Raw genomic sequence first — 48436 nt, 5'->3', positions numbered from 1 at the left:
GGAAGATGTTTCTGGCGGGCGAACCCGCAACGGCTTTGGCATGGGAGTCTCCGAACAAAGCCGCCCTAGAATGAGAGATAACGTGCTGCGTCACTGTCTCGTGGAGTGTAGGCGCGTAGGGCTGCGCCTGGCAGCCTCACGCACGATGGCGCGGCCAGACTATTCGGCATTGGCAGGCCCGATCAACCTGAGCCCGCCGCCGGATCTCAATGCGCCGAATGCAGTCGGCTCGGGCAGCGGCAGCAATCCGTTTCTGGATCCGGTTCGTTCCAACAACATCGATCTCTCCTACGAGTGGTACTTCGCTCCGCGCGCCCTGCTGAGCGCGGGGATCTACTACATGGATCTGACCAGCTACATCACGGTCGGCCGCGAACGCCAGCGATATCTGAGCTTCAATCAGCAGAACCCCAGCGGCATTCTGGTGCCTTATGACCTGACCGTACCGATCAACAGCAGCGGCACGGTCAAGGGCCTTGAACTGGCATGGCAGCAGCCGCTGGGCGAGCAGTTCGGCTTCTTCGCCAACTACACCTACGCCGACGGCGAGGAGGACGGTGGTGGAGAGCTGGTGGGCACCTCGAAGAACACCGCCAATCTCGGCGGCTACTTCGAGAACGAGCGCTTCAACGTCCGGCTGAACTACAACTACCGCTCGGAGTTCTACAGCGGTCTGGATCGCGCCAGCGCCTTCAGCCAAGACGCCGTGGGCAATGTCTCGGCCTCCTTCGGGTACAAGGTCAACGACATGCTGAGCCTGAGCCTCGACGGCCTGAACCTCAACGATCCGACCCTGAAGTACTACGCCGGCTCACCCGATCAGCCGCGCGCCTTTCTGAAGAACGGTCGCCAGTACTACCTGAACCTGCGCCTGAGTTTCTGATCGGCTCAGGCCTGCCTGCAGCGGTGCGCTCCATGGCCGCTGCAGGCAGGACGTTTCGCGGCGGTTCTCCCCTCGTTCCGACCGCCGCGGAATGCTCGCTTGGCCCGGGTTCGCCCGGGCCGTTTTTTCGAATCTGATGCAGCATGCGGACGGCGCGCACCGCGCCCGTCGAGACTGGAACCATGCCTTCAATCCCTATCCGAATTCTGCTGAGCCTCGCCGCTGCGTTGATCGCTGTCGCCAGCGGCTGCAGCCGCGCGCCGGCGCCTGAAGCAGCCGTCGCGGTGGCTCAGCCACGTTTGATTCCAGCCCCCGCGCAGATGCGCGTGCAGGGCGGTGCGCTGCAGCTGCCTGCGGCCGCCGAAGTTGCAGCGACCGGCGGCGCAGGCGCCGAACAGGCCGCGGCACGCCTGAGCGAGCTGAGCCAGCGCCTGCATGCACACGGCCTGCAGCGCGCTGACAGTGCAAGCGCGAGCGTGCATTTCGAACTAGACGCCGCCGCCGGGCTTGCGCGCGAGGCCTACCGAATCGAAGTCACCGACACCCAGGCGCGCGCGATCGCCAGCGACGCCGCCGGCCTGTTCCACGCCGCGACCAGTCTTGCACTGCTGATGCAGGTGGGCGAGGGCGGCGCGAGCATTCCGAAGGTCTCGATCGAAGATGTGCCGCGCTTCGGCTGGCGCGGCCTGATGCTGGATTCCGCACGGCATGCGCAATCGGTCGACGAGATCAAGCACCTGCTCGACAGCATGGCCCTGCACAAGCTCAACGTGCTGCACTGGCATCTCACTGACGACCAGGGCTGGCGCATCGAGATCAAGCAGTTCCCGCGCCTGACCGAGGTCGGTGGCTGTCGCATTCCCGCCGGTGCCGCCGGGCGCGATCCGCTCAGCGGCGAGCCGAGCCCCTATTGCGCCTGGTACTCGCAGGCGCAGATCCGCGAACTGGTGGCCTATGCCAGCGCGCGCCACATCGAGATCGTCCCGGAGATCGACCTGCCGGGCCACGCCCAGGCGGCGATCGCGGCCTATCCACAGCTGGGCTTGCTCGATCCCGCGCTGCCGGTGTCGCCCGACTGGGGCGTGCACAGCATTCTGTTCAGTGTCGAAGAAGACACCGTTCGCACGCTGGAGCAGGTGCTTGATGAAGTGGTGGCCTTGTTCCCGGGCCGCTTTATCCATATCGGCGGCGATGAAGCGGTCAAGGACCAGTGGCGCGCCTCGGCCCGCGTGCAGGCGCGCATGCGCGAGCTCGGTGTCGACAGCGAGGAGGCGCTGCAGTCGTGGCTGATCCAGCGCATGGAGCGCTACCTCGCGGCCAAAGGAAGGCGTCTGATCGGCTGGGATGAGATTCTCGAAGGCGGCCTGCCCGCCGGGGCTGCGGTGATGTCCTGGCGTGGCATCGAGGGCGGCGTGGTGGCGGCCGGGCAGGGCCATGATGTGGTGATGAGCCCGAGCAGCGAGCTCTACTTCGACTATCTGCAGTCGGGCTCAGAGCGTGAAGTGCCCGGGCGGCCGGCGATGATTCCGATCTCGCGGGTGTATGCCTTCGAGCCCGTGCCGCCCGCGTTGGCCGCTGACAAGCATGGCCATGTGCTGGGCCTGCAGGCCAATGTCTGGACCGAGCACCTGCGCAGCTATGCGCGCGTTCAGCACGCGGTATTCCCGCGCATCGCCGCACTGGCCGAGCGCGGCTGGAGCAGCCGTGAGCAGCGCGACTTCAATGACTTCGTGCTGCGGCTCGCGGCCCTGCTGCCGGCCTACCGTGCGCTGGATATCGCCTATGCCGACACCGGCTTCGAGGTGCAGCTGCGGGCCGATCTGAAGCCCGGGCTTGCGCAGGCCACGGTGCGACTGTCGGTGGACGCGGGCGATGTGCCGATCCACTACAGTCTCGACGGCACGCCACCGGGCCCCGAAAGCCCGCGCTACAGCACGGCGCTGGATCTGCCGCTGCCTGCCGAGGTGCTGGCCGCGGTGGTGATCAACGGTGAAGCCCAGCTGCCGCTCACAAAGATGACGCTGACCGCCGACTCCCTGCGCCTGCGCCGCAGCCCGGCGCTGATGCCGGCGACGCCGAAGCTGGTGCTGCGACTGGAAGATGACCAGCCGCTGGATTCGGCGAGTGGCGATGCCCGCGCGATCTTCAACGTCGACATCTTCGAACCGCGCTGGGAGTGGCCTGCCAGCCCGGTGGGTGCCGGTGATCGCCTGCGGGTGAGGGCAGGGCGTATCCCGTACAATTTCCAGCTGCACGGCGACGAGGCGAATCGGCGTTTTGTTCCCGCCGTATCGCCGCATGGCGAACTGCGCTTGCAGCGCGGTTGCGATGGCCCCGTGCTCGCCGAGCAGGTGCTGCCGGCCGACACTCCGGCGGCGGGATTTGCCGAGTTCGAGCTGCAGCTGCAGTCCGGAACCGCGCCCACCGATCTCTGCCTGCAGTTCAGCGGCGACAGCCGTCCGCAGCTGTGGGTCATCGACCATATCGAGCTGCTGCCCGCGACGGGCCGGCCCTAAGGAGCTTCAGGCAATGCTGGATCACGCCCTGGCGCGTGCCGACCAAGATGTGCATGCGCAGGCCGAGTGCTTTATTGCGGCCGATGTGGGCGGCACCCATGCCCGCCTCGCACTGATCGATGCGGGCAACCGCGAGGCGCCGCATCTGCGCTACTTCCGCAGCTACGCCTGCCGGGAGCACCGCGACCTCGGCGCACTGATGCGCCATTACCTCACCGAGCTCAACCAGCTCGCGCCCAGCCTGCAGCATCCGCATTCAGCGGTGATCGCCTGCGCCGGCTATGTGCTGGACGACAAACTGGTGCACGCCAATCTGCCGTGGGCGGTCGATCTTGCCGTGCTGCGCCGTTCGGTGGGGCTGGACCAGCTGGCCTTCGTCAACGACTTCGAGGCCGTTGCGATTGCGGTGGCGCGACTGCCGTTCGAGGCCATGGACGGTCTGCTCAGCCCCGCGGCCCCGCCACGCCGCGCGCCGATCCTGGTGCTCGGCGCTGGCACCGGTTTTGGTGCTGCGCTGTGCGTGCCGATAGGCGATGGTCTGCATGTGCTGGCCACCGAAGCCGGCCAGGCCGGGTTCGCGCCGGCCACCGCGGATGGCTTGGCCCTGCTCACCCTGTGGCGACAGCGCCAGCCCCAGGTGCGGATCGAAGACCTGCTGTCAGGTCCGGGGCTGCTGCGCATCTACCGCGGGCTGTGCGAACTCGGGCAACAGGCGGCCACCTTTGAGACACCGGCGGCGGTCAGCCGGGCCGCGTCGAGCGATGCGCTGGCCGCACGCGCAGTCGAGGTGTTCTGCGCCGAGCTGGGCAGCGTCTGCGCCGACCTGCTGCTGGCCACCGGTGCGCAGGGTGGCGTGCGTCTGGCCGGCGGCGTGCTGCCTCATCTTCGCGCCAACCTGCTGCGCGGCGAGTTCCAACAGCGCTTCCACGACAAGGGCGCCATGCGCGCCCAGCTCGAGCGCGTGCCGGTGCATCTGGTCGAACACGGTGACCTCGGCGTGCTGGGCGCGGCGCGCTGGCATCTGGCCGGCGGCGTTTGAGCGCGCCGTTCGGCCGACACCGCGTCGATCAACCCGGATGCGCGGCCCGCTGCAGGCGGTCGTGCACCGCCGCCCAGTCGGGTGCGGCCGGCGGCAGCTCAACCGCGATCCACTGCAGGCCTTCGGCGTCCAGACGGTGCAGCTCGGCATACAGGCGTCGCGCATACGCGCTCGCCTCGGCGGGCATCGTCAGCTGCAGCGGCCCGTTGATCGGGTTCGACTCACCGAGCGCCAGCAGCACGCCGCGGCCCGGCGGCAAGGCCTGACCGTTCTGCCACAGCATCAGCGGCGTGCGCGGCGCGTAGTGGCGCGCGTGCTGGCCGGGTGATTCGTGTGCGACCGCGCTGGCCGCGGGCGTTGTCGATGCCGCCACGCGGGTGCCGAGCACCTGTTCAAGCATCGCGACCGGGATGGCTCCGAGGCGCAACACGCGTGCGCCGTCCGCATCGATGCGCAGCACGGTCGATTCGATCCCGTGCACACAGTCGCCTCCATCGAGAATCATCCCGATGCGCTCGCCGAGGCCGGCTTCGACATGCGCGGCTGAAGTCGGCGACAGCTGCATGAACAGGTTGGCGCTGGGCGCAGCCAGCGGCTGGCCGACGGCCTCGATCAGGGCCAAGGCGACCGGATGCGCCGGCATGCGTACGCCGATCCGATCAAGCCCGCCGGTAAGTGCGTCCGGCACCAACTCAGCGCGCGGCAGCACGAGGGTCAGCGGGCCGGGCCAGAACGCCGCGGCCAGACGCGCCGCTGTCTCCGGCCACTCGTGCACCAGCGATCGCGCTTGCTCAATCGAGGCTACATGCGCGATCAAGGGACTGCTGCGTGGGCGCTGCTTGGCGGCGTAGATCTTCGCCACTGCGGCCGGGTCCAGCGCCAGCGCACCGAGCCCGTAGACGGTCTCGGTCGGGAACGCCACCAGCTCGCCCGCGCGCAGCAGGGCGGCGGCGCGATCAATGAACTCGGGTGTGGCGGGGAATACGGGCATCAGGTGCGGGTTGAGGACGGCAAGGCGCGCAAGTTTACCTCGCACCTTGTGCTGCCCCGCCGGAAAGGGGTGTCGGAGTAGCCGAGCACCTGCAGCGCAGCGAGGACGTGGCAGTGCTGCGCGGAGCAGGTGACCTGCGCATGGGTGCTGATACCGGCTGGTCCGAGGGATGCAGCCGTCACGATCGCTACCGCAGCGTCGCTGGCCGAGGCAATCTCCCCGACGTGCAGCGAGCCGGCGACCAGCAGTCGGTGAAATCTCGAATGCTCTGTCCCGGCTCGCCGCGCCGATCTCAGCGGATCTTCTTCAACATGATGTCCGCCGTCTCCAGCGCACCCTCGACCCAGCCCTGGGCGTCCGAGTACGCCTCACCGCAGATGAACAGCGGCGTGTCGCTCAGCGGCTGGACGATCTGCTGTTTGACCTCCCAGCTCTTGACGCCGATGTTCCAGCTGTTCCAGCCGCCGCCAAACGGGTCGTCGCCCCAGTCACGGAAGGCTGCAGCCTGCACCTGGGGTGAAAAGCTCTGGCCGTGGATGGTGCCCAACTGACGCGCGACCTCGTCGACCATTTCATCGTCCGCCCTGTAGCGGTCCCACGTGTTGTCGCTGGAGGTGTGCGTCACCAGCGGCTGAAACGGGTTGCGCGGCACCGGCACTTCCAGGCCTTCGCGCCAGGCTTGACGCCGTCGCGGGCGCAGGCCATCCCAGAACCCGATATTGGAGCCGTCGTCATAGCTCGCCATCAGCATGGCGGGGCCGGCCTTGGCGGGCTCTCCTTCTGAGGTAGGCCAGTAGTAGGTCTGACGCACCGGCAGGCTGGTCACCGTGCGCCCGCTTTCCACCGGCACAAACTCGCCCTGCTGGCCCCTGCTGTAGTCGTAGAAGCCGGCGGCTCGCCACCACGGATTGGCGTAGGTCGTGAACAGCTTGAACAGCGGCTGCGGAGTGACGCTGCCGATGAGTTTGACGACGCTCGGTGCCTGCAACAGGGGCGCCTTGTCGGCCACCAGCTCCAGCGAGCGGCGCGGCATGGCCAGTATCAGTGTGCTGGCCTGCAGACGCTTTCCCCCGGACAGGTTCAACAGAAACTTGCCGTTGCTCCACTCGAAACGCTCCAAACGGGTTTCGAGCATCACTTCACCCCGCAGTCTCCTGAACAGGGTTTCCATCGCCAGCGGCACCTGCTGAAATCCCTGCTTGAAGCCCTCGTACTCGGGTGCAATGCCGAAGTCCGACAAGAACCACGGGATGGCATCTGCCGCATTCCAGTTGGACACCACGCTCTCGTAGCCGCCAGCGTCCAGGCCCAGTTGATAAGCCTCACCCGTGATGACGCGCAACAGCAGATTCCAGAAGCCCTGCTCATACAGCGGTTGACCATCGAAGCTCGCCTTGCTCGCCATCTCATGGCGCTCGGCGTTGGTCAGGCCCGCCGCGGTGATGCCCGGCACGATCTGCTCAATGGCATTGACCATGACCACACCCGGCGTGTTGCCCTGCTCCAGGAACGATAGTTGATAGGGCACCTTGCTCGGGTTCCGGGTGAAGTCCGACAGCCGCAGATGCACGCCCCGCAGGTAGGCGATGTTCTGCGGCTGGTCCACCGGGAACGGGTAGGTTTCGATGCGTTCGTTCTTGGGCAATGCCTTGTTCAGTTCCTTCAGCAAGGCAACGATCAGCGGCTGGGTCTTGGGCAGGATGCGCATACCGCCCAGCTCGGCGACCATGTTCGGTATGCCCGGCGGCCGTACCGACAGCAGCCGCCCGCCGATATGGTCGGCCGCTTCGATCAGCACGATCCGGCGGTTCGGGTTGCGCTGCTTGAGTCGCCAGGCGCTGTACACGCCCGAGACGCCGCCGCCGACAATGGCGATATCCACATTGGCGTGGGTGTCGGCGGCTTCCGCCGCCTTCGCCGCCTTCGTCGACTTCCTTCTGCTTTCAGCCATAAAGCCCCCTTCGGCAGTGTGTGACTGCCACGTTATGGTTAGGAGAAGCTACCTCGCACTACAGTTCGCGGTGAAGCGCATGGAGCCTACACGCCTGAAGCAGCCAAGTGCATGCTGCGCCCCGCGAGCACGGGTTGATTCGGGAACATTCGAGTCAGCCGGTGGCCCGGCACGGCGGCGTGCCGCCCGCTGGCAGCTGCAAATCGCCGGCATTTGGCGATCACACCAGCGTATCGAAGGCGCTCTTGATGATGCCCTTGGCATCCAGTTCCGGCTTCTTGACGCTGATGTTGTCCAGGCTGAGGTCGAGGCCATCCTTCTCCGACCAGTTGACCGGAAAGCTCACGCCCAGCTCCATGTCGGGGCCAAACTCGCCGAGCTTCTTGGTCCACGGTCCCCACTGCTTTTCGAGCTCGGTGATGCCGAGGTCGACGCCGGCGAAGACCGAGGCGTTCACTCCGACCTCGAACTTCGGTCGGGCAGTGATCTCGGCCTTGGCGCCGACCGCGATGCCGTCGTTGCGATTCCAGCTGACATCCACGCCGAATGAGCCATCCAGGCCCAGACCGAGCGTACCGCTCAGCCCGACGCGGCCCTTGACGTAGGCCACGGCGACCTGGGCCTTCAGCCCGCCGCCGACATCCAGCGTCAACCCGGCGTAGGAGGGCACGAAGAAGTTGGCCTTGCCGGTGACGGTCGCGTCTTCTGGCTTGTCGAGGTCCATCACCGCCTTCAGGCTGGCGTCGCGCAGCTGGCCGGGGCCGACGTAGGCGTTGAAGCTCACGTTGGCGTCGGCGTAGGCAAAGATGCCGACGCCGACCGGGCCGACCTTGACACCCCAGATCGGAAAGTCGGGCGTGCTCACCGACAGCAGCGACTTGGTGTACTCCTTCTTCTCGAACAGATCGACGGTGGGTGGCAGCGCGATTTCGCCGGCCAGAATCACTGCGCCGGCGGGCGTGTATTCGATACCGACCTTGCCGGTCAGCACCTTGCCGAAGGCCACGCTGGCCTCGCCCTTGCCCCAGATGCGCAGTTCACCAACCGGCCCACCCTCGACCGGATTGCCCTCGGCGTCGGTGGCGGCATTGGTTGCGGTGATCTGCAGCCAGCCGGTGGCCGGGCCTTTGGCGACATCGGCGCGACCTTTGAAGGTGACCGACTCACCGTCGTAGAGAATATCCAGCGTCGCGGTCGCACCTGCCGCGTTGAGCTTGGCCGAGCCGCCGCCGCTGAGCTTCCATTCGCCGCTGTCCGGACTGCGCACCGCGCGCACGGTGACAGTGGCGCCAGACACTCCCGGCAGCTTGTCGACCGGCAGCGGCAGATCCTTGCCTTCGATGCTGAGCCCGGTCTCCGGCATGTAGCCGATCGTCACCGTGCTGCCCTTGAGCACACCGCCGAGGTTGAGACTGCCGCTCAGGCCGAAGCTCTCGCGGGTGACTTCAACCGTGACCGAACCCGACTCCACCCCGGGCAGACTGCCGGCCTTGACCTGCAGCTCGGCCTTGGCGGTGAAGCTGTCGTCTTTCAGCGCATAGGTGGCCGATACCTCGGCTTTCTCAAGGAAGTCCAGATCGAGGTTGAACACGCCGCCCAGGGTGACGCCATCGTTTTCGCCGCGCGCGGTGAGCGTGCCAGTGCCGACCTGGTCGACCGCGATGCCCGCCACGCCCTGGATGAAGAATCCGTTCGCGCCGACGCCGAGCTCCACGGCCGCCTCGGTCACTTTGACCGGGCCGAAGTTCAGGCTCTCGGTCGGCACCGGGAACTGGATCAGCACGTCGTCGCCGCGCAGCAGGATCGGCACGTTCAAGTTGGGCAGCAGCTGCTTGGACGACAGCACTGAGCCTTCTGCCACCACTTCGCCGTCCGGCGTGATCTGCACGTTGGAGAACGATACCGGGCTCAGTGGCTCGAAGTGGGCGCCGCTGAAGGCCGCGGTAAGGCTGTCGCGGGTGATGTAGCCGCCGAAGCCGAGATTCTCGTCGTGCTGCACGGTCAGCGCTGCATCGGCGAACACCAGCACCTTCGATTTCGTGTCCTCCTTCTTGGTTCGGCGCACCTGCAGGGTGCTCAGCACGCCGCCCTTGTTGCCTGCAGTCGGCGCGTTGAAGGGCGCATCGCCGATCAACTCGAAGCCGCGGTAGAAGAAGCTCGGCTTCTGCAGGCTGCTGCCGTCCTTGGACACCTCGAAGCGCACCGCGCGGCCGCCGGAAGGGCCAGGAAAAACATTGATGTGGGTCGGGACTTCCCCCTCCTTGAACACGAAGCCCTGCTTCACAAGCTCCATCTCGGTCATCGCATGGAAGTGCTTGAGGTGCTCGCCATCGCGGATCTGTTTGCGTGTCCATGAGGTGTCGGTGCTGCCGCCTTTGCCGCCGGACACGGTGTTGAACACCATCACCCAGTTGCGACGTACTTCGGTGGCGCTGGTAGGCAAGGGGCTGACGGGCGTGGCCTTGCTCTTGGTCAGCTCAGCCTGGGCGGCCTTCAAGGTCTCATCGATCGACTTGACCACGCCGCTCTTGACCGTCGCCCCGGAGGAGCGATTGACCCCACTCTCCAGCAGCCACATGTTTTCGGCAGAGTCCTGCCCGCCGACCTGCAGCTCGAGCGCATGGTCGGCATCGAGACTGGCGCGCGCGCCCTTCGGGCTCAGCATCGGCCGCAGCAGACTGTCGTGTTCGGACAACTGCTGGGTGGTGCCGATGATCATGGTGTCGGTGCCGGCAGCACCCTTGCCGCCGCTGTAGAGCACATAGACCGGTGCGCCGCTCTTCGCCACCGAGGCCGCATTGCCCTGGGCCTGGATCTGGGCTTCCAGCTTGGTCTTCAGGCCCGCCGCGAAGTTGGATTTGGCGTAGGCCACCCAGGTCTCAAACGCTTTGCCTTCGCCGCGCTCGGGCACTGGATCGAGCTTGAACGAGGCCCCCGCGGAGGGCAGGGCACGGCCACCGTCAGCAGCGGGCTCGGGCTTGCTGCCGGCCGAGCCCTTGAGCTCCCCGGCAATCGTCGGCAGCTCAAGTTTCGGGACGGTGAACGTGCCCTTGGCGGCGCCGACCGCCTCCAGCTTGATGCTCCAGCCGTCACCGCTGATCTCGTTGACCTTATCGGTCGCTGCCGCGTCCGTGGCCGCGGCACCCTGGGTGGCGGGCGTTCGCTGGATCCGCTGCGCGGCGGCCGAGCCGCCGCCCTGCTGAACGGTATGGGCGACCTCATGTGCGATCAGATGACGGCCACCGCTGGAATCCGGATCGTACTGGCCGGGGCCGAAAAAGATGTCCTGGCCGACGGTGAAGGCGCGCGCGTTCAGCGCCTCGGCGGCCTCGCCCGCGGCGCGGTTGTCATGCAGGCGAACATCGCCGAGATCGCTGCCGATGTGGCCTTCCAGGTCGTCGCGCACCGGAGCATCCAGGCCCTTGGCGGGCCCTTTGCGCATCTGCTGGATCGAGTGCTCAACCGCTGCTGGCGCCGCGCCACCCTCGGCGCCGGGGCTGGCGGGAGCCGCGCTGGGCTTGCCAGCTTGCGGTTCTTTCGCAGCGTCGCCGGTGGGCTCAGGCGCTGCCGGGCTGCCGGTCGCCGGCGTAGTGCCGGTCTCGCCAGGCGGTGCATCGGGCTGGCTCGCGCGCTGCACGGGGGCCGGCGATGCCGGCTTGCTGGGCTCCGGTTCGGGTTCGGATTCGGGCTCCGGCGGCTCGGTCTTGATCGTCGGCGGTGGTGCGGCCTTGGCGGCCTCGGGTCCGCCACCGCGCGGGCTCAGCTGCGCACGCGCTTCAGGCGGCGCGGGCTGCTCGTCGTCGGTCTGTTCCGGTGCTGATGCAACCGGCAGTGCGCTGCGCTGCGCACCCACCGCCGAGATCGATGCCGGCGCGGCTGAGGGCGGCGCGGCGCCCTGGCTGAAGCCAGTGGCGATCCGTTCCGCCTCGTACTCGTGCCGATCGTGGGTGGCGCCGACCGCGAGCTTGGTCTGCAGACCAAAGGGGCGCGCTTTCGACGCGGGCTGAGCGGAGCGGGTAGGCGGTGCGCGCACGCGGCTCAGCCGTCGCGCCGGCCGCGCGGCCGTTCGTCTGTGTCGGTGTGAGTGTCGGTGTCGGCGTCGGCCGAGTCCTTCGGCTTGGCTTGACGCACCGCCGCGCCGGCCGCATCCGCACTGCCTCGGGGCTCGCTCGTCGCGGCGCGATGCTCGGCCAAGACGCGCTCGGCTTCAGCACGGGTCGGGCCGACATCGAAGCCCAGGATCTCGACCAGATGATCGGCATCGGCGCGCAGCAGGCTTTCGAGATCACCAATGCCGGCGGCGCGCAGACGCTCGGCGCGCTTGGGGCCGATGCCGCGCACATGTTCGAGCGGCGTCGACGTGCCGGCCGGTGCGGGTGCGGGCTGAGGCTCGGGCTTGCCTGGCTGATAAACGCTGTCATCGTCGGGTCGCGAAATGCGGTAGTCGCGATAGGCGCTGTTGCCGTCGAGCAGGAGCGGCAGAGGATCCTCATACAGCAGACGACCGCTGCGATCTCGCAGCAGCACCTGGGTCTGCATGCCGGATGGGTTCTTTGCCGCCGCGGTCGGGCTGGCGCCGGGCTGAGCGGATGTCTCATCGACAGGCTTGACCCGCTCCGCAGCGGGAAGCGGCGCTCTGAAATAGCCGTCATCGGCGGTGCTGGCCACGGCGATGAGCCGCTCACGCAGGGCGCGCGCTTCGATGCGTATGCCGGGCAAGGGCTGGCCCGAGGAATCGGTGACGAAACCATGGAAGGCCGGGCCTTTGGAGCCGACCTGCTCGATCAGCCGCCGCGCGCGGGCGCGGCCAGCGCTGGCCCGCTGCTCCAGTGCACTGAGTTCTTCCAGCGCAAGCGCGGCCTCCAGTACGCGCGGGTGCTTGTCGCCGTGGCGCTTCAGCAGTCGCCGGTGTTCGACCTGCTGCGATGACTGCAGCGCCTGCGGCAGCATCTCGAACACGGCCAGCAGGTCGAAACCGAGTGCGGGGCCGCGCTCCTGCAGTTCGCCCAGATGGCGGTCGAGGCGCGCGCGCCGCTCGGGTTGGACGCGCTCGGCGCCGCTGGGGTCGCGATAGCGCTTGCTGAAGTCATCGCTGTTGAACATGGGGTTCTCCTTCGGGCTCAGCCACGGATGTCATCGCGCCGACCGCATTCGTTCGGGCAGAACGCTTCGACCAGGCTCAGGTTGTTGTTGAACACACGCATGCCCGGCAGCAGGCTGGCGGCGGTCAGGCAATGGGTGGCCTGGTTGTCGGTGGTGGTATTCATCAGCCCGGCGCTGAGGCCGGAGAAGAAGGCGCGCATCCAGGTTTCGGACAGGCGGTTGTCGGCCACCCGCACGCTGCCGCCGATGACAGCGAGGTCGGTCAGAAAGAAGCGGTTCGTGCTTTCGATCTCGACCTGGTTGTTGGTAAAGCCGACGTCATCCAGGCTCGCTACCAGCACCGAACTCGCCGCAAACCCGAGCTCCCGCTCCTGCAAACACTGAGTGCTGATCTGGTTGCCGCTGAGCAGGGTCTTGCCGGTGACCCAGCGCGTGCTGAGTGATGGCTGCTGCTCGTTCTCGCTCTGCAGCAGGCCCAGCCATCTGGCGACTTCGCAGGGCGTGAACTGATCATTCAACTGTGGCGGTTTGCCCAGCAGGGTCAGCACCAGCACCCATAGCAACCCCAGCGTCCATTCGTTGCTGATGCCGAAGTTGGCAATCAGGGTGTTGGTGGCGATCAGGTCCAGCCCCTGGCCGGTGGTGGACTGGCTGAGCAGGCGGTTCTGCCCGACCGTGACCGGGCCGAGCGCAAACAGGGTGATGCAGCGCCCGAGCGGCACCACCACGCTGTTGTCGTTGAGGGTGACGCTGGCCAGGCCGGCGAAGGCACGCGCCTCGCGCCGCTTCATGTTGTTCCTACGCACCGGCAGCGCCAGCCAGATCCAGATGCCGCCGCGGTTGCCGACACTGGCCGCGCTATCGAGCTCATCGTTCAGGCGTGGACCGTTATCGAGAATGCGGTTGTCGCAGATCTGCAGGCCCTGCACGGCCACGGCGAAGATGCCGCAGATGGGGTCGAGATGGCCGCTGCCATTGCGCAGGATGTCATTGCCCAGCACCCGCAGATCACGCGCCACGGCGAGTGCGATGCCGCCGTAGCCGATCAAGCCCTGCATCGCCTGCGACGGACTGGCGATGGGCCGGCGCAGGCAGCGCTCGATGCGGTTGTGCAGGATATGCAGGCCGTGCACGGTGATCAGGATGGGTTGCTGCTGCAGCGCAAAGAAACGGACCACGCTGATGCCGTTGCCACCCATGTCCTCGATACGGTTGCCGCGGATCTCGATGTCGTAAAGATCGCCGGCCGAACGGATGCGTGTGCCTCCGTCGTCGTCTTCATCGTCGCTGCTTGAATCCAGCGGCCGACACGGGTCGCAGGGGTCGTCTGTGCCGGGCTGGTCGGGCTGCTCCTGTTCGCCGCCGTCTTCGCTGATGACCAACAGGCTGCCCAGGGTGATGCCGTTGCCGACGCCGCCACGGATCGCGTTGTCCACCAGCTCGACCCGCTCGCAGCCGCCGCCGAGCTGGATACCGCCTCGACTGGCGTGGGCCAGCACCGGCCTTGGCGCCGGTGACGCGCCATCGCAGGGACCATTCAATTCGGCATCGCCGAGGCTCACGCCATCGCTGCGCGGCAGCGTGTCGATCAGGTTGCGCGCGATCAGCAGATCCTCGCCGCGGGCGAAGATCGCCGCGTACTGGCTGGGCTCGTCGCGCATCTGGATCACGCAGTCGCGCAGCGCGATCCGGGACGATTCGACGATCTCCACCGCGCTGCGCGGGCCGGCCTCGATGCCCATGTGCTCGATCGCGATGTCCTGACAACCTTCGATCAGAAAGCCCGGCCGTGCGCCTGCATCATCGGCCCCGGCACGCAGGCGCGAACGGGCATCGCAGCCATGGACGCGGATGTCGCGACGGTCGCGGATGTGCACGCTTTCGTCGTAGTGGCCGGGCAGCACGCAGACCGTGCCGCCCTCGGCGGGCAGTGAGTCGATCGCATCCTGGATGCTGCTGACATCGCCATGGCTTTGGCGTTCGTCGCCGACCACCACCACGCAGCAGCCGGTGTTGCGACACAGCGAGCGGAAGCGATGCCGACAGTCGATCGGCGTGCCCGGCACCGGCCCGGTCCACGGCAGCAATGCCAGCGGTGCCAACAAGCGCCACGGGCCCACCGGCGGCATGCCGTCGAGCAGGGCCCATGGGGTGACTTCGGTCGGCGTATTCGGCCGCGCCGAGATGATCCAGTAGTCGCCCGGCAGCCCGGCGCCGCTGAAGTCGGCGGTCAGACCGGTGTCGCCCAGCGGCACTGGATTGAGCAGGTCGACCGGATGGTCGAATGCGCTGCCGGCGCCACCGCCGGTCCACACCCGCAGGAAGAAGTAGCGTTCGCTGCCTGCCGGGTCGCGCGGGTTCAGCGCAGTGGCCGCGCTCAGCCAGGTTTCCCAGTCCGCCGGCACCTCGGCATTCGGGCCGGGCGGCAGCTCGGCGGTGACCTCGATCGACTCGGTGGCTGGATCAAACCCCGACAGCACGCGCAGCAGCAGGCCGCTGGGTTCGGCCGCCTTCTCGGTGTTGTCGAGCGCGGCGCCCCAGGGCAGCAGCTCGACGGTCATTCCGGCCAAGGGCCAGCCGAATTCGTCGCGCGGTGGGGTCAGAAACTGCAGGCGTCGACGTTCACCGCCAGCGTTGTCCGTCACCTGCACCCGGTACAGCGGCGCTGCATTGTCGCGGCCCCAGACAAAGCGGCCGGGGCGAGTGATCTGGACGCGGAAGGTCTCGTTGCGTGCGCCCAGGAAACCGGCCTGCGCTGATGGCCTGCACAGATCCTGCAGCGGCTCCAACTGGGTGAAGCCGATCCGCAGCCGCGCTCCCGACACCAGCTCGCAGCGCTCCGCGTCGAGGCTGGCGCCGGGGAACTCACGGGCGATCAGATCAGCGAAGGCTTCGTCACAGCTGGCCGGCACATCCTCCAGCACCCGCACCCGCGGCAGCAGTCGGCGGCGCGCCCCACTGTCCGCGCCGCCCAGCGCACGCTCGAACAACTCGGCGTCTTCAGTCGCGGTGACGGTGATTTCTTCCGCCTGCAGCCAGACCAGATCCGTCCGCGATGCACCCGCGGCCGGCAGATTCGGGCCGGGGTTGGCGAGATCGAAGCTCAGCCAGTCGGGCTGGCTTCGGTACTGGATCTCGTCGGTCCCGCAGCGGGCACCGCCGAGGTAGAAGCTGCCGGCCTCGATGGTGAAATCCAGCGCGGGTGCGGTCGGCGGGCCGACCAGCGGATCGCGGATGCGGAAGCCGCGGTTGGGGCTGCCGCGTGCGCAGATGGTTTCGGCGATCGCCTGGCGCAGCATCAGGCTGGCCAAGTCGCCAGCCTCGGTTTCCTCGGCATCGATCGGCAGCCGGCCCTGCTGGCGCACCACGCCGGTGAACTTCTGCGCGGGGCGCAGTGAATGGCGGGAGATGTCGGCGGTCATTACAGACTCCTACGGGGCTCAGGTCTCGATCACGAGCTGGGCGATGGCATTGATGGGCATGAACTCGTCGAGCTTGTTGCGCAGGTCGGCGCGCTTGATCGGATCCAGGGCGCGGTTGAACACGCCGATCTCGCTGCCGCCGTCGCCGCCAGTGCGCAGTGATCCGGCCGCCTGCTCGCTGAGCTGGGCATAGCCCGGATCGCCGAAGCGTCGCGAGACGAAGGTTCCGGCAGGCAAGCTCGGGCTGAAGAAGTGGCTGCGGTACGGATGCGGCACCCGGCCGCCGCCGGCCGCGGCTGAAAAGCGGAAGCAGCCGGCCTGCCGGTCTTCCACCCGCACCCGGCCGTCGACCAGCAGCTGGCTGGCGTCGATGCGGCCGACCGTGATGTCGCCGAACACTGTGCTGTCATCGATCTGCAGACGCGCATTGCGCAGCAGGATGGCGGGCTGCGGCCCATTGCCTCGCACGATCACCTCACGCATGCGCACACAGTCGGTGGCGCAGGCATCCACCGCGTCGGGCGCTTCGACGATGCGCCCGGTCATCGCACTGCTGATTTCGATTTCGGCGATCGGATCACCGAACTCCAGAGTGACCGCCGGAATGACCTCGGCCGGCTGGCCCGGTGCTGCCGCGCGCTCGCCGCCGGGGTCGATGTTGAGGTCGCGCAGCACCACCCGGCGCCAGCTGCCCTCGATGCGCAGCACGCAATCGCCGGCCGCCGCGCCGAGCACGCCCAGCCACAGCCCATCGATGACCAGTTCCAGATCGGGCGCGATCGCGCGCAGGCGGATGGTCTGGCCTGCGGCGGCCGCCAGCACCACGTAGGGGCGCTGACGCTCGGCGGCGCGCAGCAGCAGATCACCGTCGACGCGCAGGATGCCGTTGGCCGGCAGCAATGGCCGCACGGTGCGGCTGTCCATGAAGCGCAGTTCGCCCGACAGCGGCTGGGTGAAGTCGGGCTGGTCGACGCTGAGCGCGGTGAAGCCAGCGCCGGGATAGCTGCCGCCGCGGGCGTGCCCACCGGCGCCGACCGGCATGAAGCAGCCGTAGTAGATGCCCTGCACTTGCAGATCGAGATCTGCTGGCGGTGGCGCCATCAGCCGCACTCGCCCGCGCCGCGGATCAACCACGCCCCGCACCCAGCCCGGCACCGCGTGGTCAAGGCCCCATTCGGCAAGGTTCGCGCCATACAGCTCGGTCGGCCCGAGTGGCGTTGCGTCGAGATCCGCGCCGACCGCCAGCGACACCGACATCGCGCTGGCGTCACCACCGGGCAGCAGATTGAAACGTGGCGTAGCGGTCTCCATCGCCGCGCCGATCAGGGCCGCGGCCTGGGCGTCGCTCAGCACGGCGGGCGCCAGCGCTGCATTGGCGGCCTCCAGCAGGCCGGACTCATGCGCAAAGCGGCGGCCGTAGATCGGCGCCAGCGCGGTCGCCAAACCTGCGGGCGCATGCGCGCGCAGGGGCCGAAAGCCTGCGGCATTCAGCCGATGGCAGCTCAGCGGGGCGCGCATCTGCCATTCGCAGGCCGGGTGGCAGTCGGCGTTGACACGGCCGCCGATCTGGAACATCGGCACGTCGCGGCCCGAAGGATCGAGCGTGTAGAGCTGCGGCGCGATCTGTACTGGCGTGACCCCGCGCAGCGCGAAGGCGTACTGGCGGAACAGATGCAGGTTGAGCCGCGCCACACCGTAGCGGCCCAGCTGGCCGCGGTGCTGGCGCATGTCCGGGAAGTGCGAGAACTCGTCGTGTGGTCCATCCAGAAGTTCGGCCACGCGGACGCTGCGCAGGTCGACATAGCCCCACTGCGGCGACGCCGTGATCGGCCCGGGCAGTGGACCTGCATCAAGCAGATGCCAGTAGCGTGGCAGACGCTTGAAGGCCTCGGCGGCGACTGCATCGAAATCGGCGATGTCATCGGCCAGCAGCTCGGCCAGCCGCAGCGTGCCCTGACGCCGCCGATACAGCAGCGTACGACCGAGGTTCGCGCGTTGACCCGCGCGGTTGCGGGCGTGCACCGGGCGCGCGCCGAGCAGGGCGCCGAGGTAAGGGATCGCCCAATCGTCGGCTTCGTCGGCGCGGGTGTCGGCCGACAGGCGATCAATCGATCGCCGCGCCACCGCCGCTTGCCGCGCCAGCACTTCGACCAGCGCGCGCAGTTGGTCGGGGCGTGCGGCAAGGCCGTCCTCATTGCGATGCAGTTCGGGGATCAGCGCCCACAGCTTCTCGGTGTAGTGGCGCTCGAAGCCGTCATCGGCGGGGGTGGGCGGGGGCAGGCTGCTGTGCATGTCAGTTCACCGAGGTGCCGGCGGCGAGGTCGAACCAGCGGCCCTGGCCGGGCGCGAGCGCCTGCGGCATCGGCAGGCCGTCGAACAGGATCGCGTTGACGCCAGCGACTCCAGCGACCTGATGCAGGGCATGGCTGAGCGCGCTGCGGAACAGGGCGGCGCCGATGCGCTGGTGCCTGGGCGACAGCAGCGCCTGTGGCGCATCGAACAAGGCGGTGCGGGCGCGCAGGCGAACGTCGGTGGGCTCGAAACGGGCGTCGATCTGCAGCGCGATCGACAGGCTGCTGACCGCGGCGGGCTGGGCGCGCTCGACCGCGATCTGCAGGTCCGGCACCGCGCGTGCCGACAGCCAGCCGCGCAAGCCTGCGCTGGGATCTCCGCCATCCGTAATCACCCATAACTTTACGCAGGCGCGTTGGCGGCGTTCGTCCCAGGCCCAGGCCGCACTGGCGTTGAGCACGCCGGCATAGCCGCGGGCGAGGGCCTCAAAATCGGCCAGCGACACTGCGCGGCCCAAGGTGAGCGCAGACGCGGTTGCACTGCTGCGCAGCTCGTCGGCGTGTTCGGCATCGGCGCCGCCGGAGGCCGCCAGCGGTGCGCGTACCGAGCCCAGGCCGCGTACCGGCACCGCGATCTGGTTGATCGAGCCCGGCGGCGGTTTGGCTGCACCCGCGCCGAAGCGATAGTCCGCACGCACGTTGTCGACCCCGGTGCCGGGCAGGGCGCCGCGACCGAAACCGAACTCGACCCAGCTGTTGCCATCAGCGTCCTGGCGCAGGGTGAACACGCGCTCCTGCGGCGTGTGCCCATACAGGCTTTCGACGTAGCTCCAGGCCTGGCCATCCACGCGAACGGTGAGCTCAGGGCGGCGGCCATTCGCTCGGCTGGCGTCCTCGACCCAGGTCAGCGGCTTCTTCTTCAGCTTGAAGCTGAGCTGGCTGCGGCTGGCATCGCCTGCGCCGAGGATCTCATCGCGTACGCTCTCGCCGCGCACGGCTTCGACCACATTGCCGAACACCTGCACCGGAGTGCTCAGGGCCTGCGCAAATGCGAGGCTCGATGCATCGGGATGCAGCTCGGCGGCGCCCGTGCCCAGCGGCAGTGTCTGCGCATGCAGCAGCGCACCCTGCTGCTGCGCGCCGACCACAATCGCCATACCGCTGGCAGGCGCTGCGCCCAGCGCTGTGATCGGCGCCTTCAGCGCGGCACGCGGCTGCAGATCGTTCAACAGCAGTGTTGTCTTGGCCGGGCGCGTCGGTGCGCCCATCTCAAGCGGGGCGACATGGACCAGGCTGTGGCTGCCGAGGCTGAGCGGTGGATCGAAGCTGAGCACGGTGGCCGGCACCTGCGCGGTCGCGCTCTCGCCGCCGGCGGTGCCGGTGGTGAGTGTGATGCTGCCGTGGCTGACCGCCTGCAGTTGCACCGCGTGCAGGCCGGAGCTGAGTTCCAGCGCGGCCCAGGTGCCTGCGCGCAGCTGCGGGTACAGGCCATCCAGGGTCATGCTGCCCGCGGCGGCACCGCTGGCGGTGCCCAGCGCACTGCTCGCCAGCGGCAGCCGCAGGATTGCGACTTGCAGGATGCTCAAGGGCTGGCCGATCAGGGCGGTGAGCGACTGGCTGCTGGCGTCGAGCACGGCGCGCTGATAGGTCTCGCCGTCGTCGGCAGTTTCGGCCTCCATCGCCAGCACCCTCACCGCCGCGGCCTGGCTTGCAGTGCGGAGCAGCAGCACCGCGCCGGCATTGGGCGCGCGCCGCGGCAGGAAGCGCAGTACGCCGTCGAAGCGATCCTCGCGCACCGGCGCGAGCCGCCAGCGGTTGCGCTGCGGCCAGAGGGTGTGCGCCTGCACCAGTTCGAACACCTGCGGCGGCTCGCCCGCGAAAGGGCCTGAGCGGAACGCGGTGCCGGCCGGCAGGGTGACCGGGTCGTGGCCATCCGCTTCGACTGCCAGCTGCACCCGCGCGGCCATGGCTGGACGTGGCCGGTGGCCGATCAGGCCGATCAGGCGCTGTGCGCTCAGGGCATCCGGCGCCGTCGACAGATAGCTGCGCTCGGCGCTGCGCGCGTCGTAGAACCCTGTCACATCCAGCACGTAGGACCAGGCCTCGACCAGCATCAGGCCCAGATCGGCGGCGCTGCGTGCTCGCCAGTCCTGCAGCGGCGGCAGCAGCGGAAGCGTTGCCAGCATCGCCGCGCGGTACTCCGGAAAGCCCGCCGCCTGGCGCAGGCGCAGCTCGCCCAAGTCGGCTGGAATCAAGGGCGGCGGCGGGTCTCCGGGCTGCGGACAGCCGCAGCTGAAGTCATGTGCGCAGCTCATGCGGCACCTCCGTGCGCATTGACGCGCAGCGAACCGCGCCCGGGCTGACGTGGGTCGTTCTGCAGGCGGACGATCTGCCAGGGCTCGACCTGCAGCTCGGGCAGATCAAACGTGTGCCAGTCACGGCGCCTGCGTACACGCAGGCGGATCGCCTCGACGCCCTTCACCCCGGGTACGGCCTGCACCGCGGCCTCGATCGCCGAACGCCTCAGCGTCTGGCCAAAGGTGAAATTGTCGGGATGGAACAAACCCGGCGGCGCCAGTGCGCGCAGCACGCGTGGGCTGACTTCGCCGGGGTAGGCATCGCCACGCACGCATACATCGACTTCGAGATCGATATCGAGGTAGTCCGGTTGCAGCACGCGGGCGTCACGGGTGACTTGGCGAATGCAGTCCAGGCTGTTCTGCAGCTCGGCGATCTGCGCATCGCTCAGCGCTATGCCGGCCAGCGGGTCTGCGGCGACGAAGTCGGTTGCCCAGCTGCCGGTCCAGCGGGTACTGGCGTGTGCGCGCTGAACCCAGGGCAGGCGTTGGATGATCTGGCTGTAGTCTTCCGGCCGAACCGCGCGCAGCGGCAGGGCGCGGAAGGCCTCCGGTGCATCGATGCGCACGCTGTCGGCAGATTCCTCATTGCGGCCGCTGTCGATCGGCAGCGGATTGCTCACTGCAATGACATTCGCGAGCGTCGTCGCGCTGCCGGCCGCAGTGAGATGGACCACGCTGTCGGGCGGCAGGTTGGCGCGGCTGCCGGGTGCGGTGGTGAAGCGCGCCTGCAGAATCTGGGCGTCATCCGGACCGCGTCCGAATCCGGCGGCGCCGAAGCGCAGGGTCCAGCCACGGTCGCTGGCGTAGTCTTGGAACCGCACATCCTCGAGCGGCGTCTGGTGGGTCCACACCTCGCGCCACATGCCTTCTTCCAGCGTGTACGCCGCGCTGTCGAAGTCCGCGCCCAGCAGATCACGGAAGAACGTCCACGCGGTGGCGCCGGGCACCGGCAGGTGCGGTGCTGGCGTGACTTCGGTCAGCGTCAGCAGCGGCACATCGCCGCTCAGGCTGCCCAGGCCCAACGGGTGACGCTGGCCACTCCAGCCCAGGCCCAGGGTTTCGGTCGCGCGCAGGCCGTAGCGCACGATGCGTTCGCGGCCGCCGCGCTCGGGGTCGAACGGGCCTTCGCGTTCGACCGCACGGGGCAAGGCCAGCAGCGCACGCCGCGCGGCTTCATCGGCCGGCGCGTGCTGGGCGAGCAAGGCCTCATCGCTGCCGATCCGGAAGGTCTCGATCACGGTTTCGCCGGCCCGTGCCTGGGCGATGTTGAGCAGGAGTTCGGTCTCGGCCAGTGGCAGCGGCCAAGGCGTCGGCTCGCGCCAGCGGATGCGGGTTATCGGCGTCGGCACGCCGGGTATCGGCGCCAGCGTGTCGACCATCAGCTCGACCTCGACCAAGTTGATCTCGAAGGCTCGCGCGGGCTGGGCGGGGTCGGCTGGACGGCTGCGCAGAATGCCGCGCCTGCCGTGCCAGAACTCGATCGGCGTCAGCGGCGTGCCTGGCGGTAGTTGGCCCAATGTAGGGCCCGCGCTGACAAGCCAGGCCTCGGTGGCGCCGCGGGGCAGACATTCGACGTCGCGGTCCGGCTGATGCAGCGGCAGGCTGTTCCAGGCCGGATGCGTCCACAGCGCCTCGATCAACGAGAACGGCAACGCTGGCTCGCCCTCAGGCAAGGCCCAGGCGCGGGCGTCGACGGCTTGTTCTGCGGCAGCACTGACCCACAGCGCCAGCGCCGTTTCGGCGGCGTGGCCCGGGTCCGGCGTGTAGTCGACCAGACGCGTCAGCGCCGAGCGGCTGCGGCGCTGGGTGGCGGTGGCGAGTGCGGTCTCGCGCACGATCCGATCCTGCGCATAGGCGAACTCGTCGCCCAGGGCCGCCATGATCTCGAACAGCATCACAGCCTGATCGGCCTCCAGTGCCTCCGACCAGCCGGGATAGCGGGCGGCAGCGAAGTCCAGCAGGGCACGGCGCAGCGACCAGAAATCGCGGGCCAGATAGTCGATCTCCACATCCGGGCTGGGCTCGGGTTCGTCGGCGCAGGGGCTGCGGCAGTCGAAGTCCGAAGGGCAGCCCTGCTTGAAGCTGAACTCGACGCCGTTGAAGAACGGATCGACCCGCGCGTCATCGATGAACAGCCGATACAGGCCGAAGTCGCCGGGTGCCGGCACCCTCACCTCCAGCGCCAGACGCAAGCCGGCCGGCGCGGCGACCCTGCGCCAGCGCACGCTGTCGATGGCGATCTCAAGCCCGCTGTCGATGGCGACGATGCGTACGCCGATGCCCGGCGCCAGTACAGCCGCGCCAACATCCGCGGGCGGCAGCGGGTCGGGCACCGCGGCGGCGGCGATCATCGGTGCGTCCAGCGCCGAGGGCTCGACCACGAAGAACACCCGCAGCTGGGTCTGCACCAGCGGCTGGACCACCTGGATGAAGTCGATCCCGGTCAGCAGGGTCTGCTCGCACAGCACGGTCTTGCGGTCGATGGCCATCAGAACGCGACCTCTTCGTTCAGGGTGCGAACTTCACCGCGCTGGATCAACAGGTAGCGCACCTCGATCAGCAGCGACTCCTCGCGCGCCAGCACATGCACTGCTTCCACCTTGATGACGGTCGGCAGCCAGCGCGTCAGTGCCTGATAGACGAAGGTCTGCGCCAGCGAGGCGACTGCCGGCGAGTTCGGCGCGAATACCATGCGGCGTACGCCAGCGCCGAAGTCGGGCCGGTTGATGCGCTCACCCGGCGCGGTCAACAGCACCTGGCGGATCAGCTGGCGGGCGTAGGCCTCGTAGTCCTGGGTCTCGGCCGCACGGCCACCGCCGCGGTCGATCGCGAACGGGAAACTGAGCGCATGCAGGGTGTCGTTCATGGCCGCCTCATAGCGCTTTGATCCGCGCATCGCCTTGGGCGACGCTCATCGGCCCGGGCGGCAGCACGCCGGGCGTGCCGACGCAGAGGCCGACCGCGGCCTGGTTGACCACGGCCACGCCGTTCACCTGCACGCGGCTGGCGCCGAGGATCCAGCTGCCGGAAACCGCCGGCCCGGCGAACTGCATGACATCGGTGACCAGCCCGAGCGCACCGGTCGCCGCCAGCACGCGGGTGTTGCTGCACACCCGCGCCGCAGCGGGGCTGCCATCGTTGCCGAGCACACCGGCGGGAAGCACTGAGACGGGCGTGGTCATGGTTTTCCTCACACCACCTTGAAGGCGCCGTTCTGCGCTTCGAAGCCGCCGGCGCTGAGCCCGCTGGCGCCACCGTTGGCGGACTGGTTGATTGCCGGTGCCTCCAGCTTGATTTCGCTACCGCTAAGAACAAGCTTTGTGCCCGCTCTGGTCTCGATCTCGACCACGCCGTCGTGGCTGATCCGCAGCGTGGCGCCGGGCGTGCGCAGCACCGCGGTCTGCGGATCGGCATCGGCGGGCAGCTCGCCCTCGGCCCAGAAGCAGCCGGCCCAGATCGGGTGGCTGCGGTCGCCGGCCTCGAACTCCACCCACACGCTGGCGCCGACCGGCGGCAGCATCAGCAGGCCGACATCAGGCCCGGCATAGGCCACGCAGGGCAGGGCCCACAGCGTCTTCTGGCCGAGCACGGCCGGCACCTTGACCTCGATCCGGCCCTGCTTGAGCGGGTCGTCATTGGCCGTGACCAAGCCGCGATACTTGCCCAGATGGCGACCTTCGAGCTCCTCGAACACGCGTTCGATATCGGCGATGGCGGCGTTCATGCGGAGGCTCCCAGGCCGTTGGCACGCAGGGTGAAATCGATCAGGTGATCGGCCGCATTGACCACATGCACGGCCTTCATCACCTGGTAGGCGCCGGACAGCCGCGGGCCGGCGTGGCTGACCTCGACGATCTGGTGCGGCAGGATCACGAACTGCGCCTGCTCCAGCGAGGTCGAGGCTTCGACCTGGACGAACCAGCTCTGCTCGAACACCAGTGCGTCCTGGGCCAGAAAGGCCTCGTCGGGCGTCACCGTCGGCGGCGCGATCGCCTCGCGCTTGACGCCTTCGATCTCCAGCGGGCGTTCGCCATCCACCGGTGCCGCATCGCTGACGATCTGCTCGACGATCTCGCTGGCGCCGCGGTCGTTCATCGCGAAGCCGCGCGCTGCCGTAGGCTTCTCGAAATCGATCTTCGCTTCGAAGCGGTTGACGCTCGGGCACTCGCGTGGCGGCGGATTGACCCGCAGAAGCCGGTCCGGCGGTGCCGCCAGCGTCGGCAGCTGCGGCACATCGCCGGGCTGGGCGCGGGTGGGTGAGGTGCGCAGATTGGCGGTCTCAGTCAGGCTGATCGCGTCGCTGCCGGGGCTGCGCTCGGCGGCATAGCTCAGCCAGAATTCCATATTGTTCTTGCGCGCAATATCTTCGAGAAAGGCGAGATCCGTGCCGCGCTGGCTGAGCTGGCTGCGCTGCGCGTCGTGCTCGATCAGGGTGTCCTGGGTCTCGGGACTGAAGCCGTAGGCGGCGAGGATTGAGTGCGCCGCTGCCGAGGCCTTGCCGGTGTAGGTGGCCTGCACGCCGAGCCGGCCCATCTCGACCCGACGGTCCTCGCCGCGGATCTCGACCCACGAGCCCGCACCGCCGAGCACGGCGGCCGATTTGATGTCGGTGACCGGGCCATAGACCAGGCACTCCAGCGCGCCGTCCTGCTCGACGAAGATGCCGATCAGTCGCTTGGGCTGCAGCTCCGGCACGTTCTCCATGTGCGAGCCGCCGTCGCAGAGGTCGTCCTCGAAGCGCAGCGCGAAGCGCGTCGGCTTGGACAGCTCCAGCTCGACCCGGGCTTCCACCAGCCACTGGCTGACCGTCTCAGGCAGGGCCACGCGCGTGTCGCCAGAGGTCAGGATCAGCCCGAAGCCCATGCTCTAACTCCGCGTCGGAATGCGCACCAGCGGCGCGTCCAGCGCTGCCTCGGTGCTGAAAGCGTCTTCGAGCTCGGCGATCCGCCAGAAGCCCGCGGGGTCGCCCAAGTAGTGCGCGGCGAGATGGTCCAGACGCTGGCCCTGGCGCAGCCGATGCCGGCCCAGCTCGGTCTGTGCCGGCAGCTCCGCGGGGCTGACCGCCGCGACCACCCGGCCACGCCGGTCGATGGCGGTCACGCGTTTGGCGTAGCGGGCGTAGCGGCTTTTCGGATCGAACACGGACATGGTCGGTTCCTGCTCTAGAACGGCAGCATCGAACGCGCGGCCTTCAGCGCGTTGGCGAAATTGGCGATGGCGAGTGCGTTCTCGCCGAGGCGGGTGAAGTCATAGGCGGCGATCGCCAGCTCGGTCGCGGCGGTGGCCTTGCACTTGAAGACCTCGGGCGTCAGCACGCGCAGCTCCATCTGCACCTGCGCCATATGCGGAAACAGGGCGGGCGTGAACTCCTTGATCTCGATCGACAGCGTGGTCACCCGCACCGGCACGATCAGCCCCGGCCCCATCACCAGCAGGCAGATCGGCACCGAGGGCCGCGCAGCCTGCTTTTGCACGCCACCTGCCAGCGCCTGCGCGCTGCCGATCAGGTCGCCGATCAGGCCCTGCGAGGGCGCGGTGAGTTTCTGGATCGCGGCGATGCGCGAGGCCACGCCGGTGGCGATGGCGATCGGGTCGCCGTCCTCCAGGTCATCGGTGGCGTCCAGCTCCAGGCTGAGCTTGTAGGTTTCCTCCGGGTCGTAGGGCTGCACCATCGGCGACTGCGTGCCGCGCTTGGCCTGATCGACCTCGAACGGATTCCACGGCTTGAGCTCGCGGGTCATGCTGGCCGGGTTGTACTGGAACGGCACGATATTCGGCACCACGATGCCCAGCTCCTCGATGAGCTGGATGATCGCCCCGCGCAGCACCGGCGGGCTGATCGGATTGCCGGTCTCAGCCATGTGCGCCGCTCCCACGGTGGCGCGTCGCTCGCGCCTGCGGCGGCGCTGAGCGACCTTCCTTGGTCAGTTCGAGCGCGGCGGCCTGCAGCAGATCGTCCGTGTCCACGGAGTTGCTGCGCTCACGCGCCGAGTAGGCAGCGCTCAAGGCCGCGCTCTTGATCTGAGCGGGCGACAGCTCGTGGCTTGTGGCCAGCGCCTGCAGGCAGGGCTGCAGCGGCGCCAGCTCCGCGCCAAGCGCGCCCAGCATGGTCTGCCACAGGCGCAGCCGCTGCTCCGGCCCGGGCCGCGGAAACTCCAGCACGTGGCGCAGCCGACGGATGAAGGCCGGGTCGATGTTGGCGCGTCGGTTGGTCGACAGAATCACCAGCCCGTCGTGGCCCTCCATCAGTTGCAGCAGATGGTTGGTGTCGGCATTGGCGTGGCGGTCGTTCGAGTCCTTCACTTCCGTTCTGCGCGCGAACAAGGCGTCGGCTTCTTCGAAGATCAGCGCCGCACCGGCGGCGCGCGCGCGGGCGAAGGCGTTGGACAGGTTCTTGGCGGTTTCGCCGATGAATTTGCTGGTGGTGCTGGCGATATCGATCACCAGCAGATTGATGCCCAGCTCGCGCGCGATGACCTGGGCGGCCATCGACTTGCCCACCCCGGGCGGGCCACTGAACAGCGCCGACAGCCCCGCGGCGCCTTCGAACAAGCGGGCGGTTTCAGCGCAGGCCAACAGGCTCGGCCGGGTGCGCACCTCGAACGCGATCCGCCGCAGCTGCGCGGCCAGATCGGGCGCCAGCACCAGATCGTCCCAGTCGAACTGCGGGTCGACCACCCGGCCGACGCCGTGCATGCGTGCGCGGGCACGGGCGCGCAGGTGCGCCGCTGCCTCGGCCGCGCTACGCGGTGCCGAAGCAGCGGCCTCTTCCAGATCCGCCAGCGACAGGCCCGGCGTGGCGGCGATGCGCAATGCGGCATCGGCCAGCTGCGGCGCCAACTGGCTGAGGATGGCCGCCTTGGCCGCCACGCCGGGTTCGGGCAGGGCGACCACGATGTCGGCGCAGCCTGCATGGGCGGGCGGCGCTTCGGATTCACCCACACAGACGAACTGCAGCGGCGCCATCGGTAGCTTGTGCGGCCACGCCGGCGCGCCTTCGCGCCAGATCAGGGCCACGTCGGCGTACAGGGCGAAGCGCTGCGCGCGCATGTAGGCATCCGGCCAGTCGTTGCCGATCAGTGCGCTGGGGTCGATCAGCAGGGCCTCGCGGCCAAGTGCAGCTGCGACTGCGCAGGCAAAGCTGCTGCGGCCCGCGCCACTGCGGGCTTCGATCACCACGCGGACTTCTGCGCCCTGACGCAGGGCGTGCTCAACGCGCTCGGCGATCGCCCGCACCGGCCACTCCGGTGCCACCGGACGCGTCGGTGCGCGCTCCGCCGCCAGCACCAGGGCGGCGTCCAGCGACAGGCTGCCGAACAGCCAATCGACGATGCGCGGGTCGGCTTCGAAGCCCGGGGCTTCACCCGGCATACGGCGGATCGGCGTCAGCAGGCCCCACATCGACAGCGGGCTGGTCGGGCGCCAGATCGGCCGCGACGGATGCCCGCACAGGCGGATCACCGTCTGCTCGGTCGGCAGCCAGCGCGCGTCCATCTGCTGCACCTGGGCGAGCAAGGCTCCCAGGCTCGGATCGACTGCCGCACCGATCGCAAACTGCAGCAGGTCGGCCTCGGCAGGGCTTAGCGCGAACAGCTGCAGCAGCCGCTGCCAAGCGCGGCCTTCGGCGCCCGCCAGCCGTTGAGCGTTGCCGCGCGTGCTGCCGTCGGCGAGCGCGTCGGTGGCCTTGGCGTCTGCGGCAGACAGCAGCGCGTGTACGCGCTGGGCGATCAGCTCGGCGGCGCTGCGCCTTGCCGCGATCTCAGTGGGTGTTTGCAGTTGTGCGTTCATGGGCTCAACACCCAGAACGGCTGTGACTCGGCGCCATTGATGATCAAGCGCAGCGGGCGGCTGCCGCTCAAGCTGGGGTCGAACAAGGGATGCAGTTCGATCCGCCCGGGCTGACGCACGAACAGGCCGCGGTCCTGTGCAGGCGCGCCGCTGAAGGCCGGCGCATCGTCGTACAGCACCCCATCGAGGGCGAGCTGCACCTCCAGCCCGGCTGCAGTGAGATCGAACACATTGATCACATGCACAACGATGCGTCCGAACGCATTCGCGGGGTCGTGGCTGGCGATGCGGGCACCGACCGAGATCGCGATCTGATTGCTCTCGGCGCGGCTGATCCGCGGCACGCCGCTGGGGGTTTCACGACGGCGACGGGTTTCAATCGAGACCGCGTAGATCCCTGGAGTGACCTCGATCGCGATCGGGCCGCCGCCGTCGTCGACAATGATCTGGCCCTGCAGATCGAACTGACCGGCGCGTTCGTTCAACTGCACGTTCCAGGCTGGATTAAGCGCGGCATCCACGGCCACCACATCGCGCGGCGGCGTCAGCTGTCGCCAGCTCGGCGTGCGCAGCAGCACCCGCGCGCTGCCGGCAATGCCATCACCCGCCAGGGCGCTGCCCTGCAGCTGCACGCGGTTCACCGGCGGGATCGCGCCTGGTTGCAGGGTGGCGCGTGCGGGAGCCGTGTCCAGCGTCTGCGGGCCAAAGCCGCTGCCGGGAGGCGGGGTGAAGTGGCTGAGTGCAGCAGCACGGCGCAGCGAGGGCGCCTGACCGACCGACAGGAACACCCCAAGATCGAACACGGTGCCGCTGGCGCCGGTCGGCAGCTCGGGCTCCAGGAAGATGGTGCGGACTTCGAAGTAGGCCGACAGCCGCGTGGTGGAGTTCTGCTCGGCCGACCAGAACGCCATCGATTCCTCGGCAGTCAGGGGCCGCTGCGAGATCTCGATGCGGTTGTTGCCGCCGATCAAGCCCGGTGCCATCACGATCTGCGGCGGGCCGCCATCGGGTGAGATCGCGAGGGTGTCGTCGATCCAGCTGTGGTCGTGCAGGGTCTTGAGCGCCAGCCCGAAGTTGCGCTGCTGCACTTCCGCATCGAACACATCGTTGATCTCGTGGTGGGCGGTGAGGATGTAGTACAGCGACAGCGCCAAGGGCTGGCGCGAGACCGGCGCACCGCCGCGCCCGGGCGTCGGCACATTGCGGTGATGGGCGTCTTCCAGCAGGTGATAGAGGTGCAGATTGAGCGTGTTGGTAGCGGCGCCGACCCGCTCCGGCGGCATCGAGGTGACATCGAGCGTGGTCGGCAGCGATTGCCGCAGCAGCAGGGCGCGCACGTTCAGATCCAGCAGCCGGCGCAGGCTCGCGGTCACCAGATAGAGGTTGGCGGTGCTCATGCCTAGCGCCTGCGCAGACCGAACAGGGTGAGCGCGCGCTGGCGCGGGGTCAGCGGGCCGATGACTGAAGCTTCATTGGCGCTCAGTGGGCGAACGCGCGGCGGCGGAGACTCAGCCGGCGGCTGCGGTGCCGCTGTAGGCGGTTCGCGGCGCGCAGCGGGCGTTGCGGATGGCGCGGCGGGTGCCTCGGGAGATGGTTCGGTTGCGGGCAATGCGGGCATCTGCAGCGGCGGTGGCATGGCCTGCTGCAGTGGGCGTTGTACTGCGTCGGCCTGGGCGGTTGGGGTGACGGTGGTGATCGCGACTTCGGTGCGCGGTACGGCCAGCGGGAGCGGTCGTGCTTCTACGGACGGTGCGGGTGGTGGTGAACGGCGCGGCAGGGGCTTTGGCGCGAGCGGTGCGCGCTCTGAGTGCTCCGCCGCGGCGGGTGCTGCGCGCGCCCCATCGTGGTCTGGTGTGGCGGGGACAGCTCGCGGCACCGGCGCAGGCGGCTCGGTCTGCACGGGCTCCGCCGCTTCGGGTGGCTCTGGCAGCAGCAAATCGCCCGGTTCGATGTCGAGCACGCCGGGGCGCAGGCCAGGTGCCTGTGTCGGCGCTATCGGATCCGCTGCCACGCGCGCTGCATCGGCGACCGGCGCGGGCAGGGCGCTTTCTGAACGAACGGCCGCAGACTGTGGCCGTGCTTGCTCAGGTGATTGCACGTGAGGCGTCGCAGGCAAGCCCGCGTCGACCCCGGTCGGCGGCAGCTCCGACGTCGTTCCCGATGCGTCCAGCGATGAATCAAACCCAGTCGCGGCATCGAACTGCGCCGCACGCGCCGGATCGTTCAGGCGTTGATCGGACAGCGCCACCGGCGACAGCGAAGGGCCGGCGGGCACGGCGCTGGGCAGGCTCGGCGCGGCCATCGGCGCCGCGCGGTCGAACAACCGCTGCAGGTAGGCGCTCATCCGGCCCGCCTGCGCAGCGCGCCGGCGCGTTCGGACTCGATCAGACGCGCGTAGGCGCGTCGATCATCGCGCGGCAGGGCCATGATCTCGGCGTGCGACCAGCCGTAGCGTGAGGCCATCAAATGCGCCTCGCGCAGCAGGAAGGGGCGCTCGGCGACCAGCCGCTGGGCCAGGTAGCGCGCCAGGTCGAAACGTACCGTTTCGGCGCGACCGCAGTGTGGGCAGGGTGCGGCGAGATCGAGCGACAGCACGGGTGCTGCGCGCTCCAGAAACTCACTGATGCGCTCGGGCGCCGGTTCGATATCGCCGCTCAGCAGCAGACGGCTCAACAGCGCGTGGCTGTTGTCCGCCGCCTCAAGATCGGCGTAGCGCGGTGCGCGTACTCGACGGCCATCGGCCAGGCGCCAACCGCCGCCGGCCTCCGTATGCGCGGGTTGGTCGGCATCCTGGGCGCGCTGGATCTGCGCCAGATCCAGGTTGAACTCGTAGCCCTGGGCGCAGCCGCTGCAGCGCACCCGGCACTCCGCGTTGTCGCCGTACAGCCGTTGATACAAGGCCGCCAGCAGACGGTCTGTCTGGGCGATGCTGAGCTCCGACAAGGCCAGCGCGCCGCCCTCGCTGCGGGTCGCCAGCCGCGCCAGCAGATCGAGCATGGCCGGTACATCGGTGCCGGCCAGGCTCATTTCGTCGGCCCCGTTCAAGGGGCGCAACGCAACGCGCGCAGCGGCACCACCGTAGGCCGGCAACTCGATCAGGCGCATGGGAGCAGCCTGCGGAGAGGGCGGAAGGCGGGCATGGGCATCAGGTCTCGGCAGGCTCGACCACGGCTTCATCGCGGAAGAAGCCTTCGTTCTGCAGCACGATCGTCTCGAAGGCCACGGCATTCGCGTTGGCATCGAGCTCCGGCACCGCCGTGAATTCGGACACCCAGCAGCGGAACACCTGCCAGCTGCGCACCTTGACGCCCTGCAGGTTGTACAGGTCGATGGTGATGTCCTTGCGGAAGTCCTTCAGCGACACCGCGGCATCGCCGGCGGTGGAGAAGGTCTTGGCCGCCCACTCCTCGAATGCGGGATCGTGGGTGATGCCGCGCTCGATGGTGATCGGCTCGAAGCTCGATACTCCGGGCGAATGTCGCTTGGTCGACAGATCGCCACCATCGCGGTGGCTGACCACCTCGGTGGTGCGCTTCAGGCCGCTGACCTTGCTGACGCCGGCGACCGGCTGGCCATCCCAGACCACGCGGAATTTGAAGTTCTTATAGGGATCGATGCGACTGGTGTTGACGGTGAACTGCGCCATGACGGGCTCCTGTAATCGACAGCTCAGATTTCGGCTTGGGCGGCAATCTGCTTGACGGTGAGCACCACGAACTCGGCCGGCTTCAGCGGCGCAAAGCCGACCACGACATTGACGATGCCGAGATTGATGTCATCGGCTGTGGTGGTGGAGCTGTCGCAGCGCACGAAGTAGGCGTCGCTGGCCTTGGCGCCGGCGAACGCGCCCTTGCGGAACAGTCCGTTCATGAACGAGCCGGCGGCCAGACGGATCTGCGCCCACAGCGGTTCGTCGTTGGGCTCGAACACCGCGAAATGCAGGCCGCGGTAGAGGCTCTCTTCGATGAACAGCATGGTGCGGCGCACCGGGATGTATTTGTCGTCGATGTTGCCGGAGCCGTCGAAGCCGACCAGGGTGCGCGCACCCCAGCTGACCACACCGGCCGGGAACAGGCGGATCGCATTCAGCGCCTTGGGGTTGATGACGCCGTTTTCGGGGTCGGACATGCGCCGGTCAACACCACTGACGCCGCGCAGGGTGGCCTCCAATCCGGCGGGGGCCTTCCAGACGCCGCGGTTGCCATCGGTGCGCGCAATCAGGCCCGCAATCGAGCCCGCGGGGTCGATCAATTGTCCTGCAGGCGTGCCGTTGGCGATCCGCAGACGTGGCCAGTAGGCGGCGGAGTTGCGTGTATCGACACCGATTCTGAGCGCGTCGGCGCCGGCCTCGGCCTGGGTGATGTTGGTCCAGGTACTGCGCGGGTCCACCAGCAGGAAGGCGCGCTTGCGCGCACAGAAGCTGCTGGCCAGGCCCCACAGTTCCTGCCGCTGATCGTCGGTCTGGTTGTGTGCGCGCGGCAGCACCATCAGATTGAACAGATCGACATCGCGATCGATGACATCGAAGAAGGCGGAGTACTCGACCGCACGCGGCAGGTTGCCGTCGGTGCCGCCATGGGCAGCGGTTTGGAACGGGCCCAAGCCGCCCGCGCCGCCGGGCATGCCTACCGTGTAGACAGCCACGTTGCTGGCCTGGGCGGGTGCAAACGCCGTGGTGCCGAAGTTGTAGCCGCCGCCACCGCCGTCCGAACTGGTCAGCGCGGTGCCGAGGCCGGTGTTGTCACCGCCGTAGTTGGGCGAGAGGGCGAGGCGAATGCCGTGTCTGCGCGCGAACCAGAACTTGCGCGGATTGCCCAGCACTTGGGCGGACTCGGAGATTCGCGCGGCGACGGTGTCGAGCGCGCTGCGCACGTTGGCCAACGAGTTGCCCGTTGCGGTCTGGAACAAGGGCTGGGCGGCGACGCCGTCGATCACCACGGGCCCCGCGTACGCCGGGTTGGAGCTGTCGTCGCTCAGGCTGAAGGCAAGCAGGGTATTGCGGAGCTGCCCAGCCAAGGTGCGGAACTCCGCGAACCGGTTGGAGGCGAGGCCCATCCTCGCGACAACCCCGGTGGGAGCAGGGCGCGCATCGCCGAACCCGGAGCCTTCCAGCCCACCCGCCGCAACTCCGAACTGTAGCGCTGCGGCTGCATCAGTCGCAGCCGCTGAGCCGATCTGCACCGGGCCCGCCGCGCTGCTGACCGACAGCAATCGCCCGCCGGCCACGCCGTCGAGAGCAACCGTATTGCCGTTGATCGCGACCGTCACCGTTGCTGCAATGCCCTGATTGCTCAAAGCCGCGTTGATCTCGGAGGTCCAGCGGTTGGCGATGTTCACCACCAGATTGGAGGCAGGGATGTCCGCCATCGTCGACAGGCTGACCGTCACCGGCGGATGGTTGCCCACGGTCACCCGCAGCGATCGTGCGGTCGCCGTGACCAGGGTGTTGAGGAGCGTCTCCACCGAAGCCTCGGCGGCCGGCAGCACCAGCCCCGAGATCGACATACCGGCAACAATCGCGACCGGGGCGACGTTCGAAATCGTGATCAGATTGCTCGCACCGTTGATCACGCCGCTGACAAACGCGCCCGAGCTCGGGTTCATCGACAGCCCGGCGAACTTCTCCACTGACTCGCGCTCACGCGTGCCGTCAGGCCTGAGCCGGCTGCGAAAAGCGGTGAGATTGAAAGTTTCCTCGGGGCTGCTGGTGTCGTAGTCGATTTCGACCCGCAGCCGATTGCCCTCAAGGCCCGGATCGCGTGCCTCGACCCTGAAGGCATTGCCGCCCGCCTGGTTGCGCAGGCTCACCCATGCGTTCAGCGCGCCCTCGGCGATGCGCCCGATCCAGGCCGTGCCGCCGCCGTTGATGAAGAACTGCCGCACCTGGGTTGCCAACTCGCCGCGAGTGGTCACGCCGAACTCGCGCTCGAAGCCAGCGATGTTGAACACCCGCACCGGCACGTTCATCGGGCCGCGCTCGGCCATGCCGACGAACATTGCTACCGAGGTGGCCACACCGGCGATAGCGCGTGCGCCGGAAGACTCTTCCTGGACATACACGCCTGGGTAACTGACCTGGACTGCCATCTGCTTCTCCTCGCACTAAGTGATGGATGCATCTGGATCGCGATCGCTCGGCGTGTCCCGCACGCCGGGCAACTCGTTCAGCAGCGCAGCAGAGCGCTGTTCGAGCGCCTGCTGCAGGGCGCTGAGCAGGGCGCGCGCAGCGACCGGGTTGGTCACGATCCGGGTGTGCAGGTGTTCGTCGTCGTCGTTGTCGGTGAACTGCTCGCCAAACTCGATGATCAGCTCGAAGGCGTTGAAGCCGACCCGGAAGGCGTTCGCGTAGCGGCCGATCATCGGCAGCGGCGAGAGCGACTTCAGCCGGCTGCTTGAGTGCATCGCGAGCGCCCTCCCCGAACGGCAGCGCCGTCCCTTCGTCTGAACACTCAGCAGACAACGTGCCAAGCCCGGCCGTGCGGCCAAGTCTTTGAACGCGCGGGAATTGATCGCGGGCCGAACAGAGGGTCGGAGGTCGACTGTCACCCGTGGCTGTGACAGTCGGTCCCCCGCGCCCGCCGTGCAGGTCGGGCGCGCAGGGACTTTCCGGATGTCACATGCGGGTGTTACAGCCTTGGGACAGCTGTGACGCCGCGCACGCTCAAATCGCAGGCTGCCGACGGGCGCGGGTCGAGTGGCGGGGCGAGCACGATTGACTGCTGGTCGCGGCGAGGCCCGACCAACCCTGGCAAGGGTTCGGGCTCAGTGCGGATCGGTGGCGTCGATGCCGTGTTTGGCCATCTTGCGATACAGGGTCATGCGCGACCACTGCAGCTTTTCGGCGGCGCGCACCTTGTTCCAGCGGGTCTCGCACAGGGTCGAGACGATCCGCTCGCGCTCGCCGGGCTCCTTCGCCCCGTGCCGGGCGAGCATGCACATCAGGTTGGGCGGTAGATCGGCCAATTGCACGGTGCCGCTGGGCGGGTCGACGAACAGCGCCTCGACCACATTGCGCAGCTCCCGAACATTGCCCGGCCAGGTGTAGCGCATCAGGCAGTTCAGGGTTTCATCGGCGAGCCGGCCGATCTGCTGGCCGGTACGTGCCGTCATCTCGCCGATGTAGAACTCCAGCAGGCGCGGGATGTCCTCGCAGCGCGCCTGCAGGCTGGGCAGATGGACTCGCGCCACATTCAGGCGGAAGAACAGGTCGCGGCGGAACTCCGCGGTGCCGGCGAGGCGATCCAGATCGCGGTTGGTGGCGGCGATGACCCGCACATCCAGTGTGCGTGGGCTGCTGCCGCCGATCGGGAACACCTCGCGTGTCTCCAGCACACGCAGCAATTTGGCCTGGGCGGGTGCGGGCAGCTCACCGATCTCATCCAAGAACAACGTGCCCTGATCGGCCAGTGACAGCTTGCCGGGATAGGCGCGATGCGCCCCGGTGAACGCGCCGCGCTCGTAGCCAAACAGCTCGCCCTCGATCAAACCCTCTGGAAAGGCCGAGCAATCGATGCACACGATCGGGCGCTCATGCCGAGCGCTGTGTGCGTGGATGTAGTGGGCGAGGTTTTCCTTGCCGGTGCCGGTGTCGCCGGTGATCAGCACGGTGCTGTCGGTACGCGACACCTTGTCGGCATAGGCGAGGGTCGCCCGCATGCCTGCGCTGTCGCCAATCAGGGGATAACTGCGCGGCTGCTTCTCCATTCCGCGATCCTCACGAGCCTCCCTCACCGGCACCATGCGCGGCACATTCTCTCCGCGCGCCTACCGGCATCCCCCAATGCCAGCGCGCACGATACCGCGGCAAAATTGTCGGTGCCATGACAACGGCAGGTCGATTCGGGATGTTTCCTGCATGCAGAACACCTGCCCGTCGTCGCGAGGTGCTGGAACACCATGCACCGCCTACGACGGCCAGGGTTTCGTCATCAGCGCATGCCTTGGCATTGCAGCCGTCTACCCGCGCCGCGGAATCAGTGATGCGTCAGATCGGCTTGCGCTTGATGCCGCGCCGCTCGAGCCGCTTGAGATTGACGGCAGCCCGCGGCGTGGGCCGGCTGCACCGGAATAGGGATCGTGCGGACTGCAGCGCGCCGCGCCGCCCATTCGACGAACGCCGCAGCTTGCGGAGCGCGCGGCGAGCGCAGCACGCGGTTCGCGCCCCTTGCACCGCCCTGAACGGTGATGCCGGACGCCTGCGGGTCCGTGTTCGCAGGTGGGCTCGGGTCACTGCGCAAACACGACCCGGTTGCTGCGATCAAGTCGACTGGTCGACTCGCGTTGCAGCGGACCCGCTGCTCACCAGAATCGGCGCGCCCGCTCGAACTCCGCCCACGCGCTGGGCAGGGCATTGCGCGCGGCTTCCGTGCGGGCGGCGACATAGCCTTCGACCACGCCGCGGGCGTAGGGCTCGATGTCCTCGAGGGTCGATACGCGCTGGCGGGCGACCGCGGCATCGTTGAACTCGCCCAGCAGCTGCTGCAGCTCGCTCAAGTGGCGCACGTAGCGGCGCAGCGCGCGCTCGCGGAACACGCTGCCCAGCACGTCGCAGGCATAGCGCAGTTTTTTCACCTCGATGCGCAGGCCGTGCAGGCTGTCGATGCAGGCGGGGTCGTGCTCGCTGTGGCAGCGGCGCACGTTGCGCGCGGCTTTGCGCAGGCGCAGCTGGGCGAAATCGGCGAGTGCAGGCGCATCGTCGGCGACGGGTTGCGCCAGCTCGGCAATCAGCATGCCGAGCGCCAGCTTGAGGTCGGTGTAGTCGCGCGAGGCCAGGCACTCGCGCACGCTGACCTGTGCGGCCAGGCGCTGCACGCGCGCGGCCTGGGCCAGTGCTTCCACTGCCTCGGGCGTGCTCATGCCTGAGCACAGGCGCGGCAGGGTTTCGGTGCACAGCACGTCCCAGTCGCGGCAGGCGCCCAGGGCTTGGCCGAGGCTGCGCAGGCGCGGCTTCAGCGCGTCCAGCTCGGCCGCAGCCAGTAGCGGGCGGAACAATCGCAGCAGGGCGCGCAGACGGCGCAGGGCAACCCGGGCCTGATGCAGGAACTCGGGGTCCCGCGCGCTGATCACGCCGGCTTCGTTGGCTTCGAGCTGCTCCAGTGCTGCGGCCAGCAGGGCGGAGCAGGCATGTTGGGCGGGCGCATCCGCGCTCAGTTCCGGCGCGCTGGCCTTGGCGGGCTCGGACTGGATCGGCGCCAGCAGAGCGAAGCCGCGCTGGGCCTTGCTGCGGTTGTCGATGTGCACCGGCTCCAGTGCCAGCAGCTGGCGGGCCAGCGCATAGAGTTCACGCGGGCTGCCGGACTTCAGCTCGATCTCGACTTCGCTGATCGGATCGACCTGGCCATCGGCGCGGATTTCGCCGAGGTCGAAGGCGAGCTCAGCGCTGCCGCCCTCGGCCAGCTGCACGTCGAGCGCGGTGCGGCGGAAGGCGGTGGTGAACAGGGGCTTGAGTTCGCTAGCGCGGAACGGCGCCAGGAGTTTGGCGACGCCATCGAGTGCGCACAGCGCATCGAGGTCGATCACGCCGCCCGGAGCTGCGGTCTCGAACTCGCCACGCGCATGCAGACCGGCTTGGCTGCTGCCGCGGGTCTTCAGCGTTTGCACCCAGCGCCGGCCGAGCTTGCGCAGGCGCAAGGCGATGCCGGCACGGGTCAGGTCCAGTGCGGCGGTGTCGAAGTAGGTGTTGTCGAGTGTCTGGCTGCGCGCTGCGCTGAGCGCGAGGGACTGTAGCGCGGGTGCGCGCAGCAAGCGCTTGAGGCCGGCGGGCGATACGGCGAGCTTGAGTTCGATTTCGACAGTCACGCAAAGGGCAGGGCAGTGAAGGACGTACGAGCATAGCAGTGGGGTTTCGGGGCGGGTGAGCGCGCGTGCTGCGGGGCGTGACTCTGCGACGAGCTGGCGGCGCTCGAACTCTTCCGATGGCTCAAAATCAGGGCCCTGGGGAACAGCAGAGCTCGTACGCTTACTCGTGGCTGGGTTGTGTTTGAGCCGTGTCCATCGAGTAGTTGGCACAATGCGTCGACACCTGCCGCTGGTTCTGACCATGACGCATCCATCCGATCGGCCCATCGATCCCTCCAGCGCGGAAGCGGGTCACGCGCAGGCGCTGCCCGGTCCGTTCGAGGACGAGCATCAGCACGATCATGGCGCGCGCTTCCTGCACGACCCCAAGCGCATCGGTCGGCTGCGGATAGCCTTTCTGCTGACCTGCGTCACGATGGTGGCCGAGGCCTTGGGCGGCGTGGTCTCGGGCTCGCTGGCGCTGATCGCCGATGCCGGCCATATGGCGGTGGATTCGATGGCCCTGCTGTTCGCGTTTCTGGGCGCAACCTATGCGCGTCGTCCGGCCGATGGCCGACGCAGTTTCGGCTACGCGCGGCTTGAGGTGCTGGTGGGGTACACCAATGCGCTGCTGCAGCTGGTGCTGGTGAGCTGGATCGCGTTCGAGGCGGTGCAGCGATTGTTCGCGCCCCAGCCCATCCTGGCCGGGCCGATGCTGGTGATCGCCTGCGTTGGCCTGCTGGTGAACCTGTTCGTGCTGTGGGTGCTCGGCGGCCACGACCACGACGACGTCAATGCCGCGGGTGCGTACCTGCACGTGCTCGGAGATCTGCTCGGCTCGGTCGCGGCGATTACCGCCGCCATGCTGGTCTGGGCCTTCGACTGGCTGTGGGCGGATGCGGCGGTGTCGCTGCTGGTGGGCGCGCTGCTGCTGCGTGCTTCGATCCGCCTGCTGCGCCACGCGGCGCATATCCTGCTGGAGGGCGTGCCCGAGGGCGTCGAACTGGAGCGCATCCCTGCGGCGGTGGAAGCCCGCGTGCCGGCCGTGCACGATGTTCACCATGTGCATGTGTGGCAGCTCACGGGCGGCAGCCGGGTTGCGACCCTGCATGCGGTACTGGTGCCGGGGCATCAGCCTGACCCGGCGATCCGGGCGGTGCGTGAGGCCCTGCACGAAGCATTCGCCATCGATCACGTGACCGTGCAGCTGGACGGCGTGGTGTGCGCGCAGCCCGAGTGCGCGGTCAGCGCAGCGCAGACGGGCCATCCAGTGCACGGGCATACGCACGCGCCGACGTCTGCTCAGACGCATCGACCCGCACACCATCATGACCATGACCATCATCACTGAAGCGCCCGCTCCGACGGCTCCGCGCATGGCCACGCCGCAGGCTGCGGCGACCCGCATCAGCACTGACCCGGCGTGGTCGCGCCAGCGTTTGGCTCGTGCGCTCGGCCGCGGCATGCGCTATGCATATCGCCGCGCATGTCCGCCACTGCCGACCCCGTGACCGAACCGACTGCGCCGCGCCCGACCGCGCCCGCGCACAGCCGCTGGCTGTGGTGGCTTGCAGCGTGGGCGGCATTTGTACTGGGCCTGATCGGCGTGCTGTTGCCTGGGCTGCCGACCGTGCCCTTCATGCTGCTGGCCGCGTTCTGCGCCGCGCGCGGTTCGCCGCGGTTACGCGTCTGGCTGGAGCGGCACGCACAGTTCGGGCCGATCATCGGCGACTGGGAGCGTGAAGGCGCCGTCAGCCGCCGCGCCAAGCGCATGGCCAGCCTGATGATGGCCCTGTGTTCGCTGGTGCTGGCGCTGGTCGCGACCTGGATCGGCTGGCTGCTGGCGACCGTGTGCATGGCGGCCGTGGCGATCTGGCTGTGGCGGCGGCCGGAGCCCGCCAGCGTGGGCTGAAGCACAGACCGCGCAGCTCGAAGCTGCGATGTTGCGTTGCGTCAAACGGTGGTCATCGACTGCGAGGCAGACTGCGGATCGACCGAATCGCTGGTCGTGTTTCACGGGCGGCGCGCGGTTTCAACCCTCAACCCCTGCGAGCGGGGACTTGCCGAGTGGCGGTTCTTCTCTCCACAACCCCTCTCCCACCCGGGCAAAGGGGCATGAAGCCGCGCCCCTGCGCGGTGTGCCAACGGATCGGATATGAGTCGCGAAGCTCTCGATGCACTGTTCAAACCCGCCTCGATCGCCGTGATCGGCGCCAGCACCAAGTCGCAGAGCCTGGGCCGGGTGATCGCCCGCAATTTGCGCACCGGCGGGTTTAGTGGGCCGCTGGACGTGGTGAGTCCGAAGTACCCGCGCATCGACGGCATCCGCACCGCGCGCAGTATCGCCGAGCTGGATCCGGTGCCTGAGCTGGTGGTGGTGACGGTACCTCCGGCGCTGGTTCCACGGGTGCTGGACGAGGCCGGCAGCGCCGGGGTGAAGGCGGCTGTGGTGATTACCGCGGGCCTGGGGCAGGGCGAAGGTTCGTTGCGCGAGCAGGCCTCGAAGATTGCCCGCCAGCACGGTCTGCGCCTGGTCGGCCCGAACTGCCTCGGCATCCTCAGCCCGCTGGCGGGCATCAATGCCAGCTTCGCCGCCGCCCCGGCGCTGCCCGGCGATCTCGCCCTGCTGGCGCAATCCGGCGCCGTCGTCACCACCGTGGTCGAGTGGGCAAACCAGCGCGGTATCGGGTTCTCCGGCATCGTCTCTCTCGGCGACATGGCCGATGTCGATGTCGGCGAACTTCTGGACTACTTCGCCACCGATTCGGCCACTCGCGCGATCCTCATCTACATGGAGTCGGTGCGCGATGTGCGCCGCTTCATGTCGGCCGCACGCGCCGCCGCGCGGGCCAAACCGGTGATCGTGGTCAAGGCCGGGCGGCATGCCGCCGGTGCCCGTGCGGCGGCTTCGCACACCGGCGCGCTGGCGGGTAGCGATGCAGTGTTCGACGCCGCGCTGCGCCGGGCCGGCGTGCTGCGCGTCTACGACATGGAGGAACTCTTCGCCGCCGCCAACACGCTGTCGAGCTTGAAGCCCACGGCCGGTAAGAGGCTGGCGATTCTCACCAACGGCGGCGGTGTCGGCATCCTTGCAGTGGATCGTCTGGTCGACCTCGATGGAGAGGCGGCTGAACTTTCGGCGCAGACACGCGAGCGGCTGGATGCGGTGCTGCCGGACACCTGGTCGCACAGCAATCCGGTCGATATCGTCGGCGATGCCGGCGTGCAGCGCTACACCGATGCGCTCGATGTGCTGCTGGAAGCGCCTGAGGTCGACGCTGTGTTCGTCGTGCATGTTCCGACCGCGCTGGCGGCACCGGTTGAGGTCGCCGAAGGCCTCGCGCGTCACGTGCGTGCGCGGCGCGAGCGCGAGGGCAACTACGCGGCCGGAAAACCCATCCTGGCCTGCTGGCTGGCGCAGGAGCAGGCGGCCCGCAATCACCTTCAGGCGGCCGGCATTCCGACCTACCGCACCCTGACCGGCGCCGTCCGCGGCTTTGTGCATCTCACCCAGTACACCGAGGCGCAGCAACAGCTGCTCGCCACACCGCCCTCGCTGCCGGCTGATTTCAGCCCGGACGCCGAGCGCGCACGCCGCGCGCTGCAGATGGCCGAGGGCAGTGGGCGGCGCTGGCTGCCGGCGGCGGCCGTGCACGATCTGCTGGCCGCCTACGGCATTCCCAGCCTGCCGATGGTGATCGTGCCCGATGCCGACGCGGCCGCCGCCGCCGCGCAGCCGTGGATTGATGCCGGCCAGCGTGCGGTGCTCAAGATCGTCTCGGCGGACATCGCGCACAAGTCCGATGTGGGTGGCGTGGCGCTGAATCTGGACACGGTTGAGGCGGTGCGCCGCGCCGCCATCGGCATGTTCGATCGAGTGCGCGAGGCCCTGCCGGAAGCACGTATCGAAGGTCTGCTGGTGCAGCCGATGGTCGAGCGCGCGCACGCCCGTGAACTGATCGCCGGCATTGCGGACGACCCGCTGTTCGGCCCGGTGATCCTGTTCGGTGCCGGCGGCGTGGCGGTCGAGATCGAGAAAGACACCGCTCTTGCCTTGCCGCCGCTGCACCTGAATCTGGCGGATGAGCTGATCGGCCGCACCCGCGTGGAGCGGCGGCTGGCGGCGTATCGCAACTTGCCGGCCGCCGACCGCGGCGCGGTCGCGCTGACCCTGGTCAAGCTGTCGCAGCTGGCCTCTGATCTGCCGGAAGTGCGCGAACTCGACATCAACCCGCTGCTGGTCGATGAGCACGGTGTGATCGCCCTGGATGCGCGTGTGCTGGTGGAAGAGTTCGACCCGGCCAGCTGCCCACGCGTGCCGTTCGGCAATCCGCGCTTCGCCATCGCGGCCTACCCGAAAGAAATGGAAGGCGACCTGCCCACCGCCAACGGCCGCCACTTCAATGTGCGGCCGGTGCGGCCCGATGACGAGGCGCGGCTGCGCCGATTCTTCGCCGCGGTCACGGCCGATGATCTGCGCCAGCGCTATTTCTCGCCGATGAAATCCGTCAGCCCGGCCTTCATCGCCCGCCTGACCCAGATCGACTACGCGCGGGTGATCGTGCTGCTGGCGGTGGATGTCGGCGACGAAGTGGTCGGCATCGCCCAGGTCCATGCCGACCCGGAGCTGGAAGAGGGCGAGTACGCGATCCTGCTGCGTTCGGATCTGAAAGGCCAAGGCCTCGGCTGGGCGCTGATGCAGCGCCTGATCGAGGTGTCCAAGCGGATCGGCCTGAAGCAGATGACCGGCCAGGTACTGCGCGACAACACCAGCATGCTGGCGATGTGCCGGCAGCTGGGGTTTGCGATCCGGCCGGATCCCGAAGACGCCGGCATCGCCCTGGTCGAACTGCCGGTGAACTGACAGCGCGCCTCAACTGCCGCGGCGACCCACCTCGCAACCGCGGCAGCTGCCGCAGGCGCTCGCGGCGGATGTCGCGGGCGTGGCGCAGGCCTTCGCCGCTCCGCGTCGGCCAATCCATCCGCGCAGCAGCCAGGCAGCGCTGGCCAGTACGGCCAGCGCGATCACCGCCCACTGCAAAACCAGGCTGGGATCGAGGCCGGTGTTCATCAGCCCAATCCCGCCAGGACGGCGCCCTGGTAGGTCAGCAGCGCGGCGAAATAGGCCAGCGCGAACAGATAACCGGTGGCGAATCCGGTCAGCTTCCATGAGCCGGTTTCGCGCTTGATCGTGGCCAGGGTCGACAGGCACATCGGTGCATAGATGTACCAGACCAGCAGGGACAAAGCGGTCGCCAGCGACCAACCATCGCTGATCAGCGGCGCCAGTGCCTCGGCCGCAGCTTCGTCATCGACCGCCGACAGAGCATACACGGTCGCCAGCGAGGCGACCGCGACCTCGCGCGCCGCCAGGCCTGGAATCAGCGCGATGCAGATCTGCCAGTTGAAACCGAGCGGTGCGAACACCAGGGTCATCGCGTGGCCGATGCGTCCGGCCAAGCTGTATTCGATCGCCAGCCCGGTGGCGCCTTCCGGCGGCCCCGGAAACGACAGCAGAAACCACAGCAGCACCGTCATCGCCAGGATGATGCCGCCGACGCGTTTCAGGAAGATCATGCCGCGCTCCCACAGGCCGATCAGCAGATCGCGCGGATGCGGCAGCCGGTAGCTGGGCAGTTCCAGCAGCAGCGGATGTTCGCCGCCATCACGTTTGAAGCGCTTCATCAGCCACGACACCGCCAGCGCACTGACGATACCCGCCATGTACAGGCAGAACAGCACCAGCCCCTGCAGATTGAACATGCCGGCCACCTTCTGCTGCGGAATGAAGGCACCGATCAGCAGGGTGTAGACGGGCAAGCGCGCCGAGCAGGTCATCAGCGGCGCCACCAGAATCGTTGCCAGCCGGTCGCGCGGGTCGGCGATGCTGCGGGTGGCCATGATGCCGGGGATGGCGCAGGCGAAACTCGACAGCAGCGGGATGAAACTGCGGCCCGACAGGCCCGCCGCTGACATCAGCCGATCGAGCAGAAAGGCCGCGCGCGGCAGGTAGCCGGATTCCTCCAGTGCCAGTATGAAGGCGAACAGGATCAGGATCTGCGGCAGGAAGATCACCACGCCGCCCAAGCCGGCGATGATGCCGTCGACCAGCAGGCTGGCCAGAGGGCCTTCCGGCAAGGCCGCGGCGGTGGTCTCGCCCAGCCAGCCGGCGCCTGCGTCGACCAAATCCATCAGTGGCGCGGCCCAGGCGAACACCGCCTGGAAGATCAGGAACATCACCACGACCAGGGTCGCCAGGCCGAACACCGGATGCAGCAGCCAGCGGTCCAGCACGTCGTCGATGTGGGCCGTGCGCGTGGGCATCTGCACGGCGCTCGCCAGCAGGGCGCGGACGCGTGCATGGGGCTCCTGCTCATCGACTTCCGATGCGGGGGCGGCGGGCGTCACGCCGTCCAGCAAACCTAGAAGGCCGGCCACGCCGTCGCGACGCACGGCCACCGTTTCAACCACCGGCACGCCGAGCTCGGCCGACAGCTTGGCGATGTCGATCTGGATGCCGCGACGACGCGCCGAGTCCATCAGATTGAGCGCGATGACGGTCGGCCGCCGCAGCGCCAGCACCTCGAACGCGAAGCGCAGATGCAGGCGCAGATTGGTCGCATCCAGCACGCAGATCAGCAGGTCCGGCGCCGGCACATCGCTGCGCTGGCCCAGCACAACCTCACGCGTGATGGCCTCGTCCAGGCTGGCCGCATTCAGGCTGTAGGCGCCGGGCAGGTCGAGCACCTGCACGCTGCGTCCGGCCGGCGTGGTGAAGCGGCCCTGCTTGCGCTCGACGGTCACGCCGGCGTAGTTCGCGACCTTCTGGCGGCTGCCGGTCAGGCGGTTGAACAGGGCGGTCTTGCCGCAGTTCGGGTTGCCGACCAGGGCGATGTTCAGCTCGCCGCTCATGCCTGCGTCGCCAATGGCTGCACCTGCACGCGAGCGGCCTCAGCGCGACGCAGGGCGAAGCGGGTGTAACCGATCTGCACCAGCAGCGGCTCGGCGCCGAACGGGCCGGTGGTGATCAACCTCACCGGCTCGCCAGCGACGAAGCCCAGCTCGCGCAGGCGGCGGCTGATCGGGTCGGGCAGGGCCTGGCCGCGCAGTTGGGCAGGTTCTTCGACGGCGAGCACTTCGGCGGTGTGGCCGGGGGGCAGCTGATCCAGGCGCATGGCGGCATTCAAGTGAGAATGGTTCGCATTGTAAGCCTGATGCGGCGGCTGTGGTGATCGTCCGCAGGGCCGACCTCCACGCATACGTCGCCGCCCGACCCGCTGACCCGGACCGCCATCGCCATGAGCACCGCCGCGCGTATCGACCGCAATGCCGAGACCGTCGAGTACTTCTTCGACGAGGGCTGCCACATCACCGAGTGGCTGAACCGCGACGATGACCCCGCGCTGTCGATCGCGCGCGCCCGCGTCGAGCCCGGCGGCACCACGCGCTGGCATCGGCTGGCCGGAATCACCGAGCGTTATCTGATTCTGTCCGGGCGCGGCCGCGTGGAAATCGAAGGCCTGGCGGCGACCGAGATCGACAGCGGCGCGGTGGTGACCATCCCGCCCGGTGCGGCCCAGCGCATCACCTGCCTGGGCGATGCCGACCTGGTATTCCTGGCCCTGTGCACGCCGCGCTTCGAGCTTGCTGCCTACACCGATGTCGAGCACGAACTCGGCTGAGGCACCCGCCATCGCGCTGGGCGATACTGGCCCGCCCGATTTGCCGATTCGGTTCCAGCCATGAACGAAACTCCGCCCTCCGCTGTCGCTGATGCCGCCGTTCCCGATCGGCTGGTGGTGGCGATCTCCTCGCGCGCCCTGTTCGATCTGGAGGACAGCCACCAGCTGTTCGAGCGCGAGGGCCTGGCGGTCTACGCCGACTTCCAGCGCGCGCGCGAGGACGAGCCACTGGAGCCCGGCATCGCGTTCCCGCTTGTGCGCAAGCTGCTGGCGCTGAACGCGCGCGCCCAGCCCGGCTTGCCCAGCGTCGAGGTGATCCTGCTGTCGCGCAACTCCGCCGACACCGGTCTGCGCATCTTCAATTCAATCGAGCGCTACGGCCTGGAAATCGTGCGCGCCGCGTTCACCAATGGCGCGCCGACTTTCCCCTACATCAAGCCCTTCGGCGCCCAGCTGTTTCTGTCGGCGCACGCCGAAGACGTCGCGCGCGCGCTGGATGCAGGCATCGCGGCAGCGACGATTCTGCCGAGCAAGGCGGCCACGCGCGATTCCGACCAGCTGCGCATCGCCTTCGATGGCGATGCGGTGATCTTCGGCGACGAAAGCGAGCGCATCAGCACTGAGCAGGGCATCGAGGCCTTCGCCCGCAACGAGCGCGAGCAGGCCCAGCTGCCCTTGTCTGGCGGTCCATTCCGCGGCGTGCTGGCCGCCATCCACGCGATCCAGCGCGCGTTTCCGATGGAGCAATCACCGATCCGCACGGCCTTGGTCACCGCTCGCTCGGCGCCCGCGCACAAGCGAGTGATCCTGACCCTGCGCCACTGGGGCGTGCGTCTGGACGAAGCCCTGTTCCTCGGCGGCCGCGACAAAGGCCCGTTCCTGGAAGCCTTCGGCGCCGACATCTTCTTCGACGACAGCCACAAAAACGTCGAATCCGCGCGCCAGCATGTGGCCACGGGGCATGTGCCGCATGGGGTGTTGGGGCGGTCGGGGTAGGTGTCGGGCCCCTGAAGATCACGCACCTGGTCGGTGCGCTGCATTCAGATCTTCAGCTGGGCCGGAATCCGCAGGCTTCGCCCGACTTCAAGCGTCCGGCAGCGGATTCCCGGAACAACGCCTGCCGGCGGCAAGCGACCGGCGAGTCAGGCCTCCCGTGCGAAAGCCAAGGCCAAGTTGACCGCCATGCCCAAGCGCTGCACACGTAGCGAAGCAACCTCGGGCATGTCTGGCAGGGTTTCAGTTCGCCTCGAAACCGTCCTGAAAGATCCGAGCAGTTCTTCCGAACACTACGTAGCTGCTGCCGGAGTAGCTGCCATTCGAACTGGCGAAAGGCGCACCAATGATCAGGTCGTCGAGGCCATCGCCATTGAGATCGCCCGCGGCGGAGACGGCTCGGCCACTGTAGTCGCCTGCCGCGATGCCGTCGAGGCGGAAGCCGTTGCTGCCGTTGAGCGTTGAGAGATTGATGGTCGAAGCAAAGCCCTCGTTGCGCCCGAACACCAGATAGCTGCTACCGGAGCCGTTGCCGTTCGGACCAGCGTCGGACGCACCGATGATGATGTCGTCGAGACCATCGCCATTGACATCGCCCGCAGCGGAGACGGCTTGGCCGCTCAAGTCGACGGCCGCAACGCCATCGAGGCGGAAGCCGTTGCTGCCGTCGAGTGTGGAGAGACCGATGACCGCAGAAATGCCGGTGCTGCGGCCGAACACCACGTAGCTGCTGCCGGAGAAAATGCCAGTCGGATCGGCGCGAAACGCACCGACGATCAGGTCGTCAATGCCATCGCCATTGACATCGCCCGCGGCGGAGACGGCTGGACCGCTACGGCTTCCCGCCACGCCATCAAGGCGGAAGCCGTTGCTTCCGTCGAGGGTGGAGAGATTGATGCCCGCAGCAAAGCCCGTGCTGCGGCCGAACACCACGTAGCTGCTGCCGGAGTAGCTGCCATTCGGATCGGCGCTGTGCGCACCGATGATAAGGTCGTCGAGGCCATCGCCATTGACATCGCCCGCAGCGGAGACGTCGGAGCCACTACGGTCGAATGCCGCAACCCCATCGAGGCGAAAGCCGTTGCTGCCATCGAGTGCCGACAGCGGCTGCACCGCGGCGAACTGCGCGGCGGCTGGCAGGGACATCAATGCCAGGCTGATCGCCAGGCAGAGTCGCTGGGTGCGGTGCAGTTCAGGCGTGGGCATTGTTAGGAAGCTCCATTGAGTACTTATTGCTGAAACGCGGATGTGTGCTGTCCTGCTCTCAGTTCGCGTACAGAGAAGTCAAACGCCCTAGGCAGGTCGTGCGTCTAGAAAGCGGGCATCGTACCCGAGAGCGACGACGTCTAGGCACGGTTACGCTGTGGACCCTCGCGCAGTGCGCCTGGGAGCGATCTGGAGTTGCCTGCAGGGTGCGCGCGCGCTGAGACTTCAGCGGATGTCTTGCCGACGCTTCTCGTCCATGCCCTTCCGCCGGGCCGACGTCGTCGGGCAGCGCTTGTCCAATCGGCGCCTCGCGCAAACACGCATCCAGCGTCGAAGGTGGTAACTTCCGCTCCCCGCACGCTCCTCGACATCTCGCGCCGGCGGCGCTCGCTGCCGAGTCTTTCCCAGGCTGAAGCTCCCCGCATGACCGCTGC

36 protein-coding genes (1 of these 36 cut by a window edge) are annotated in these 48436 nt (G+C 68.3%); 9 read left to right on the top strand and 27 right to left on the bottom strand.

From position 1 onward, the window contains the following. Window positions 1-40: 40 nt before the first annotated feature. The 3 genes from ACIQ7H_RS04570 (at window position 41) to ACIQ7H_RS04560 (ending at window position 4438) form a co-directional block, all read left to right on the top strand. Window positions 41-883 (top strand): TonB-dependent receptor domain-containing protein, encoded by an 843-nt coding sequence (locus tag ACIQ7H_RS04570; protein ID WP_395788850.1) that lies wholly within the window; start codon window positions 41-43, stop codon window positions 881-883. Window positions 884-1065: 182 nt separating this feature from the next. After that, the gene (locus ACIQ7H_RS04565) at window positions 1066-3399 is read left to right on the top strand and encodes a beta-N-acetylhexosaminidase (RefSeq protein WP_395788840.1); all 2334 of its coding nucleotides are present in this window, start codon (window positions 1066-1068) and stop codon (window positions 3397-3399) included. Window positions 3400-3412: 13 nt separating this feature from the next. Further along, window positions 3413-4438, top strand: coding sequence for a glucokinase (locus tag ACIQ7H_RS04560; protein WP_395788839.1), 1026 nt, complete (start codon window positions 3413-3415; stop codon window positions 4436-4438). Between the two features lie 28 nt (window positions 4439-4466). On the opposite strand, the gene ACIQ7H_RS04555 is transcribed toward ACIQ7H_RS04560, so the two are convergent. The 23 genes from ACIQ7H_RS04555 to ACIQ7H_RS04445 all read right to left on the bottom strand — a co-directional run bounded on the left by ACIQ7H_RS04555 (window position 4467) and on the right by ACIQ7H_RS04445 (window position 38142). Continuing rightward, window positions 4467-5429, bottom strand: a complete 963-nt coding sequence (locus tag ACIQ7H_RS04555) for an L-threonylcarbamoyladenylate synthase (RefSeq protein WP_395788837.1) — start codon at window positions 5427-5429, stop codon at window positions 4467-4469. 292 nt (window positions 5430-5721) lie between these two features. Then, window positions 5722-7380: a flavin monoamine oxidase family protein gene (locus ACIQ7H_RS04550; RefSeq protein WP_395788835.1), complete on the bottom strand. Its 1659-nt coding sequence runs from the start codon at window positions 7378-7380 to the stop codon at window positions 5722-5724. Between the two features lie 220 nt (window positions 7381-7600). After that, window positions 7601-11413 (bottom strand): DUF4157 domain-containing protein, encoded by a 3813-nt coding sequence (locus ACIQ7H_RS04545; RefSeq protein ID WP_395788833.1) that lies wholly within the window; start codon window positions 11411-11413, stop codon window positions 7601-7603. Window positions 11414-11418: 5 nt separating this feature from the next. Further along, complete coding sequence (locus ACIQ7H_RS04540; protein WP_395788831.1) at window positions 11419-12483, bottom strand: helix-hairpin-helix domain-containing protein; 1065 nt, start codon at window positions 12481-12483, stop codon at window positions 11419-11421. Window positions 12484-12500: 17 nt separating this feature from the next. Next, complete coding sequence (locus ACIQ7H_RS04535) at window positions 12501-15905, bottom strand: DUF6519 domain-containing protein (protein ID WP_395788829.1); 3405 nt, start codon at window positions 15903-15905, stop codon at window positions 12501-12503. 18 nt (window positions 15906-15923) lie between these two features. Continuing rightward, window positions 15924-18197, bottom strand: coding sequence for a hypothetical protein (locus ACIQ7H_RS04530; RefSeq protein WP_395788827.1), 2274 nt, complete (start codon window positions 18195-18197; stop codon window positions 15924-15926). 1 nt (window position 18198) lies between these two features. Then, complete coding sequence (locus tag ACIQ7H_RS04525; RefSeq protein ID WP_395788825.1) at window positions 18199-20511, bottom strand: hypothetical protein; 2313 nt, start codon at window positions 20509-20511, stop codon at window positions 18199-18201. Further along, window positions 20508-23045: a hypothetical protein gene (locus ACIQ7H_RS04520; RefSeq protein WP_395788823.1), complete on the bottom strand. Its 2538-nt coding sequence runs from the start codon at window positions 23043-23045 to the stop codon at window positions 20508-20510. Before ACIQ7H_RS04520 ends, ACIQ7H_RS04525 begins: the two co-directional genes overlap by 4 nt. Further along, window positions 23045-23422 (bottom strand): GPW/gp25 family protein, encoded by a 378-nt coding sequence (locus ACIQ7H_RS04515; protein ID WP_395788821.1) that lies wholly within the window; start codon window positions 23420-23422, stop codon window positions 23045-23047. Before ACIQ7H_RS04515 ends, ACIQ7H_RS04520 begins: the two co-directional genes overlap by 1 nt. Window positions 23423-23429: 7 nt before the next feature. Then, window positions 23430-23738 (bottom strand): hypothetical protein, encoded by a 309-nt coding sequence (locus ACIQ7H_RS04510; RefSeq protein WP_395788819.1) that lies wholly within the window; start codon window positions 23736-23738, stop codon window positions 23430-23432. A gap of 8 nt (window positions 23739-23746) precedes the next feature. Further along, the gene (locus ACIQ7H_RS04505) at window positions 23747-24280 is read right to left on the bottom strand and encodes a phage baseplate assembly protein V (protein ID WP_395788817.1); all 534 of its coding nucleotides are present in this window, start codon (window positions 24278-24280) and stop codon (window positions 23747-23749) included. After that, window positions 24277-25419, bottom strand: a complete 1143-nt coding sequence (locus ACIQ7H_RS04500; RefSeq protein WP_395788815.1) for a hypothetical protein — start codon at window positions 25417-25419, stop codon at window positions 24277-24279. Before ACIQ7H_RS04500 ends, ACIQ7H_RS04505 begins: the two co-directional genes overlap by 4 nt. 3 nt (window positions 25420-25422) lie before the next feature. Further along, entirely contained in the window at window positions 25423-25704 is a 282-nt protein-coding gene (locus ACIQ7H_RS04495) for a hypothetical protein (RefSeq protein WP_395788813.1), read from the bottom strand. Between the two features lie 14 nt (window positions 25705-25718). Next, window positions 25719-26417 (bottom strand): hypothetical protein, encoded by a 699-nt coding sequence (locus tag ACIQ7H_RS04490; protein ID WP_395788811.1) that lies wholly within the window; start codon window positions 26415-26417, stop codon window positions 25719-25721. Continuing rightward, window positions 26410-28344, bottom strand: a complete 1935-nt coding sequence (locus tag ACIQ7H_RS04485) for an ATP-binding protein (protein ID WP_395788809.1) — start codon at window positions 28342-28344, stop codon at window positions 26410-26412. The genes ACIQ7H_RS04490 and ACIQ7H_RS04485 overlap by 8 nt, the downstream gene beginning before the upstream one ends. Next, window positions 28341-29741, bottom strand: coding sequence for a DUF4255 domain-containing protein (locus ACIQ7H_RS04480; RefSeq protein ID WP_395788807.1), 1401 nt, complete (start codon window positions 29739-29741; stop codon window positions 28341-28343). Before ACIQ7H_RS04480 ends, ACIQ7H_RS04485 begins: the two co-directional genes overlap by 4 nt. A 2-nt stretch (window positions 29742-29743) precedes the next feature. Beyond that, the gene (locus ACIQ7H_RS04475; protein ID WP_395788805.1) at window positions 29744-30688 is read right to left on the bottom strand and encodes a hypothetical protein; all 945 of its coding nucleotides are present in this window, start codon (window positions 30686-30688) and stop codon (window positions 29744-29746) included. Beyond that, window positions 30685-31449 carry a hypothetical protein gene (locus ACIQ7H_RS04470; RefSeq protein WP_395788803.1) on the bottom strand — a complete coding sequence of 255 codons (765 nt, stop codon included), beginning with the start codon at window positions 31447-31449 and terminating at the stop codon, window positions 30685-30687. Before ACIQ7H_RS04470 ends, ACIQ7H_RS04475 begins: the two co-directional genes overlap by 4 nt. 40 nt (window positions 31450-31489) lie before the next feature. Next, window positions 31490-31990: a phage tail protein gene (locus ACIQ7H_RS04465; protein ID WP_395788801.1), complete on the bottom strand. Its 501-nt coding sequence runs from the start codon at window positions 31988-31990 to the stop codon at window positions 31490-31492. Between the two features lie 23 nt (window positions 31991-32013). Then, window positions 32014-34431: a phage tail sheath family protein gene (locus tag ACIQ7H_RS04460; protein WP_395788799.1), complete on the bottom strand. Its 2418-nt coding sequence runs from the start codon at window positions 34429-34431 to the stop codon at window positions 32014-32016. A gap of 15 nt (window positions 34432-34446) precedes the next feature. After that, window positions 34447-34746: a DUF3467 domain-containing protein gene (locus tag ACIQ7H_RS04455; RefSeq protein WP_395788797.1), complete on the bottom strand. Its 300-nt coding sequence runs from the start codon at window positions 34744-34746 to the stop codon at window positions 34447-34449. Window positions 34747-35106: 360 nt separating this feature from the next. Further along, window positions 35107-36048 (bottom strand): sigma-54 interaction domain-containing protein, encoded by a 942-nt coding sequence (locus tag ACIQ7H_RS04450; protein ID WP_395788795.1) that lies wholly within the window; start codon window positions 36046-36048, stop codon window positions 35107-35109. A 594-nt stretch (window positions 36049-36642) separates the two neighbouring features. After that, window positions 36643-38142 (bottom strand): CHAD domain-containing protein, encoded by a 1500-nt coding sequence (locus ACIQ7H_RS04445; RefSeq protein WP_395788793.1) that lies wholly within the window; start codon window positions 38140-38142, stop codon window positions 36643-36645. A 241-nt stretch (window positions 38143-38383) separates the two neighbouring features. Here ACIQ7H_RS04445 and ACIQ7H_RS04440 point away from each other — a divergent pair, with 241 nt between their 5' ends. The 3 genes from ACIQ7H_RS04440 to ACIQ7H_RS04430 all read left to right on the top strand — a co-directional run bounded on the left by ACIQ7H_RS04440 (window position 38384) and on the right by ACIQ7H_RS04430 (window position 42985). After that, a complete protein-coding gene (locus ACIQ7H_RS04440) occupies window positions 38384-39472 on the top strand; it encodes a cation diffusion facilitator family transporter (RefSeq protein ID WP_395788791.1) in 1089 nt (362 codons plus the stop codon). Between the two features lie 135 nt (window positions 39473-39607). Next, window positions 39608-40033 carry a YbaN family protein gene (locus ACIQ7H_RS04435; RefSeq protein ID WP_395788789.1) on the top strand — a complete coding sequence of 142 codons (426 nt, stop codon included), beginning with the start codon at window positions 39608-39610 and terminating at the stop codon, window positions 40031-40033. Between the two features lie 243 nt (window positions 40034-40276). Further along, entirely contained in the window at window positions 40277-42985 is a 2709-nt protein-coding gene (locus ACIQ7H_RS04430) for a GNAT family N-acetyltransferase (protein ID WP_395788787.1), read from the top strand. 9 nt (window positions 42986-42994) lie between these two features. Here the strand turns inward: ACIQ7H_RS04430 and ACIQ7H_RS04425 are convergent, their stop codons facing one another. From ACIQ7H_RS04425 to ACIQ7H_RS04415, 3 genes are read right to left on the bottom strand one after another with little or no spacing between them, the layout of a single operon-like run. After that, window positions 42995-43192: a hypothetical protein gene (locus ACIQ7H_RS04425; RefSeq protein ID WP_395788785.1), complete on the bottom strand. Its 198-nt coding sequence runs from the start codon at window positions 43190-43192 to the stop codon at window positions 42995-42997. Further along, the gene (feoB, locus tag ACIQ7H_RS04420) at window positions 43192-45033 is read right to left on the bottom strand and encodes a ferrous iron transport protein B (RefSeq protein ID WP_395788783.1); all 1842 of its coding nucleotides are present in this window, start codon (window positions 45031-45033) and stop codon (window positions 43192-43194) included. Before feoB ends, ACIQ7H_RS04425 begins: the two co-directional genes overlap by 1 nt. After that, window positions 45030-45296 (bottom strand): ferrous iron transport protein A, encoded by a 267-nt coding sequence (locus tag ACIQ7H_RS04415; protein ID WP_395788781.1) that lies wholly within the window; start codon window positions 45294-45296, stop codon window positions 45030-45032. Before ACIQ7H_RS04415 ends, feoB begins: the two co-directional genes overlap by 4 nt. Window positions 45297-45419: 123 nt before the next feature. On the opposite strand from ACIQ7H_RS04415, the gene ACIQ7H_RS04410 reads away from it, so the two are divergent. Together ACIQ7H_RS04410 and ACIQ7H_RS04405 are read left to right on the top strand one after the other, a co-directional pair. Continuing rightward, entirely contained in the window at window positions 45420-45803 is a 384-nt protein-coding gene (locus ACIQ7H_RS04410) for a cupin domain-containing protein (RefSeq protein ID WP_395788779.1), read from the top strand. 60 nt (window positions 45804-45863) lie between these two features. After that, entirely contained in the window at window positions 45864-46799 is a 936-nt protein-coding gene (locus ACIQ7H_RS04405) for a 5'-nucleotidase (protein ID WP_395788777.1), read from the top strand. A 240-nt stretch (window positions 46800-47039) separates the two neighbouring features. On the opposite strand, the gene ACIQ7H_RS04400 is transcribed toward ACIQ7H_RS04405, so the two are convergent. Then, the gene (locus ACIQ7H_RS04400; RefSeq protein WP_395788775.1) at window positions 47040-48002 is read right to left on the bottom strand and encodes an integrin alpha; all 963 of its coding nucleotides are present in this window, start codon (window positions 48000-48002) and stop codon (window positions 47040-47042) included. A gap of 423 nt (window positions 48003-48425) precedes the next feature. On the opposite strand from ACIQ7H_RS04400, the gene ACIQ7H_RS04395 reads away from it, so the two are divergent. Then, window positions 48426-48436, top strand: partial view of a TIGR03032 family protein gene (locus ACIQ7H_RS04395; protein ID WP_395788773.1) — the beginning only. It continues 1039 nt past the right edge of the window; only the first 11 of its 1050 coding nucleotides appear in the window; its start codon is at window positions 48426-48428; its stop codon lies off the right edge, out of view.

The sequence above is a fragment of the Aquimonas sp. genome (assembly GCF_044377145.1).
Classification (GTDB): Bacteria; Pseudomonadota; Gammaproteobacteria; order Xanthomonadales; family Xanthomonadaceae; genus Aquimonas.
Note: the sequence above shows the minus strand (reverse complement) of the source record. Positions and strands in the feature narration are given on the sequence as shown.

Coding starts and splice junctions, on each gene's coding strand:
- ACIQ7H_RS04570 (WP_395788850.1), top strand. CDS start 41: ATGGGAGTCTCCGAACAAAGCCGCCCTAGAATGAGAGATAACGTGCTG.
- ACIQ7H_RS04565 (WP_395788840.1), top strand. CDS start 1,066: ATGCCTTCAATCCCTATCCGAATTCTGCTGAGCCTCGCCGCTGCGTTG.
- ACIQ7H_RS04560 (WP_395788839.1), top strand. CDS start 3,413: ATGCTGGATCACGCCCTGGCGCGTGCCGACCAAGATGTGCATGCGCAG.
- ACIQ7H_RS04555 (WP_395788837.1), bottom strand. CDS start 5,429: ATGCCCGTATTCCCCGCCACACCCGAGTTCATTGATCGCGCCGCCGCC.
- ACIQ7H_RS04550 (WP_395788835.1), bottom strand. CDS start 7,380: ATGGCTGAAAGCAGAAGGAAGTCGACGAAGGCGGCGAAGGCGGCGGAA.
- ACIQ7H_RS04540 (WP_395788831.1), bottom strand. CDS start 12,483: ATGTTCAACAGCGATGACTTCAGCAAGCGCTATCGCGACCCCAGCGGC.
- ACIQ7H_RS04535 (WP_395788829.1), bottom strand. CDS start 15,905: ATGACCGCCGACATCTCCCGCCATTCACTGCGCCCCGCGCAGAAGTTC.
- ACIQ7H_RS04530 (WP_395788827.1), bottom strand. CDS start 18,197: ATGCACAGCAGCCTGCCCCCGCCCACCCCCGCCGATGACGGCTTCGAG.
- ACIQ7H_RS04525 (WP_395788825.1), bottom strand. CDS start 20,511: ATGAGCTGCGCACATGACTTCAGCTGCGGCTGTCCGCAGCCCGGAGAC.
- ACIQ7H_RS04520 (WP_395788823.1), bottom strand. CDS start 23,045: ATGGCCATCGACCGCAAGACCGTGCTGTGCGAGCAGACCCTGCTGACC.
- ACIQ7H_RS04515 (WP_395788821.1), bottom strand. CDS start 23,422: ATGAACGACACCCTGCATGCGCTCAGTTTCCCGTTCGCGATCGACCGC.
- ACIQ7H_RS04510 (WP_395788819.1), bottom strand. CDS start 23,738: ATGACCACGCCCGTCTCAGTGCTTCCCGCCGGTGTGCTCGGCAACGAT.
- ACIQ7H_RS04505 (WP_395788817.1), bottom strand. CDS start 24,280: ATGAACGCCGCCATCGCCGATATCGAACGCGTGTTCGAGGAGCTCGAA.
- ACIQ7H_RS04500 (WP_395788815.1), bottom strand. CDS start 25,419: ATGGGCTTCGGGCTGATCCTGACCTCTGGCGACACGCGCGTGGCCCTG.
- ACIQ7H_RS04495 (WP_395788813.1), bottom strand. CDS start 25,704: ATGTCCGTGTTCGATCCGAAAAGCCGCTACGCCCGCTACGCCAAACGC.
- ACIQ7H_RS04490 (WP_395788811.1), bottom strand. CDS start 26,417: ATGGCTGAGACCGGCAATCCGATCAGCCCGCCGGTGCTGCGCGGGGCG.
- ACIQ7H_RS04485 (WP_395788809.1), bottom strand. CDS start 28,344: ATGAACGCACAACTGCAAACACCCACTGAGATCGCGGCAAGGCGCAGC.
- ACIQ7H_RS04480 (WP_395788807.1), bottom strand. CDS start 29,741: ATGAGCACCGCCAACCTCTATCTGGTGACCGCGAGCCTGCGCCGGCTG.
- ACIQ7H_RS04475 (WP_395788805.1), bottom strand. CDS start 30,688: ATGAGCGCCTACCTGCAGCGGTTGTTCGACCGCGCGGCGCCGATGGCC.
- ACIQ7H_RS04470 (WP_395788803.1), bottom strand. CDS start 31,449: ATGCGCCTGATCGAGTTGCCGGCCTACGGTGGTGCCGCTGCGCGCGTT.
- ACIQ7H_RS04465 (WP_395788801.1), bottom strand. CDS start 31,990: ATGGCGCAGTTCACCGTCAACACCAGTCGCATCGATCCCTATAAGAAC.
- ACIQ7H_RS04460 (WP_395788799.1), bottom strand. CDS start 34,431: ATGGCAGTCCAGGTCAGTTACCCAGGCGTGTATGTCCAGGAAGAGTCT.
- ACIQ7H_RS04455 (WP_395788797.1), bottom strand. CDS start 34,746: ATGCACTCAAGCAGCCGGCTGAAGTCGCTCTCGCCGCTGCCGATGATC.
- ACIQ7H_RS04450 (WP_395788795.1), bottom strand. CDS start 36,048: ATGGAGAAGCAGCCGCGCAGTTATCCCCTGATTGGCGACAGCGCAGGC.
- ACIQ7H_RS04440 (WP_395788791.1), top strand. CDS start 38,384: ATGACGCATCCATCCGATCGGCCCATCGATCCCTCCAGCGCGGAAGCG.
- ACIQ7H_RS04435 (WP_395788789.1), top strand. CDS start 39,608: ATGTCCGCCACTGCCGACCCCGTGACCGAACCGACTGCGCCGCGCCCG.
- ACIQ7H_RS04430 (WP_395788787.1), top strand. CDS start 40,277: ATGAGTCGCGAAGCTCTCGATGCACTGTTCAAACCCGCCTCGATCGCC.
- ACIQ7H_RS04425 (WP_395788785.1), bottom strand. CDS start 43,192: ATGAACACCGGCCTCGATCCCAGCCTGGTTTTGCAGTGGGCGGTGATC.
- feoB (WP_395788783.1), bottom strand. CDS start 45,033: ATGAGCGGCGAGCTGAACATCGCCCTGGTCGGCAACCCGAACTGCGGC.
- ACIQ7H_RS04415 (WP_395788781.1), bottom strand. CDS start 45,296: ATGCGCCTGGATCAGCTGCCCCCCGGCCACACCGCCGAAGTGCTCGCC.
- ACIQ7H_RS04410 (WP_395788779.1), top strand. CDS start 45,420: ATGAGCACCGCCGCGCGTATCGACCGCAATGCCGAGACCGTCGAGTAC.
- ACIQ7H_RS04405 (WP_395788777.1), top strand. CDS start 45,864: ATGAACGAAACTCCGCCCTCCGCTGTCGCTGATGCCGCCGTTCCCGAT.
- ACIQ7H_RS04400 (WP_395788775.1), bottom strand. CDS start 48,002: ATGCCCACGCCTGAACTGCACCGCACCCAGCGACTCTGCCTGGCGATC.